Raw genomic sequence first — 57,671 nt, 5'->3', positions numbered from 1 at the left:
CCTAGATAAGGAGGATGATGGTCCTCAGCGCGTCGAGCTGCGCGTTGCGGCGCGCGCCAGCAATGCCCTGCGCCAAACGCGCAGATCCAGCATAAACTGCCGGCAAGGTGGGTACCCGCGGTAAGATCGCAGTGACGGGAAGGTCGTCGTAGGAGAACCCGGCCTTGAACTGAGAAGATGGGCTTGGCTTCTGAGCCGCTGTCAAAAGCTGGCTATCGGTGCACTGCGAAGCAGACGCGACCACAGGGTGCCCGGGACTGACGCAGTCATCATTCAGTTCGGCAGCGGCGTGGTGATCGCCACTGAGCACGAACTCGATAGCACGGTGACCGTCGGCACCAACACAAACGCGCAACGGCGTCCCGGCCAGCACGGATGCCGGCAGAAAAACCATCAGAGTAAAGATGGCTACAGCGCGTTGCCAAATGGTCATTTTCGAACGAACTACCCAGAGTTAGAGATGCAATCGTAAACGAGTCGTTGACCACCGACAATTGCAACGATGGCACAGCCAGGATATCAAAATTCGACACACTTGCCACAACCTATCCCCCAGGATAGGATTTGGACATGAGCGACACAACTCATATTTCAGTCGTCAAACGCCTGAAGCGCGCGGAAGGGCATCTGCGCTCTCTCATCAGCATGATCGAAGCTGGCAGCGAGTGCGTCGATGTCGCGCAGCAACTGCATGCCGTCGAGAACGCACTCGCAAATGCAAAGCGAGAGATGATCCACGACCACTTGAACCACTGCCTCGAGGAGGCACTTGCGAACGGCGCAATGTCTGCCGGCGAAGCGCTTCAGCAGGCGAGGTCTCTCACAAAGTATCTCTGAAAGGCGATCATGGGCGCGGGCCACGATCATCATACCGGCGACATGAATGCCACAGCGATCACAAAGGCGTTGGCTTTGACCGCGACCTTTATGGTCGCCGAAGTCGTGGGCGGGCTGCTCACCGGAAGCCTAGCGCTACTGTCCGATGCGGCACACATGATGACCGACACCGCCGGGCTTGCCATCGCCCTAGCAGCCATTCGAATAGGAGCTCGCCCGGCCGACAACCGGAGAACATTCGGCTACAAGAGATTCGAAATCCTGGCGGCGGCCTTTAACGCTTTGCTGCTGTTCGGAGTTGCGGCCTACATCCTTTACGAGGGCGTGCAGAGGTTCATCGAACCACCCGAGGTTCAGTCGCTACCAATGATGGCAATCGCGACGGGCGGTTTAGTCGTCAATCTTGTCGCCATGCGAATACTCAATGCCGGACAGTCCGTTAGCCTGAACGTCAAGGGCGCGTATCTCGAGGTATGGAGCGACATGCTCGGCTCCATTGGCGTCATCGCGGCAGCGATCACCATTTGGCTGACGGGTTGGACCTGGGTTGATCCGATCGTGGCGATCGCCATCGGCCTTTGGGTACTCCCTCGAACGTGGGTACTGCTCAAGGAAACAACGAACATTCTGCTCGAAGGCGTACCGGAAGGTATCGATCTCGATAAGGTTGCCTTGGAACTGACGTCAGTCGCCGGGGTGAGAAATGTCCACGACCTGCATGTTTGGGCGCTGACGAACGGCATGCCGTCTCTAGCGGCCCATCTCGTACTTACTGATGGCGTGGATGCTGACGTGGTCCGCGGTGCTGCAGCAAACGTCCTGCACGACAGGTTCGAGATCCGTCATGTGACGCTGCAGACCGAGAGTAGCGACTGCCGGAACAGCCGGGATGACCACGGCCTGCATTGAACCTGCACACATTGCCGCCGCATTTTGAAGCGAGCAACCGATGGACCATTCATTCCGGGGGCGCTTGCATGTCACTCACCTTTTCTCAGACAGAACTCGATCTGAGCGCGGTCCAATGGCGGCGCAGGGTTGTGCTGGCCTTCTCCATCCTGATCGTGACCGTGCTCTTGCCCTTCGTCTGCGCGGTTTGGCTGCATACCAATCCATTGCTTTACGCACAGATCGAGCACGCAGGGATCTTCTTGATCTTCGTCGCGATCGCAGGCCGCACATGGAGCGCCCTGCACATTGGCGGCAACAAGAAGATCGTACTCGTCGAGACCGGCCCTTATTCGGTCGTGCGTAATCCCCTATACCTGTTCACCCTGATTGGTGCCGCAGGCATCGGAGCGCAGACAAGCTCGCTGGTGATGATGCTCCTCTGTGCGCTAACTGCCAGCGCTGTTCTTGCGGCGGTGGTTTTCAAAGAGGAGACGTTTCTGCGTGCGCGGTTCGGAGCAAAATATGACGCATACGCCCGCCGCGTTCCGAGATTCTTTCCGCGTTTCAGCGCCTATCAGGATGTTGAACACCTCACGATCCGGCCGAAAGTGGTGTATCGCACCTTCTTAGAGTCGAGCTATTTTCTCATTGCCATCCCGGCCGTCGATGCAATCGAGCTGGCTCGGGTTTATGGTTGGCTGCCGGAGTTTATTCATCTCCCTTAAGGGCTGCGCTGACGACTGAGCGGTGCCCTCATGAGGAGGAAAAACTGGAAGAGCCCACGCCCTTCCAGTTTTTTGCGTGCTGCAAGGCTGCTTAATGATGGCCATGGTGGTGATGGTGACGTCCGAACCCATGGTGATGATGATGTCCAAAACCGTAGAAACGAGGATAGTAGCCGTAGTCGGCGTAGGGATCGTAGTAGTAGCGCCGATAGTGTCTGTGCCGGACCTTGCGACAGCTAAGATGTCCATGCCTGTCATATCTACAACGCCGCGCCACTTGCTCGACATCGCTGACGGTCTGTCCGGATATGGCCGTTCCCAGTCCCGACATGCTTGCGGCATTAGCCGGGCCTTCGGCCATCACGCATGCGCCCGCTAGGGCTATTACAATCAAACTGCGATTTCCCAGCATGGTCATTCTCCTTGACGGTGAACCGACGTGTGTGTCGTCGGGCGGTATCCAGGCTAGCGATTTGAGCCAGCTTCAGTGATGATGATGACGGTGGTGATGGCGTATTCTGAAACCATACCAGTGGCGTCGATGGTGGCGGTGGCGCCAATGTCTGTGGTGATGATGTCGCCTCAAGTGTCGATGCCGAATTTGTATGACCTGCGCTTCACCAAACTGGGCGCCTTGCCCCAGTGTTTTCCCGACTGCGCCAGTGGCAACGTTGGCCGAAGCCGGACTGAGGAGAGCAAGAAGTCCTGCACACAGGAGGCCGGCGATTGAGAATTTGCGCATTGTGACTGCTCCTTTCTTTCGCCCGTGGGCGAGAAGAGCCGCGCGACTTTTTCAACCGCGCGGCTCCGTCCTAACTACTTCTTGTCGTGACCGTGTTTGTCGTGATCACCGTCCTTATGGTCTTCGCCCCCGTGTGAGGACGCTTCGAACTTCGCGCCGTCAATTTTGGCGCATTCGTCCTTCGTGAGCTCCTTGTACCCCTGCTTCTCGCAAGCGGCGTCGCCGGCACAGACGTTGGCGCCAGAACAGTGGCCGTGATCATCACCGGCCAACGCCGGCAAGGACAGTGCGGCGAGACCGAGGGCTGCGACAGTGATGCGGATAGTCGATTTCATTTTCGTCTCCATGTGTACGTTGCTGTATCGGATGGCTTGATCAGTGACGCTTTCCACCATGACCATTGCCGTTCCCGTGTCCGTTACTGTTTCCGTGTCCCTTCTCGTGTTGCTTGTTGTGTCCTCCTCCGTGATTGCCTCCTCCGCACACCAGGCCGTCGTGGGTAAGGCGACAGCCTCCGCGCTTTGAATGTTTGCCGTGATGCTTTTTGGCGATCTCGTGCACGTCCCCGTAGCCACCGGCTAATGGAACGCGCGACGGTGCGCCCAAAGTCAGCGCTGAGGCCGTGGACGCTGCCAGCAGCAAGCTCGTTGCAATAAGTGAAGTGTGCAAAGCGATATGCATAAGTGGTCTCCATCGGTGAGCTTGCGCTCACCAGAGTGATTTCATGACAGGCCAACCTGTCCGAGAATTTGGTGACACACCCAGACATGCCGCCCACTAGAAGGGGCAGCGATGAAGAGCAGATCGTTCCAGATGTCTGACCAATCAGGCTTATTGGGACAGCAATCGGCTTCTCTCGATGAGAAGCAGCCCTAAAGGCACGAGGGCTCTAAATAAGAAGCACCACTGTGCGGCGCACTTCGATGCGAGGATCAACCTGCGTCTGATGACGGTTGAAAACGGCGAGACCATCTCCCGCAGATAATCCCGATCGCGAGAGAAACTGAACGCGAACTGGGATTGCCACCGCAAATGCCGGCAGCAACTTGAGGTCCGGCGCTGTCGGCGGCGCCGAAACCGTATCCATCAACGCTTTGTCAGTGCATTTTTCGCCGTCGGCAAAGGCGTCGACTTCCCCGGCGCAGCCAACAGGATCGTGAGCAGCCTGCTCGTGACTTTCGTGATTGCCGCTGTGCAATACGCCATCGATAACGAATTCAATCGCCTGATGGCCGGATGGCCCAATGCAATTGCGCAACGGCATCGCCGCCAGCGCCAACGACGGCACCATCACCAAAAGCAGGACAGAAGCTGCTAGTCTGCGAGCGCGGTTCATGTGAGTCGGATTGAAAGATTCCAGGTGCAATAGGCGGCCATGGCATCATGTCGTTTATTGGGCGTCGTGTCGATCTCGGAACTGAGGCATGGGCTCGATTGCTGTACCTCCGCGCGTAGGAAACCGTCAAACGCGCGTTTCGCTGCTTCGCGATCCAAGCCGACGAGAGAACGAACGAACAAACCGAGTCCTCCATTCTGTCGGGCTTGGTCCAGATCTCCTGGTTGAGCCCCGGCGGCCAGGCTAGCGACCAATGCAGTGCCACCAGTCGTCATGTTCCACGCTGCGAAATTTGCGCGGAAGTGAACCGCTCTGGATTGACGAGACCAAGAGCATGCGGCGAGTGAAGTCGGCCCGTGCATGCCAAAGACGCAACAGACCCATTCGGATGCGGCGATGGGGCCGGCGGGGTTCGATGTCGTTGCAGGCTCGCGCTTCTTGCCCTCAATCTGCAACTTGGTCCTGATTGACCAGACGTGGCTCGGTCGCAGTGGCGGCTTGGCGCCGACGAGTTTCCCTTTGTTCCAGGGCACACAGGTGGACTTGAGCGGGGCTTCGGAAGTGCGAGTGTCTTCGTGTTCCATAATCTGTCTCCTTGTTTGAGAGACAGAACAGCATGCACCTAGGTCAGCCCAGCCTGCTGACTTCACGACTGGTTTCGGTCAACTTCTTCTATCCCATGGTTACCGCTCGTCGATTCTGATCCGACGCAGCCTTGGCCCAAGAGCTTTGGTCGGTTGGTTCACTAGTCCGTAGCGCGAACCGCCTCCAACCAAGCCAGCATTTTGCGCATTTCGCGGTCTTGGTTGGTAAACCAATCGGTGGACCAGACGCGGTAGAGCCGCCAGCCCAGATCTTCCAGAATCTCCTGCCGCAAACGATCGCGGTCTCGAACTGTTACACCAGAGTGATATGTGGCGCCGTCGCACTCGATTCCAGCAAGGAAGCCGTTCGGCCAACCTGGATGTCGGACGCCGATATCGATGCGAAAGCCATCGACCCCAACCTGTGGCACGGCTTCGTAGCCTGCTTGCCGAAGCTTGCCAGCCACGTGCACTTCGAAGTCGCTGTCCGGAGGTCGCCCTGTCTCGATGCCCGGTTCAATCCGGCCAACGGCCGCATATTCAAGGAAGCTCTTGAGAACGTGCACGCCGCGGTTGGCGCTCGGCGCCGCGACGATGTCTCCGGACCTCAACGAGGTCACAAGCACAATCTTCCGCTTGGCGCGTGTGAAAAGCACATTGAGGCGCCGATGCCCTGCCTCGCTGTTGATGGGGCCGAAGCGTTGGGCGACCTGTCCAGTCTCGCCTGGACCGAACACGGTCGAGATAAGGATGACGTCACGCTCATCGCCCTGCACGTTCTCCAGGTTTTTGACGAAAAGTGGCTCTAGTGTCTCCTGCCACCGTGCCCGGTAGTCGGCAACGCTCTTGTTCTCGTGAGCAAGCTTCTCGAGAACTTCTAGGACAAGCTCTCTCTGCTGGGTATTCGTAGTAACGAGACCGATGCTGAGCTCAGGGCTGCGCTCGATGAGTTCGCGCGCTCGATCGACCATAACGCGCGCTTCTTCGGAGTTTGTGCCCCCACCGAGATACTGGCCGCCAACATAAACGTGCTCAATGCCAAGACCGTCGGAGGAGTCGGTGGCGGACGGAAAGACGACTAAACGGTCATCGTAAAAGTGCCTGTTCGAAAACGCGATAAGGCTTTCGTGTCGCGATCTGTAGTGCCAGCGCAGCATTCGGGTTCGCCTTAACCGGGCTTCAGCGAGATCCAAGATCGAACTCTGTCCTGCGGCAGCCCCATCCTGGCCATCGGCTCCATCGGCGCTTGTTCCAAAAAAGTCGGTCGGCGGCAACTGCATCGGGTCACCGACGATGATCGTTTGATTGGCGCGTGCGAGTCCACCGACAGCATCAGCGGGCTTCATTTGCGAAGCTTCGTCGATGATGACGACGTCAAAGAAGCCATCTTGCCGTGGCAGATACTGGGCCGCCGTGAGCGGAGACATCATCCAGACGGGTTTAAGCGCGCGCAGTGCGTTTGGCGCCCGACGGATCACATCACGAAGTGGAATATGTCGCCTTCGCTTATTTGCCTCGTTTTCCAATAATGCGCGCTCTGACCACGTCGAGCGCGGGCCTTGATCGTTTCCGTACGGCGCTGTTTGCAGTGTCGCTTTTGCGACGATACGCTTGGCCTCGAGATCGAGGAGTTCCTTGTCCAGCGCTGCAAAACGCGCCCGTGCGTCGTCAAGAGTAGTTCCCGTCAAATCGGCAAGCTCACGCCCCTCAGTCTCGAGTTGATGTCGGATGAGAGTTCGCACGAGGCAGAGTTCAAAAACATCTGCAAGGCGCTCTTCGGTCGCTTCAAGTGCATCGAACGCCTTGGCAATCGGCGCGATCGGGGTCGAGAGCGCTTCGTCGAAGGCATTTTTGTAGCGCATCCAATCGAGCAAGCTTTCCGTGCTCTGCACCGCACGTTGCAGTCGAGAGTGAACCTCTCCGAGCGAAACGGAATGGCTTTCGCCGGCGTTGCCCAAGAAGTCGACTTCGGACAATTGCGCCGTGGCGGCGAAGTGGTCCCACTTTTCCTGGAAGTCCGCCAAGATTGCAGCGAGCTGAGGGGCCGCATGTCTCGCAATCTCGCGATACCGATGAGGATTTGCACTCGCCTTTATCTCTCTCTCCACGGCATCCGGGAGACCTGCACTCTCAATTCCCTGTGCGCACGCCAGGGCTGCTCGCAGCACAGCCGGATCGTCAAGAATAGCGTCGTAGGTGGAGCCAAGAGCTTTCCGAAGATCTGCGCGGTCCCTGAGCTCCCTTTCGCGTCGCTTCCACTCCACGAGATCCTTGGCTTGTTTCCATTCGCCATCCGGCGACTTGTCCATCGAGAGGCTGGCTTCTTTGGTCAAAATGCATCGGCCGTTCTCGAGCGCGGACGCAATCGCTGCATGGCGCTGCCTAGCCCGATCCACCATATTGCCGAGCTCTTCTTCCGCAGGCTCGCATGCTGATAGCCGGCGCTCCAAGTCGGTAAGGTCATCGAAAGAAAAGCGAGCGCGCAGAAGGCGCAGGTTATTGGTGCTTTCCCCTAGGAGCTTCTGATAGGCAATTGATCGAAAAGGTGCGCTCGATCGCGCCATGGTCAAGGCGGCTGACCGGAGAAGATCTGCAGCTGCCCTATAGAGGTCGAAGTCGGAATGGTGGCCTTGAAAGTCTGGGCCAAGGACCTCTCTATTCTTCGGATCCTCGGCAAAGTCATTTGCCTCGGCAAGCAGACACGCAATCTCTCTTAGGTGCCCGGAGCGCGTGTGCGCGTTGGCTTTCGTCGGATTTCGGACCAGGCCACGCCACATAGTGTTCGCTTGCCGCGCTTCTGATGAGAACGCCGTTAAGACATTTGACGCGGCCAGGGTATCAGCGGCCTTATAGAGGGCCTCACTTGAGAATTCTCGCCGCGCTCGCGGGACATCGAACTGCTCATTGAGCGAAGTCTCGCGACTGGCGAGCATTATAGCCTTCCCGCCCGCCACCGCGATGAGTCGCTCGCTGCCATCGGCAAGCATGCCGACCGTTCGCGCATCGAGGACCTCATCGCGTTCCTCGACAAACAACTTGGCTGCCTTGACAAAAGAAAGTGCGTCGTTTGTGGACGCGGGCCAAGGTGTGCCAAGGAAGTCAACGAACCGTTTCAGGTCGTTTGCGGTGTGCTCGAGTGTTTGCAGTTCTTCTAGTGCATATATGGAAGCGGCTGTTAAGGCCGCTACACTCGCTTCTATACCGAGCCTTTGGCAGGAGCCAAGAAGCTCGTTAAGTGTCTTTGGCTCTAGGCTTGTGGGATCGACGAAAAGATCGCCAAGAACACCGGAGAGCTTGACGTGACGCTCGACGTAATCAGCAAGCGTGGTCAGGTAGTCTCCTGCCTGTAGGCAGAGCGACAAAAGTTGCGGATCTGCCGCGAGATCAGGAATCCGCGAAACTGCGTCGACCCAATCTCGCAAGCCCCTAACGTTGTCAGGAACATTAAAGCCCGCCCCTCTAAGTGTCGCGACGGCGTGGATGAGGCGCTGAATCTCATGGTCGGCAGCGCTTGCCGCATCCACGACGTGATTGGCGAGGAACCGGTTCGTCTCGCCAACGCCACGCCAGGGATGGCCGACAAGCTGCTGAGCGCCTGACAGGATAGCATTTCGTGCATTTGCAAGACTGTCGAGGGACGCGCGATGCCGATCGAGAGTGTGCGAATCTATGGCAAGCGCATGTGCGATCCCGACTTTCTCCAGGCCGGCTGGTAGCTGAGGATCAAGGTCGGGGGAATAGCGGTTTGAGAACCACATAAGCTGATGTAATGGTCGCGCAAGCTTACCAATCGGCTTACCCATCAGCGCGACATAACGCGCGAGCTTATCACGCAACGATCTGCGCTGCTCGAGTTTGCGCTCGACAGCTTCGGGCGCATACAGTGTCTGGAGGTTCAATCGCTCAGAGATTGAAGCCAAAATCTCAGATTTGCGGGTCCTGTCCGAGTGGACCTCAAAGAGGAACGGACCGAAGCCCCGATCCTTCAGTCTGCTCGATACGACATTGAGAGCGGCGCTCTTCTCGGCCAAAAATAAGATGCGCTTGTTAGCATCCAGGGCAGCCGCGATGATGTTGGCAATTGTCTGCGATTTACCGGTTCCGGGTGGGCCCTGAATGACGAAAGACTTCCCGGCTATCGCATCGATCACAGCTGAGTGCTGTGAGGAATCGGCTTCGAGCACAAGGCTCGGTACGGATAGTGGGAAACTAGGGTCATCGATTGGATAGTCGGCTCCAGTGGCGGATTCGAAGGTGTCAGTGAGGCCGCGCCCGCCGAGAAGCCGGCCTACCAGCTCATGTTTAGATAACACATCGCCTGCCCAGTCCTCTGTCGCGAGATCTTTATAGAGTGCGAGGCGTGAGAATGGGAACGTACCAATCGTTACGAATCGGCGGACGCGCCAGCGGCGCTTTGATGCGATCACCTCGGCCACTTGGGCGAGCCAGGGTTCGAGCAGCGCCGCTTCGTCCTGCGCTCCATCGCCAGGCTGATCTTGCTCGGTGGCCAGCAAGAAGGGTGGAAGCGTGAGCTGGTGCTTCTGCTTTAGAAATTCCTGAAGCGTGACGTTCAGCTGTGCTTCGTCGGGCTCAGCCGACATCGTATAGCCGATCTGGCCTCGGTCAGTACTACGGGTGAGCGTGAGCGGCGCGAGAATTAGCGGAGCGTAATGGGCTGTACTCGAGCTGTCGTCTTCATACCACTCGAGGAAGCCCAACGCAGCATTGAGGACGTTGATCCCCTTCTCCTGAATGTGATCTTGGTACGATTCATAAATCTTACGTACGCGCCGATCCAGATCGTCTGGAAGGAAGAGTGTTTGAATGAATTTGTCATGATGATCGTTGCGCGCAGCGCCGTCAGGATGGGGGAGCTCATAGTTGGGATCAATGCCATTGGCTGCGGCAAACACTGCAAGGTTGACCCGGTTAGTGCGTACGGAGATAGGCTCCTTGCCGAGGGAAACTCGAACAGTGTCCCTGAGTTTGCGTTCGAGCCAGAAATCTTGCTCTGGCTGAAGCCCGTCTTCTGTTAGCCTCTTGACCGCTTCGAGATAGGGTTCATCAGATTGGCGTGTTTCGTTTAAAGCAGACTTGAACTCCTCAGTCATTTCGTCTGGAGGAACATGAGTGATATGCGGTAGTGGCTTGAAACGCATGCCGCCGCTACTCAAGTGACGGAACATTTCCGCTGGCAGCTCGTCGACAGCGCGGATGTAGTCGCTTCCCCGATCAGAGTGCTTAAAGCTCAGGAGCTTGTTGCGCGTGGAAAAATCCAACAGCTCAGTTCTGAGCTTGGCAAGCTCTGCTCGAACAAACTCGACCGGATCGAAATCCTGCAATGTGGGCATGGCGCAATAGTCCCGCATGTGTTCGCACACCGATATGCGTACGACGGAGCTTTTTCTCGCATGAGTCGCTGGGGACTACGCGAATCTTGCCGTCAGCACGCCTCATGGTTGTGGAAAAATGGGCACCTTTTCCAGCCAAGCCGCCCAGAGCTTGGCGGTGTGCGGTTTAAGGCAATGAGGTCAATCGCTGTGGATGCGACGCTTGCTCCAATGTGTCCGCTTATTGAGGTGCTGTGCATTGCATTCAAGTGCCCATCTGTCGGGCGGCTGACGTCCGCAATCTCGGCGCCGCAACGGTAGCAGCGTCCCAATGAACGAACCCGCTTTGGCGGGAGAGCGCTGCGCGCGAGGGGCAGGAGCCAGCGGCTTACGATACGCTAACCAACTGATGGACGCACGATAACGGGGCGGGCGCTCCGTCTTGAGGATCGAGGGGTCTAGCACTCCAACCTCAAGACAGGAGACCCCGATGAGCACCCCCTATCCGAAGGAGCCCATCAGCCCTTTGCGCACCCGCATGATCGAAGACATGTGCGTGCGCGGTTTCTCTCCCGCCACCCAACGCGGCTACATCCGCGGCGTCAAGATGCTCGCGGCGTTTCTCGGCCGCTCCCCCGACAGCGCGACAGCGGAAGACCTGCGCAGCTTTCAGCGGCATCTGGCAGCCACTGGGGTCACCCCTGGCGTGCAGAACATGACTGTATCGGGGCTGCGGTTCTTCTTCCGCTTCACCGTCGACAAGCCGGATACGACGCGGCATCTCGTTTACACCCACGAGCCGCGCAAGCTTCCCCGCGTGCTTTCGTCGGAAGAGATCGGCTCGTTGCTGGCGGCGGCATCGGAGCCGAAGGACAAGGCGATGCTCAGCGTCGCCTATGGCGCCGGTCTGCGCGCCATGGAGGTGGTGACGCTCAGGGTCTCCGACATCGACAGCAAGCGGATGCTGCTCCGTGTCGGCAATGGGAAGGGCGGCAAGGACCGCTACGTCATGCTCTCGCCGACGCTGCTGGAAGCGCTGCGCGACTGGTACCGCATCGCTCGCCCGCGCGTTTTTCTGTTTCCCGGCCGCGACAAGATCGGACCGATGACGACGCGGCAGTTCCATCGCATCTGCAAAGGGGCTGCCGAGCGCGCGGGCCTGCCGAAGTGGGTCGGACCGCACACGCTCCGGCACTCCTTCGCGACGCACCTGCTCGAGAACGACCTCGACGTGCGCGTCATTCAGGTCCTTCTTGGCCACGCGCAGCTGGATACCACCGCCCGCTATACGCAGGTGGCGACCAGCGTTATCCGGCGCGTGATGAGCCCCATCGACCGGCTCATACCGCTCGACGCCCCACCGCCGCCGCCGGACGATCCGCCGCCGGCATAGCGGCAGGCGTCATTGTCCCGTCCAGCTCTGGAGGTCGCGGACATCTTCCGCGATCACGGTTCCGCCTGGCGTGACGCCAACGCGGGCCATGTGAGCCTCGGCCAGATGAAGGTCATGTCAGCCATCGAGCGCTGCCGCACCGCGGCGCTCGGCGGGCACGTTGCGCGCTGCGAGAACGCCGCCTGCGGTCATACGGTGATCGCCTACAACAGCTGCCGCAACCGGCACTGTCCCAAGTGTCAGGGGGTCGCAGCACGCGAGTGGATGGAAGCGCGGGCAGCCGAGTTACTGCCGGTTCCTTACTTCCACGTCGTGTTCACGCTGCCGGCGGCTATCGCCGACATCGCCTACCAGAACAAGGCGCTGATCTACGATCTCTTGTTCAAGGTGTCGGCCGAGACGATGACGACCATTGCCGCCGATCCGAAGCACCTCGGCGCGAAGATTGCCATCACCTCGGTGCTGCACACCTGGGGCTCGGCGATGACGCATCACCCGCACGTGCACATGATCGTGCCCGGAGGTGGCATCGCGACCGATGGAACGAGGTGGATCGCCAAGCGGCCCAACTTCCTACTGCCGGTGCTGGTGCTGTCGAAGCTGTTCCGGCGGCTCATGCTCGAGCGGCTGACGGCTGCGCACGCCGAGGGCTTGTTGAGCTTCTATGGTGCGCACGCACACCTCGCTGACGCTGGCATGTTCGCCGACTATCTGGCGCCATTGAAGAAGACGCGCTGGTTCGTCTACGCCAAGCGCCCGTTCGCCGGGCCGAAGTCGGTGCTCGCCTACCTGTCGCTCTACACCCATCGTGTCGCCATATCGAATCGCCGGCTGATCGCCGCCGACGGTAACTCCGTCACCTTCAAGGTGAAGGACTACCGGATCGACGGCCCCGGCCGTTACACGATGATAACGCTCAATACGCACGAGTTCATCCGGCGTTTCCTCATCCACGTGCTGCCGAAGGGCTTCCACCGCATCCGCCACTACGGCCTGCTGGCAAGCGGCGTGAAGGCTGAGAACCTTGCCCGGATGCGCGCGCTGCTCGACGTGGCGCCGCCCGATCAGCCGGCGCCCGAAGCCGTCAACGGCGCCGATGCTGCCGACGTGCTGCCAACACCCTGCCCGTGCTGCGGCGCCCGCATGTTCATCATCGAGCGCTTCGAGGCCGGCTGCCAGCCGCGCCATCGGCCGACACCGGTCATCATAAGGATCGACACCTCATGACCGCGAGCCGATACACCGACCGCAGGGCCGACGATCACGCGAGCTGGTTCCGTACCGGCCGCGACGGCGCTCGGGGATTATCAAGTATCGAACGCGCTCAAGGCCGATTCTTTCACGCCGGTGCTCAGGCTCCGACCAGCAAATGGCATTCGCCACGCTCGCGGCCGGTTCCAGGCCCAAGCGAAGAGCCACCAGCGGCGCATGCCCGAGCACTATCCCCGGCCATCAATCGCCATAGCGCCTGAGGCAGCGTCACGCCTCACATCCCCGCGGGTTCCTTCACTGGAGGCTTTCCGACGACGGCCCGAGTGCACCCGGCCGCGTCCCTCAGGGCCGTCCTCCGAAACCCTTCACAATAGCAGAAGTCGGCGACCACGGTCGTAGTGTGCTGAGCGTCGAAGCGAGCCGGTCTGCATCGAGGCGAAAAGCGGACGCCGAGCCGGCTAGCGCGAGGGCCGACGCGAGCGCGCCCGCGAGGGTGGCAGCCGAGGCGATCTTGAGCGGTTCGGTCATGCAAGTCTCCTGATGGACAAGGTAAACCCGTGGCCGGGAGGCGCGTCGTTTCTCTGGAAGAGGGAGGTTTAGGCACCCGCTTCGTCACGCATGGTGAGGGCGGCGGGTAGCGGATGGAAATACCTGGACGGTCTCCAATTCATAGCGCTTGGCTATGAGGACCATGCAATGCCCCTGGCCGAAGGTCGCACAGCAAATGCCGCTTGCTACGATCGGCGGCGAGCAGCGAGGCCATTGAGCTCAGCCCGAGATGAGCTCGTGCACGCTGAATTGCCCCTCGTCATCGATCCAGACATGAGCCGGCGTCCAGTTCGCGGAGAGAGCCAGCTCCTGGAACTGCGCGATCGAGTATTTGTAGGAGTTCTCCGTGTGGATGCGCTCGTTGGCTTCGAAATGGATTCGATGCCCGGCGATCGAGATCTCCTGCTCAATGGTGCTCACCAGATGCATCTCAATGCGCCCCTCACGCGGCTCATAGATCGCTTCGTGGCGGAAGGATGCGACATCAATCGCGCTCCCGAGCTCCCGGTTGATGCGCACAAGAAGGTTGAGGTTGAAAGCGGCCGTGACGCCCGCGGCATCGTTGTAGGCAAGCACGAGCTTCCTCGCGTCCTTCTTCAAGTCGATGCCGATGATGAGCCTGCTTCCCCGAGGTAGCGTCGACTTGAAGGTACGCAGGAGCTCCACCGCATCCGGGGGCGTGAGATTTCCGATCGTCGAGCCGGGGAAAAACCCCGTCCTGGGCCGTCCGCTGAGATCGGGCGGAACCTCGATGGGAAGGGAGAAGTCCCCGACGAGCGGTCGCACGGCGATGTTGGGAAAGCGCGCCTCAAGGCGCCTTTGCGCGGAGGCGAGGGCACTCTCCGAGACATCGATGGGCACATAGGCGATGCCGTCCGGCGCACGGGCAAGCAGGGTCTCAGTCTTCAAGCTCGAGCCCGAGCCGAACTCGACGAGCACGCTGTCGCGGGCTATTTCAGCCATCATCTCGTCAGCGTAGGCCGACAGGATTTGTGCCTCGGCTCGCGTCGGATAATACTCGGGGAGCCTGGTGATCTGCTCGAAGAGATCGCTCCCCCGAGCATCATAGAAGAAGCGGCAGGAGAGTGCCTTGCGCGGCCGCGAGAGGCCCTCGACAACAGAGAGAGCAAACTCGTCCGCGACCTCCGGCTGCGGTTCCAAAAGGCGGGCATTGGAGCCGGCGTGGCGCATCAGACGGCCTCCGAGGCTAGGCGCAGGCCCACGAACTGCCAGCGCTGGTGGGGGTAGAAGAAGTTGCGGTAGGTCGCGCGTGAGTGACCGTCCGGTGTTGCGCAGGAAGCGCCGCGCAACACGTGCTGGCTAACCATGAACTTTCCGTTGTACTCGCCGACTGCTCCTGGCGGAGGGCGATAGCCGGGGTAAGGGAGGTAGGAGCTCGCAGTCCACTCCCAGACGTCGCCGAACATCTGACGCGGCCGACGGATGCCGGTGGGATCGGCGGGGAGCGGCCGAAGCGCGCGAGAGCCGAGCGTATTGCCCGTGATAGGCAGGCCTGCGGCCGCGATCTCCCATTCGAACTCGGTCGGAAGGCGCTTTCCCGCCCAGCGTGCGAAGGCATCAGCCTCGTAGTAGGAGACATTGCAGACGGGAGCAGCAGGCTCGACCGGCTGCAGGCCGTGAAGCGTCATTTGCATGAGGCCGTCGTCGCGCTCCTCCCAATAGAGGGGACCTTGCCACTGCTCGCGGTTGACGAGCGCCCAGCCGTCGGCGAGCCACAGGGATGGCGTCCGGTATCCGCCATCGCGTATGAACTCTTGCCATTCCGCATTTGTCACGAGCCGGTCGGCGAGACCGAATGGGTGGATGAGAACGCTGTGGCGCGGGCTTTCGTTATCCCACGAGAACCCGTCGCCCTCGTGGCCCACAGCGCGAATGCCGCCCTCGTATGCGATCCAGCTGACCGGGTCGGCCGCGATCCCCGCGTCTGCGGGCGCGGGGCGCGCATAAGACGGTCGAAGCGGGTTTGAAGCAAAGAGCGAGAGGATGTCGGTCAGCAGCAGCTCCTGATGCTGCTGTTCGTGATTGATTCCGATCTCGATCAGCCGCCAGACGTCGCTTTCCGGGTCGAATCCGCTTGCAAGAAGCTTCCTCAAGCCTTCGTCAACGTGGGCGCGATAGGCAACGACTCGTTCTGCCGAGGGGCGGGTCAGCACACCGCGCCGTGGGCGCGGCTGGCGCGGCCCCAACGCCTCGTAATACGAATTAAAGCAGTAGTTGAAAGTTTCGTCGAAGACCCGATAGCCCATGAGGTGCTTCGAGAGAACGAACGTCTCGAAGAACCACGTCACGTGCGCGAGGTGCCACTTCGTTGGGCTCGCGTCTTCCATCGGCTGGACCGTCATGTCCTCGGGGGTGAGCGGAACCACCAGCTCCAGCGAAAGATTGCGACATTCGAAGAGGCGGTGGGAAAGGGAGGTCTTGGCATCCGCCGACGGGAGAGTCGTCATGGTCTCAGCACTTGCATCTTGAGCCATGGGCATCCTCTTGCGGCGGACCTCTCGGGTGAGCCCCAGAGGCTCGATTACATAAAGTGTTGAAAGCCCTGATCAGTTCCGTCAGGGAGCATAGACAATTGCCCAAAGTGTCCAATCCATTGAGCGGCTCTCGAATTGATACCTCAAAGCTATGGAGCCCTCTGGCAAAGTAGAGGGCGATGGGTGCCGCTCCGCGCCCATCTGCAATGCGGTCCACGGGAGTTCACCAGTGACCCAGCACTATGACGCGGCCATCATCGGAACGGGTCAGGCCGGCCCACCACTCGCCAATCACCTACAAGCGAGTCGCTCGCAAAGTCCTTCAGCAGTGGCGGTCCTGGTCCAAAGCCCGCGAGCGCTATTCCGCCGTCAAAGCCCCAGTGACGCTGATCTACGGCGACAAAGACTGGTCGCGCTTCCCGAGCGGGAGCGCACCAAGGCCGCGCTGCCAGGCGCTCGCTTGGTCACAATCCCGAACACGGGTCATTTCTCGGCCGTCGAGAAACCGCGCGGCGGATGGCCTGTTCCGCTGGAACGCTTGAGTGCGCTGCGCTCACCGATATTGAACTCGCGGAACGCCGCCGCTAAACTTAGAAACGGAAGGACGACCTTCCCTTAGAAAAGAATGTCCGGGACGGCCCGGCCCCCAGATGAGAGGGCTGAGCATGTTCTTTATTTCTTTTTTTGCAGCGAGGCGATCCGAGAACGCCGGAACCTCGCTGAAGGCAGCGGCGGATTGGGGTTTCCTCCCTGTCACAGGCCCCAGCCTCCAGATCCTCTCCATTTGTCCCCTTGTCCCTGTCGATCACGAATTCGCCGGTGAATATGGCGGGCGCACGCGTTGGATTGGCCGCTGCGTCGCCAACTCTCGTCCTCGTGGACTTCGAGGAAGCCGATGCCCTTGGGCAGATCTCTCGTGAGGTCCGTGATGTCCGACACCTTCCAGGATAAATCGCGCATTGGAACCTCCAGCTCATTCGAGGTGTTCTTCTCTCTGCGCGGATCACTATCTAGAGACGCGTGGCGCTGGGCTATGATCGCGTCGGCGTCGATCTTCCTGCTCGGCGTATCGCTCCTCTGCGGAAGCGAGGAAGCCTCGTTGGCGCCGCCAACCACCAAGGCGGGCCGGCTGTTGCTCGTGGCTTGGTATTTCGGTCAGGTGACGGTGGTCGCACTCCTTTGCGCCAAGCGGCTTCTCGATATTCCAAGGCCGCTTTGGCTGGCATTGCCAATTCCCATGGCCGGTCTGCTCGGCGGGATAGCCGCAGTTATGCACTGGCATCCTTTTGGGGTGCCTATGGCGTTGTTTGCGGTGTTGGCCTCGACCGCAGCCCTGCCTGCGTTACTCGCCTGCGCCCTCTATGAGCCTGACGATGTTTGAGCCCGCACATGCCTTCCACTTATGGATTTTTCGTTCGGTATCCACGATCGGCAGCGGCCATGCCGCATTTGCGAAGTAATCAGTCTCGCGCGATCTCGTAAGCCCGGGTGGACTGTCCACCGAGTGGAAACGAACGTGTCGGCGCGGGATTTGACCGTTGCGTGCGAGAGGGCAGTCTCCGCGCGGCTGTCATGGGGGCGACGATACGTGACGACAAGATTTCAAATCGCGGCATCGGCGTGCTAGTCTTTCTCCACCGAGACGTCTCTCCCTCATATGCGGAGGAGTTAGCATGCCGGAACCAGCAACTCTCATAAAAGAGACGGACTACGGAACGCCGCGCGCGAAGTCGGCGAAGTCCGTGACGCTGACAATCGATGGTCAGCAGGTGACGGTGCCTGAAGGCACATCAATCATGCGCGCCGCAGCCGAGCTTGGCACCATGGTGCCGAAGCTCTGCGCTACCGACAGCATAGAGGCCTTCGGCTCGTGCCGGCTCTGTGTCATCGAAATCGAGGGGCGCGGCGGAACTCCGGCAGCCTGCACCACTCCGGTTGCTCCAGGTATCGTCGTCAAGACGCAGACACCGCGTCTCATGCAAATTCGCCGCGGCGTCATGGAGCTCTACATCTCCGATCATCCTCTGGATTGCCTTACCTGCGCCGCCAACGGCGATTGCGAGCTGCAGGACATGGCCGGCGCGGTCGGTCTGCGCGAGGTGCGCTATGGCTACGACGGAGCCAACCACGTGTTCGCCAAGAGGGGTGGCGAGGTCAACGCCGAGTGGCGGCCGAAAGACGAGTCGAACCCCTACTTCACGTTCGAGCCATCCAAGTGCATCGTCTGCAGCCGCTGCGTGCGGGCGTGCGAGGAAGTGCAGGGCACATTTGCGCTGACGATTTCCGGCCGCGGCTTCGATAGCCGCGTTTCGCCCGGCATGGACGAGGCGTTTCTCTCTTCCGAATGCGTGTCCTGCGGGGCCTGCGTGCAGGCGTGCCCCACGGCCACGCTGATCGAGTCCTCGATCGTCGACATCGGCCAGCCGGAGCACAGCCTGGTGACGACTTGCGCCTATTGTGGCGTGGGCTGCAGCTTCAAGGCCGAGATGCGCGGCGATGAGGTCGTGCGCATGGTGCCGTACAAGGATGGCGGCGCCAACGAAGGTCATTCCTGCGTCAAGGGCCGGTTTGCGTTCGGCTATGCGACACACAAGGATCGCGTGCTGACGCCCATGATCCGCGAGAAGATCAGCGATCCGTGGCAGGTCGTCTCCTGGGACGAGGCGATCAACTATGCGGCGAAGCGACTGAAAGACACGCAGCGGAAGTATGGCAAGGATTCCATCGGCGGGATCACGTCGTCGCGGACTACGAACGAGGAAGTCTATGCGGTGCAGCGGATGGTGCGCGCGGCTTTCAACACCAACAACATCGACACGTGCGCCCGCGTCTGCCACTCGCCGACCGGCTACGGGTTGAAGCAGACCTTCGGAGAGTCGGCGGGAACGCAGGACTTCAGAAGCATCGACGTTTGCGACGTGATCATGGTCATCGGAGCCAATCCGACCGACGGCCATCCCGTATTCGGGTCACGCATGAAGAAGCGCATCCGCGCGGGCGCGAAGCTGATCGTGATAGATCCGCGGCGAACGGACATCGTGCGCTCGCCGCACGTCCAGGCCGCTTATCATCTGCAGCTTCAGCCATCGACGAACGTCGCGATCATCAACGCGATCGGTCACGTCATCGCGACCGAGAACCTGATCGATCGCAAGTTCGTGGAGCGGCGCTGCGAGCTGTCCGACTTCGCCCGCTGGGAGGAGTTCATTAAGCGCCCGGAAAATTCACCCGAAGCACTGGAGCCAATCACCGGCGTTCCGGCCGAAATGGTGCGCGGAGCCGCCCGTCTGTACGCGACTGGCGGCAATGCGGCGATCTACTACGGCCTCGGTGTCACCGAGCACAGCCAGGGCTCGACCATGGTGATGGCGATGGCCAACATCGCCATGGCGACGGGAAACATCGGGCGCGAAGGCGTGGGCGTCAATCCATTGCGCGGGCAGAACAACGTGCAAGGCTCCTGCGACATGGGCTCTTTCCCGCACGAGTTTCCGGGGTATCGCCACGTCGCGAACGTCGAGGCGCGCACGCAATTCGAAAGGGAGTGGAAGGTCGAGCTGTCCGGTGAGCCGGGGCTCAGGATCCCGAACATGTTCGATGCCGCGTCTGATGGCGTGTTCAAGGGGCTGTTCATCCAGGGCGAGGATATCGCCCAGTCCGATCCGAATACGCACCACGTGGAGCATGCGCTGTCGGCGATGGACATCGTCATCGTGCAGGATCTGTTCCTCAACGAGACGGCGGCGTTCGCGCACGTCTTCCTGCCCGGCACGTCGTTCCTGGAGAAGGACGGCACGTTCACCAATGCCGAGCGGCGGATCAACCGCGTGCGAAAGGTCATGCGCGAGAAACAGGGCATGGCCGAGTGGGAAGTCGTTTGCCGCCTCGCCACCGCGATGGGCTATCCGATGAATTACAATTCGGCGTCCGAGATCATGGACGAGATCGCACGACTGACGCCGACGTTCCAGGGCGTCTCGTATGAGCGTCTCGACGAACTCGGATCAATACAGTGGCCGTGCAACGACGAGCGTCCCGAAGGCACGCCGGTGATGCACGTCGACGAATTCACGCGTGGCAAGGGGCGCTTCATGCTCACGGCCTTTGTGCCGACAGCCGAGCGTACCAACCGCAGTTTCCCGCTGATTTTGACGACCGGGCGCATCCTCGCGCACTACAATGTCGGCGCGCAGACGCGGCGTACCGACAATGTCGTGTGGCATCCCGAGGACATACTGGAGATTCATCCGCACGACGCAGAGGTGCGTGGCATCGGGACCGGCATGAAGGTGTCGCTCGCGAGCCGGGTGGGCGCGACGACGCTTACGGCCGTGGTCTCCGATCGCATGCCGCAGGGTGTCGTCTATACGACGTTCCATCATCCAGTGACGGGCGCCAACGTGATCACGACGGACAACTCGGACTGGGCCACAAATTGTCCCGAGTACAAGGTCACGGCAGTCCAGGTGACGATCTCGAATGCACCTTCGGAGTGGCAGGAGGAACAGCGGGTGAGGACGATGGCCAACAAGCGTATCGTCAAGGACGTGACGCTCGAGGCAGCGAAGTGATCCGTGATCGCTTTTTAGGTTTCAGGTCGGGCTAAATCACAATTGCCCATCCGCATCACAACGGAATTGGATCATGCAAGTCAGCAACCTTGTCCGTATGGCAAACCAGATAACCGACTTCTTCGCTGTCTATCCCAAGGAGGAGGCGCTCGACGGCATCGCAAAGCACATCCATGCCTCGTGGGAGCCGCGCATGCGCAACGCGTTGAAGGCGCACATCGACAGCGGCGGCGCCGGGCTGCAGCCGCTTTGCATCGAGGCAATGACCCAATACTACAGAGGCCCGAAGATTCCGAACGCCCGCCGTGTTCACCCGACCCGGTCGGCCGCGCCAAAGGGCGGGGAGCCCAGTTTTGCGGACGGGGGCGGAGACGGCTGAAGGATTGGGCGCCCACCGGAAGCGTCGAGGGTTGTTCTCTCCGCAGCGGCGCTAGTCAGATCTTCTGACAACTACGCGTGACTGGCATCCGCTTAACTCCAGCGCGTCCCGCGCCGATTGAAGGCCCGCGCATCCCGGCCGTGGGGCCGGGAGACGGCTTTCGCCTGCTCCGCGCGCCGCGCTATTCCTCATAGAAGCTCTCAGGGTGTGCCCGATATTTCTCGCCGGAAGCGATCAACTCGAGGGCCGGAAGATCGCGAATGACGAGAAGGCGAGGGCTTGCCAGGCGAATGAGCCCGTCCGCCTTAAGGTTCGCCAGGACCCGTCCCACGGTCTGTCGCGTCAAGCCGAGATAGCTCGAGAGCTCGGGCTCCGTCATCATGACGCGCGTGTGCAAGACGCGCCGCGAGTCCTCTGTGCTTCGAATAGTGGCGCATGCCGGCAGCGACAACAACGCGGATGCGACCAGGCGAGGGGCCGCCTTCCGGCCGCGGAACGCAACCTGATCGCGGATACGCGCTAAACTGGTGGCGAGCTGTGCGGAGATCAGCTGTTGGGCCTCGATCGACTCCTGGATCGCCGAAATCGGAATGCGCCGCACGATTGCGCGCGTCATCGCCATCGCCCCGAACTCATAAGCCGCCAATGTCGTCACACCGACGATTGCCCGTTCTCCGAGCGCCTCTAGGACTTGTTCATTTCCCTCATCGGTGGGGCGGGTCAGCAGGACAGCGCCCGAAAGCACCTGATAGACGGCATTGGCCTTTTGCCCGCTTTTGAACACCCATGCTCCTTCCCGGAAACAAGCGGTGTCGGCCTCTTGCGCCGGCTTCGATGGCGAGCGGCCGGGAGCAAGCTCCTGCTTTGGGGTCACGAGGTCTTGATTGATATTGTGAGTATTTTCGCCGCGCCGCATTGCGGTGGACGTTTGTTCGGTCTGCATTTTGCTGGCTCTCGCTCAACACACCGCCTCTGCCAAGCGGGGCAGAGACCGGTTGCCAAAGATCCGTTGTGGCTCGTGTGATCAGGCGAGAATCTGGGGAGGGGCGCGAGGGCGCGCATCGGCAGTAATGAAAAGGCGCTCTCCCGAACGTATTGCAGCGCGAGCGCCGAGATCTTCCGAGAGAAGCAGCAGGGGCGCGCCGAGCGACCCGTCGGGGTTGATGAGCCCAGGAGCGCCTGTCAAAAGGCAGGCGTCGCAGACCTTTCCAAAATGGGGTGCGCGTGGAAGGCCGGACTCGCCGCTGCTGGTCAAGCAGAGTTCGGGAATTGTGCCGTCCGGCAGAGCATATGCCGAGAGATCCTGCGCGGCGCTTGCCGGCCGATGGGCAAACGGCAACATGAGCATCGCCATCCCATAAAGGATGGTGACGACGGCCCTGATGGCCTGGTGCCTGTTCAAACCGCGCATAGTCAGGATAGCTTTATCAAAATGGCAGACGGGACTTTATACCATATTCGCCGTGCTTGATAGATGAACACTATCCCTTCTCCGACGGGGCAGGTCCTCATTGGTTTTGGTTGACTTGGCACCTGCCGGGGGCTTGCCCGCCGAAGCTCGTGCCTGCGGTGGACGGTCAGGCCAGAGGTGCCAGCGCGAGTGAGACGTGGATCGTGTCGCCGTCGACCGTCGTCGTCATGGGCAGACCGCTGCGGCGGAAAACGCCCAGCATGGCTCCGTTTTGCGCCAGGACCTCAGCTTCAAAGCGCGTCAGCCCTCGCTCGCGGGCAATCCGGACGAGATGCCTCAGGAGAAGAGAGGCTACGCCACGGCCGCGCCATTCCCCGGCTGAGACGAAGGCAAGCTCCGCAACGGTAGCTGCGTCCCGGCCCGGTGCGGCGGCGTAACGGCCGCCGCCTATCAGCGGCGCGCCTTTCTCGGGCGGGCCAATTGCAACGAGGGCGACGACGTGGTCGAAATCGACATCCGTGATCGCATGCAGCTCTTGGTCGGTCAGGGCCTTCTTGTACGTGAAGAACCTCGTGTAGACGGACTCGCGGTCGAGTCCCCTGAAAGCAGCGAGGATGGCGGACCGATCGTCCATGCGGATCGCACGGACGACCACGGGCGTGCCGTCCGAAAGCGTGTCGTCCGCGAAATAGTGCTTCGCGTCAATCATGACACCGGTCCATGAGCGTGCGCCGCAAAGAGAGATTGCCGCAATTTACTATATCATCCGATGGCGTACTTGTTGGTTCGTTTGGTATAGTGACGATTAGCGGTCGCCGAGGCTTGAACCGTTTCACGGAGGCGCGCTGGATGCCTCTCACAGAGATCGATACCGAACTGGACTATGGGACCGGAGCCGCCGGCGTCCGGAGGCCTGCGGTTCTGCGAGGGCTTGATGTCTGCGCGGCGGCGCAATCCGGATCGTCCACAGCGGTGAAGGCAATGCCGGCCGCAATCGGTCAATGCGCAAGAACCAAATACCAGTGAGCGGCTGACGCGGGCGTGAGCCCGCCGGGCAGGGAGGTTTGCATGGCGGAGCGGCGGATGGCTCGAAAGGGCGTGAACGAAGCCGGCAAGCACAAATCCGACGACGACGATTTGAACAGTGAAGGCAAGCTCAAGCGGAAAGCTTTCGAGAAGGAGCTCAAACGCCTGCATGGCGAGCTCGTCAAGCTTCAGGAGTGGGTTCGGCACGAGGGGCGCAAGATCTGCATCGTGTTCGAAGGCCGCGACGGCGCAGGGAAGGGTGGCACGATAAAAGCCATCACGGCCCGCGTCAGTCCGCGAATTTTCCGCGTCATCGCGCTTCCCGCGCCGACGGAGCGCGAAAAATCGCAAATGTACATTCAGCGCTACATTCCCCATCTTCCGGCTTCCGGCGAGATCGTGATTTTTGACCGCAGCTGGTACAATCGCGCAGGCGTGGAGCGCGTGATGGGGTTCTGCTCCGCCGAGCAGACGAAGCGTTTCCTGGATGTGGTTCCCGACGTGGAGAAGGCTATCACGGAGTCGGGGGTCATTCTGCTGAAGTACTGGCTGGAGGTCAGTCCGGACGAGCAGACGCGCAGGCTGGAAGCCCGCATCGACGATCCGCGCAAGATCTGGAAGCTTTCTCCGATGGATTTGAAGTCCTATACGCGATGGGACGATTATTCCGAGGCGCGCGACGACATGTTCCGAGCGACGGATACTGCGTGGGCTCCCTGGTATGTTGCAAAGTCGGACGACAAGCGAAAAGCGCGGCTCAACATCATCGAGCACATACTGAGCAAGATCCCTTACAAGAGCGTTCCGCGAGAGAGGGTCAAGCTGCCGAAGCGGAAGGCGTCGGGGAAGGCTTCCGAGCATACGGTCAAAGAGATTCCGGCACGCTACTAAGCCGGGCCGGAAAGGGGCTCTTGCCCTTCGGATGAGCTGGGCGGTCTGCGCCTAATCGATGATGTGATAGCCGCCGTCTATGTAGAGCGTTTCTCCGGTGATCAGCTTGGCGCCGTTCATCGCGAGCACGGCGACGGCCACGCCGACATCGTCGATCGATACGAGGCTGCGGCTTGGCGCTTTCGATTGCGCTTTCTGCAGGAGCTTGTCGAACTCGCTGATGCCGGAGGCGGCGCGTGTTTTCAAGGGACCGGGCGAAATCGCGTGGACACGGATGCCTTGCGGGCCCAGCTCGGCCGCGAGGTAGCGCGTGGCGGATTCGAGCGCTGCTTTCACGGGGCCCATGATGTTGTAGTTTTCGACGACCATTTGCGAGCCGTAGTAAGTCATGGTGAAGAGCGTGCCGCCGTTCTTCATCAGCGGCTCGGCAAGTTTGGCCATGCGAATGAATGACCAGCAGGACAGCGACATCGCGAGCAGGAAGCCGTCGCGAGAGCAGTCCACCACCCGGCCGTGAAGATCGTCCTTGGGAGCGAAGGCGATGGAATGCAGCAGGATATCGAGGGTGCCCCACTTCTTCTCCACGGCATCGAACACGGCTTCCAGCTCGCCTGGCTTCTGCAAGTCCAGCGGCATCAGAATGGTGGCTTTCAACTCGTGCGCCAGCGGCTCCACGAAGCGCTTCGATTTTTCATTGAGGTATGTCACTGCCACCTCGGCGCCGAACGCATGAAACGCTTTCGCGCAGCCCCACGCGATCGACTGGTCGTTGGCGATGCCCGTGACCAGCGCCTTCTTGCCCTTGAGAAGGGCCAGGGTCGAAAGATCGATCATGCGCTTTTTTCCTGAAAGCCTGCATACTCGCGCTTGCGCATCACCTGGAGGGTGTGCGTCGCGATCATTAGCTCTTCATCCGTGGGGATGACGAAGCATGGAATTTTTGTACCTTTGCGGGAGATGCAAAGAGCGTTCTTCTTGTTGGCCTGCGAGGAAAGACGCAGGCCGAGCCATTCGAGCCGCCGGATGACGGCTTCGCGGATTGCAGGCGCGTTCTCTCCGATGCCTGCGGTGAACACGAAGGCATCGATGCCGCCCATCGCGGCCGCGAGCATCCCGGTGAACAGGGCAATGCGATACGTGAAATAGTTCAACGCGAGGGCTGCCCGCGGGTCGGTGCTGGCGAGAAGATTACGGACGTCGTTGCTGATGCCGGAAAGGCCTTTGAGGCCGCAGTCCTTGTAGAGGAAGTCCTGGACCGCATCCGCGGTCATGTTCTTTTCCGTCAGGAGATAGAGCACGACGCCCGGATCCAATTGCCCTGGACGGGTGCCCATAGGCAACCCGTCCATGGCGGTGAAGCCCATGGTGCTATCCATGCTCTTCCCGCCGGCAATCGCGCACATGGAGGCCCCGCTGCCGAGATGTGCTACTACAATCCGACCGTTCGAAATCTGAGGCGCGACCTGAGGCAGGCGCTGCGCGATGTATTCGTAAGACAACCCATGGAAGCCGTAGCGGCGCACGCCTTCCGCGTAGAGGCTCTGCGGGATGGCGTATCTGTCCGCAAGCTCCGGATGACCGCGATGGAATGCCGTATCGAAGCAGGCCACTTGCAGCAGATGCGGACGGCGCTCCAAGACAGCGCGGATAGGGGCGAGGTTGTTCGGTTGATGGAGTGGAGCGAGCGGCGTCAGCTTCTCCAGCTCGGACAGGATTGCCGAGGTCATCACCACGGGACTGGCATAGTGTGGACCGCCATGGACGACGCGATGGCCGAGAGCGTCGGGCAGGTTGCCGCCGATCTGGGGGCGTAGAAACGCAATGACCTTGTCGAGCGCGGCCGGAATGGTGGCGACCTCGGAAGGCGGCCACGTCTCATCGGCGAGGATCGCGCGCTGGGACGTGACCGCGACCAAGCGCGGCCGGGTTCCGATGCCGTCGACCTGCCCTTTGATCATCCGTTCGAGCCGATCGCCCGCTCCAACCGCGAACAGCTGGAATTTGATGCTCGAGCTTCCTGCGTTGACCACCAGAATTGTTTCGGTCATGGCTCACGCCCTTATCGGTTCCTTGTTCCTGCGGCTGTAAGCGAGAAGCGATGCGACCGCGCACGACGCCAGCCGAGTTCTCACGTTGTCGGCGCGCGATGTGAGGATCACGGGCACGCGGGCGCCGAGCACGATGCCGGCTGCGTCCGCTCCCGACAGGAAGGTCAGGTTCTTGGCCAGCATATTTCCTGCTTCGAGGTCCGGGACGACGAGGATCTGTGCCTGGCCAGCGACCGGCGACTTGATGCCCTTGATGCGCGCGGCCTCGAGGCTGATCGCGTTGTCGAAGGCGAGCGGGCCGTCCAGAATGCCGCCTGTGATCTGTCCGCGGTCCGCCATCTTGCACAAAGCCGCCGCTTCGATCGTGGAGGGGATGCTGGGGTTCACCGTCTCGACAGCCGACAGGATCGCGACCTTTGGTACGCCGAGGCCAAGCGCGGCGAAGAGGTCGATGGCGTTCTGAATGATGTCCCGCTTTGCCATAAGATCGGGAGCGATGTTCACGGCAGCGTCCGTGATGAACAGGGTCTGAGCGTGGGTGGGGACGTCCATGATGAAGACGTGACTGATGCGCCGCCCCGTGCGCAGTCCGCCCTCCCGTCGCGTTACCGCGCCGAGAAGCTCGTCGGAGTGAAGGCTGCCCTTCATCAGCAGCTCCGCCTTGCCCTCGCGGACCAGCTCCACGGCCTTCTCGGCGGCCGCGATGCTGTGCGGGACATCGATGATCTCGTAGTTGCCGAGGGCGAGGCCGCACGCTTCGGCCAGCTCGGCGATACGACGCTCGGGACCAACGAGGATCGGAGCGAGCAGCCTGTGCTCGGCCGCCTCTATGGCGCCGCGGAGGGAGGTTTCGTCACACGGGTGCGCCACGGCGACGGGAAGGGGAGGCAATTCCGCGGCTGCCGCAATCAGCCGCTCGTATTTCTCGTGCCGGTGAATATGAGAGACAGTGGCCTTCTTGGTCATGAGAATGGCCCTCCCGACGTCACAACACACTACGCAGCCTGCTGGCTACCACTTGAGGTAAAGCGCTGCGTCTCCTGGCATGCCGCCCGGAAAACTGATGATTTCGGCATGAAGCTTGTAGCCGAGAGGGCGGAGCTCTGCGTCGAAGAAATCGTAGGCCTTCTTCGCGAAGCCTTGCAGCGTGCTCGGCCATTCCGGGTCTGCGATGTTGATCCTGCGTCCGCCGTCGCTGCAGTAGCTGCTCGGGAACGTGATCACCTGGATCTGATGCAGTCCGCGCTGGGCGGCAACGCTGACCGCCTGGTTCAAGCGGTCGAATACCTCGGGATGGATCTCGCGCCCCATGAAGGCATCGCGTAGCTCGAGCTGCTTCTGATCTTTCTTTTGTTTGAGTTTTCGCTCCTCGTCCATTTTCGCCGCTTCGGCGTCGGAGGCCATCAGATTGAGATCCGTAGGGCGTAGTAGCGTCGCCATGGTCGCTCTCCCATTCGCTATCAATCACTGCGGGTGTTTGCCGCCCCTCACCGTTTGCACGCGTGCGGGTCTTATGCGGGCCGCGTGCAGACGTGCCTGGGTTTCGTGCTCAGCGGGGAGGCTGGCCTTCTCTGTGGCTGCCTCGTCGATGAGATGCTCGATGTGGGTCAGCCGCGCTTTGGCTTCATCACTGCGCAGGCCAACGGCATCCACCATGCGATGAAGCGCGTCCGCCATGCGTTGCGTGAGCGCAGGCTCTTTGGCGAACATGCCGGGGAGTGCCGCCACGGCTTTACGCTCGTCCAGCAACAAGAGCAGGAACTGCTCGCGCAGGACGCGCTTGAACTCATCGAGGCTGTATCCTTTGCCGGCCTCCTTGCGTATGGCGCGCAGCAGATTGAAGCCGCGCTCGTCGATCACGCCGTCGGGCATGCGGATGTAAATCAGTGCACGCAACGCCGCTTCGCGCGGCCCACCCTGGGAGGCACGCTCCTTGATCTCGGCGATATGCCGGCGCACGAGGGCGGCGTGGGAGGCTGTCATTGGCTGGGGCCGATAGGCTTGATCGTCGCCCGTCCTCAAACCGGCGAGAGCCTGCAGGAGCGGCGACCCGTAGATGGCGTGAAATGCGCTCTCGAGCGCCTTGTCTCGCGTCTCACGGTAAGCATCGAGCGACGTCTCGATGAAATCCGAAACGTGGTTTTGCGCCTGCCAAAGGCTATTGCTTTCCGGAACGGGCTGGCGTGTCTCCCGGACGTTCTTCACCATCCATTCCAGCATCTTAACGTAGGGATTGTCCTTCGACAGCATCTCGTACTGGAGGCGGAGCGGATGGAGATTGCGGATGGCATCTGCCATCCACTCGGTGGTGTAGGCCTTGAGCCAAGGCTGAACGAAGGTCCGATACAGGCCGAGGTTGATCTCCGAGATCCGCGCGACGGCCGCGAACTCGCGCTCGTCTGCAGCATCGTTGCCGCCGAATGCGCGAATGTCGTCCAGGGTGCGAGATTCGAAGCGGACCAGATGCTCGCCTTCGACGAGTTCGTCTTTTGCGTCCGTCTCCTTTTTGGGCGTGATGACGGCTTCGTAGAGCCCCGGCGGCAGAACATCGATGAGGTCGATGTTGCTCGCAAACTCGTCGTGCTCCTTGCGGGCGACGGAACCCGAAACGAAAATCCCGAGATGCCCGATGGTCTCGTGAACCGCGTAAACGATCGTCTGGCCGTGGGCTCGAATGTCATCCACCGAGGTATAAAGGTCGAGGATCCAGCCGAGTGCCTGCTGGGGTGGCGTGATGTTGTCGGCCTTCGAGCAGAAGACGAGTATGGGCGATCTGATGTTCCGGAGATCGACTTGCGCGCCGTCGCTCATCGTCAGCGCTCCGCGCGCAAGCTTGTTGCCGATGAACAGCTCGTCGGCGATGAACTGCATCTCCGCCGCGTTGAGTAGAACATGCCCGCCCCACCACTGCTCGAACTCGAGGAAGCGAGGCGCCTCTTTGTCGACGTTGGCGTAAAGGTTATAGTGCTTGGACCACAGCGTGTTGGCCGGGTTCAGGTTTTCGAAGTTGGAGACCAGCCACGCACCATCGAACTTGCCTGCGCCTAGATCTCCGGTGAGGGCCGTCAGCCAGCTTCCGCCGAGCAGGCCGCCCGTGAAGCGCATCGGGTTCTCGCCGCGCACGCCTGCCCAGTAGGAAAGCGGCGAGCCTGCGATGATGATTGGGCCAAACAGATCGGGTTTCAGCGCGGCGAGCATCATGACCGCCCAGCCGGCCTGGCAGTTTCCGATGACGGCGGGCTTTCCGTCGGCCTTGGGATGATCGGCAATGACGCGTTCGAGAAAGGCTGCCTCCGCGAGCGCAACATCCTCGATCGTTTGGCCGGATACGGGGGAAGGCAGGAAGCCGACGAAGTAACAGGGGTGCCCCGCTTTGAAGGCGACCCCTATCTCGCTATCCGGCTTGAAACCTCCGATGCCGGGGCCGTGGCCCGCGCGAGGATCCACGATGACGAAGGGACGTTTGCTGTCGTCGATGGTTGCGCCGCGGGGCGGCTTTATGCGAGCGAGGACGTAGTTGACCGGCCGGGGCAGGGCGCGGCCGTCCATCACAAGCTCACAATCGAATTTCAGGACGTGGGGCGCCTGCTTTGCGGCGTGCGCGTCGTAGCGGGCGCTGCGTTCGCGCAAGACGTCGAGCGTGAGGATGCTGCGTTGCCAGGCGTCGATCCAATACGCCATGGCATCTTGCGTAAGACTGAACGCCCATGGGGCCTGGAAGGATTGCAGCGAACGTGTAGCGGCCTGCGTACTCATGAGCAGCCTCTCGATCTACGTTGTCGCGCGGCGGGTGAGGCGTGAATGCCTACTTCGTGAGGCTGAGCTTGAGCTCAGGTCTTGCCCCGTCGAGCGATCCGGCCGGGCCGGCACTTTTTCGCGTAGTTACTGATCGTATTGAGTGTGACGTGCAGGATGATCCTGGCGTCGTAGACAGCGCCGCCGCACGGAGCGCAAAGCCCGGTTCTCACACTGCCGCGAAATCGAATGCCTCGGGTCTCCATAGCAAACTCACTATTGCTAGCCCGTCAGCGCGTATTTGATTCAGAACAATCGTATCATTTCGGAATTATAAATTTTACTATTGATGGGCGGCTTTAACAATGAAGCATTTTAGCGTCGCGAGCTTTGCATCAAAGCGCGCTGAGGTTCAAGCAGGAATCTGATTTCCCTTTTTTCAGAACGGCTTTTATACGGCCGTCACTCGATCTCCGATGGTCCGACTTCAACGGCGTCGGCCGGTGGGGTGAACAAAAACAGGTCCTGACTGAACGCCGGCGTGTCGACCCACGCGAATTCGTTCGTTTGCACTGTGCGATCGTTGGCATCCAGTTTTCGGCTTACGATTCTGCACGGAACGGGAGCGCCGTCCTTCCTGAGCCAGACGTCCCATTGCTGCTCAAAGCGCTGAACGCTGAAGCGATCGCACGTTTCTTCGCCAATGTTCTGGGAGCCGATCGCCTTCGAGGAGACCTGTTCCCCGTAGTCGATGGTCCAGATGAAGTCGATCAGCTTTGCCTGAGTGCCGAGCAGACCGATGGCGGTGTACATCGTGCCGATCATGGAATCCTTGCTCGGTATTCTCGCGTATTTTCGGGCGTTGGGGCGGTAGATCGTGAGCGTCGTGCCATCCGAGATGAAGAGATAGTCCTCCTTCCCCGACGACAGCTCGATGCGGAAGCTTTTGGGCCTTTTGATAAAGAAGTGCGCCGTGCCGCTCCGCCCCATTCCGGGCAAGTCGCTGGTTTCGCGGAACGATGTCTTGAACTCGACGGCGGGGCGCTGCTGGAGGTAATCGTGCATGCGCGTCAAGGCGCCGAGGTCGCCGCGGCCTTGGTCGACCGGCACAATGCCACCGTCCGTCTGGGCAGCGCCGCCTCTGATCCACATCAGAGAAAGCGTGAGGCAGATAAATAGCATTCTGCGCATGCGTGCCTCCGCGACAGGTGATTCAGGGGAAAACCACGGCACGACGAAGATACGCCGCGGGTGACGTCTGCCAACTCGGGGAGCGCGTTAACTTTAAACGATTTCAAGCGCAGATCCGTAAATGAGAAAACGGAAAGCGCAGCGTACGAAAAATTATAGTCGGGAAAGGTCTCCGGTCGTGCTACAAATTTGTAAATCCCTGCGCCTCTCCAATGAAAAAATCGAGTGATGTGCGGGGCTTGTGGTTTTGGTGCTATCTCTGGGCGGCGTTCATTCCCATCTATCGCCTTTTGAAGATCGACAAAGTCAACGATCAGCGTTCAGGAGGAGGGAAGCAATGGCGGACCTGCATCCGGCGGCTACCCCGCATCTCCCAATTTTTGTTACCGCGCCCGATCAAACCGACGTGCTCATGGTGGTCATGGCGATCATTCTGATCGGCTCAATATTGGCCGCGGGCGTTTTCTTTTTCTGGCTGCACTCGCTTCCGGAGCGGATGGTTCACAACAAGGCCCAGTTTGATGTCGTCGCCGTGCTGGCTCTGCTTTCGTTGTTCACTCACATCCACGCGTTTTGGGTCGCGGCCTTGCTGCTGGCGCTCGTCAAGATCCCGGACCTTTCCTTTCCGAGCTTTTCCAAGCCGCTGGACAGCATCGCGGGTTCGCTCGAGACGATGGCCGCAGGCCAGGCGCCGCCCGGGGACCGAAGGCCGGCGCAGGTTCCGAACTCAAAGAAAGTTGGCCGTAACGACACTCCCAAGCGCGCCTGACGCGCGGAGGCCGCCATGCTCGAGCTGCTCCTCTGCTCATTTTTCACGATCCTGCCGGACTACCTCTATCGCCGTTACGGGGAGGGCAAGCGGCTTGGCGTCGAGATCGGATTCTATTCGGTTTGGTACGAGCTGAGGTACGGCATCACGGCGTGCCTGATGCTGACGATCGCGCTGATCACCACGATCTTCTATTTCCATCCCTCGACCACAAATGTGACCAGCTACTTCCGGACGGTTCCCATCCTGCCTGAAACGAACGGGCGTGTTGCCGAGGTTTTCGTCGGCTTCTCGGGGCAGGTTAAGAAGGGTGATCCGCTTTTCAGGCTGGACAGCCGCAAGGCGGAGGCGCAGCTCGAGGTCGCCACGCGGCAGATCGCCGAAGTGGAGGCGGCCATGACTGTGGCGAAGGCGGATATCGCCGCTGCGGAAGGCCAGATTCAGCAGGCCAAGGGGGCCTATCAGCAAGCGCTCGATGAGCTTGCGATGAAGGAGACGCTGCAAGCGCGCAACGCGGATGTCGTCGCGCAGCGTGAGATCGAACGGCTCCGCAATGTCGCGGACGGGCGCAAGGGTGCTTTGTCGGCCGCGGAAGCCGCGAAGCAGGCCGCCGAAACCAAGCTTTCGACGTTGTTGCCCGCCGAGAAGGCGAGCGCGGAGGCGGCGAGAGATCAAGCCGAGGTCGAGCTGTCCAAGATGCTCGTCACGGCGGGTGTCGACGGGCATGTGGAGCAGTTCACCTTGAGAGTGGGGGATGTCGTCAATCCGTTGATGCGCCCGGCCGGCGTCCTGATACCGGCTGGGGCAGGCCGGCAATATCTCATGGCCGGCTTCAATCAGATCGAAGCGCAGGTGATGAAGACGGGGATGATCGCGGAGGTGACCTGCGCTTCGAAGCCGTTGAAGATCATTCCGATGGTGGTCACTTCCGTGCAGGACTTCATAGCCGCGGGGCAGGTTCGCACGTCGGAGCAACTGATCGATGCGCTCCAGACGGCGCGCCCCGGTACCCTCACGGTTTTCATGCAGCCGCTCTATGAAGGTGGGCTCGATGGGATCGTTCCGGGCAGCAGCTGTGTGGCGAATGCCTACACCAGCAATCACGATAAGCTCGCGAGCGGAGAGCTGGGCATCGGAAGCTGGCTTTTCCTGCATGCGGTTGACGCGGTCGCGCTCGTTCATGCGATGATCCTGCGTCTGCAGGCGCTCGTTCTGCCCGTCAAGGTTCTGGTCTTCTCAGGACACTGACGTCGAATACTGGGTCTCGGTAGATGCCATTGCTCGCGAGAGTAGCGCCCGGCCTCGTGGAGTTGCGCCATTACAGGCGAAGCGATGCGCCGGCCGACATGAGAGCGGGTCTGTCGGTTGCGGCGGTCGCTATCCCGGTTGCCATTGCCTATGCGGAGCTTGCGGGTTTTCCTCCGCAGGTGGGGCTTTATTCCAGCGTTCTTCCGCTCGTCGCCTACGCGGTTCTAGGCTCGTCACGCCAGCTCATCGTCGGGCCCGATGCGGCGACGTGCGCGGTGGTCGCCGCCGCCGTTGCGCCTCTCGCCGCAGGAGACGCGACGGCCTATGCGTCGCTCTCCGTCATGCTGGCGGCGTTGACCGGGCTCATCAGCATCACGGCGAGTTTTTTGCGGCTCGGAGCGCTCGCCGACTTTCTGTCTAGGCCCATTCTCGTCGGCTTTCTCAACGGCGTCGCGCTCTCTATCGTGCTCGGACAGGCCGGCAAGATTTTGGGCTTTGATGTTCACAATGCGGGCATCCTCCCGCGGCTGGTGGAGATCATCGGCAGCCTCAGTCAGGTCCATCTCCCGACACTTGCGCTCGCGGCTGCAACCTTCGCTGTCATTATCATCGCGCCACGCCTTTGGACGTGGCTGCCGGGTGCGCTCGTGGGGCTCGTTTTCGCCGGGGTGATCGTGCAGGCATTCGGCCTCTCATCGGCGGGCATCAAGACGCTGGGGTTCGTCCCTGCGGGGTTGCCCGCTCTTGCGATGCCCCGCGTTGATCCCGCGCTGCTGCCTGCGCTTCTGGCCGATGCCGCAGGTCTGGCTTTGATCAGCTTTTCGAGCCTCATGCTCACGTCGCGCAGCTTTGCCTTGAAAAATGGCTACGACGTCGATCCCGATCGGGACTTCGCGGCACTTGGGGCGGCCAATATCGCGTCGGCGCTTTCGCAGGGCTTTGCCATCAGCGGAGCAGATTCGCGGACGGCGGTCAGCGATGCGTCGGGCGGGCGGACCCGCGCCGTGGGCCTGATTGCGGCCGTTGTGATCGTTTTCGTTTTGCTCTTCCTGACGGAGCCGCTGCGATATATCCCCACGGCGGCGCTCGGCGCCGTTCTCGTCATGGCGGGTCTGTCGCTCGTGGATATCGGTACGGTTCGCCTCATCTATAGGATCGACAAAACGGAGGCGCTCCTTTCTGTTGTTGCCACGCTCGGTGTCGTGGCTGTCGGCTCCGTCAATGCCATTCTGCTGGCTGTGATCCTTGCGCTCGTGCGTTTCATCAGGGTGCTTTCTCGTCCGAGCATTGAAACGCTGGGGAAGGTCGGCGGTATTCCGGGGCTGCATTCGCTCGAGCGGCATGATGCAGGGGAAGCCATCCCGGGGCTGCTTCTGGTTCGCTTCAATGCCCCGATCGCGTTTTTCAACGCCCCCTATTTCAAGCGGGAGGTGATGAAGGCGGTGGAGCAGGCCGGGCCCGATCTGCGGCATGTCGTGCTTGATCTGCTTCCCATCCCGAACATCGATGCGACCGGGATCCTGACGGTACGCGAGGTGGTCGAGGCGCTGGGCCAGCGGGGGATTACCTTCAACGCGGCAGGTCGGGCCACCGAGTGGCGTCGCTGGATGCTGGCCCGCGGGTTCCACGACGAGCGCATCCGTCTGTTCCCCACCTTGCGCCAGGCGATCCGCGAATTGGGGGATGAGGGTGGCCCGGCGTTGAAGAAGGGAGAGCAATAAGTGCGGCGGCGCGCATAAGCCAAGCGGGTTTCGTTTCCGATATGCGGCTAGGCCGCGGCGTTTGCCGATTGGCCGGGGGCGCGTGGCAGCGGAAATCCGATGGATGGCTCCCCCACGAACGCGTGCGATCCCACGTGTGTCAGCTTGCCTTGCGTATCCAGCCAGATCTTGCCGCCAATGGATCGGAAGCGGCGGCAGAACGCGAAATCCTCGCTGAGATAAAGACCGTCTTGATGGTCTATCTCCGTCTCGAACAGGGCATACCCAGAGCGAGGCTTGGCGTTGCTGTAGGAGTGAATGGCGCGGTAAGCCGTTTCCGGAAACGCCGTGATCATGCGCTCGATGGCTCCGCGCTTGATCAGCATGAAGCCGCAACCGGCGTATTGCCCGGTGACGAAGTCGCCGCGCTGTTCGAATTCGTTCGCATCGCAGGCGAGACCGACGTAGCGCAAGGAGGCCGTTTCGGCGGCTACGCCAAGCTTCATCTGATCGAGGGACATCGGGCCCCAGTCGCGCACCTTCAAGGGGTAGATCCCGCAAACGACATCCTCGTCGAATGCGACCATGCGTTCGACCTGGCTCGGTTCGAAGCCAATGTCTGCGTCGATGAACAGAAGGTGTGTCGCGTTGCTGTCGAGGAAGTGTCCGACGAGCGTATTGCGGGAGCGCGTGACCAGGGAGTCGTGCCCTTGAAGGGCGACGACGATCTCGAGTCCCATGCGTGTATTGTAGGTCGAGAGCGCAAGCAGAGATAACGTGTATTCCTGCGAGACGAGCCCTCCGTAACAGGGCGTGGCTATGAATACGGTTGGTCGCGCAGGGGGCGGCATCTCGGCCATGGATTGTTCCTGGAAAGAGAAATTTCCCCGAACGCTAGGTTGATTCGCATCGTTTGAATGTTTCGAAGCATCTCAAATTGTTTCGCATGACGACAGGCGAGCCGTCCCGAAGTCCTGGGGGCGGCGCGGTCGAGCAGCCGCCTTCACCGAGGCCTTTGGCGGGCTCCAGGCTGCCATCAATTCCGCTGTTTTAAGAATCATAACCACGCTGTGACACACTTCCCGGCTCAATTGGCAGGGAACGTCTCCACGGCGGTCGGCATTTACACAGAGCCGCCTCTGGAGGGGACTTATAGCTCAACGGGTTAGCACATGTTTCGCGGGACGTTCGTTACCATCGTTCAGGCGTTCTTGCTGGTCGCTGCGCTCGCCACGGCTGGGACCTCCGCGGTTGCGGAGCCGCGCAACAAGACAGCGCGGAAAGCGCCAGAGCCGGAAGTTACGCTCACGGGGCCCGCCGTTCTGGCGGTGGTGTCGCTTCGCGATCAGCGTATTTCGGTTTATGACGCCGCCGGAAATGCGGTGAGGGCGCGTGTTTCGAGCGGGCAAACGGACTACGAGACTCCTGTCGGTATCTACAGCATTCTCCAGAAGAACAAAGACCACTATTCGAACCTCTACGACGACGCGCAGATGCCCTTCATGCAGCGTCTGACATGGTCGGGTATCGCGCTTCACGCGGGGGCCCTTCCGGGTTACCCCGCTTCGCACGGCTGCGTTCGTCTTCCCTACAACTATGCCGAGAAGATTTTCGGGTTGGCGAAGATCGGCACCCGCATCATCGTCGCCCGGGAGAATATCGCGCCGTCCGAGATCTCGCATCCTCTGTTGTTCAAGCCCGCCGCCAGCGGTGCGCAGGCCTAGGCGACGCCGATCGGCTATGAGCCGGATAGCGAGGCCGGGCCGGCGCCCTTCATGCCGGATCTGCGCAACTGGCCCGAACGCCAAGCTCTTCTCGAGCAATTGAGGGCTGTGGCCTCGACGAAGGCAGCCGAAGCGGACGCGGCGGCTCCCGAATTGGATGAGCTCAAAAAGGCGCTCAAAGAGCGCGAGGCTGCTCGCGCCAAGACCGCAAAGGCGCTGAAGCGCGCCGAGAAGGCGAAGAGCAAGGCGGACGGCTGGGTGGCCAGCGTGGCCAAGCGCGCGGCTGCGGCCAAGACGGACCGCGCCCGCAAATCCGCAGAAGCCGAAGCCGCAAAGGCAGCCGCTGCCGCCGAAAAGGCCGCTTTTGCCTTCCACGACGCGAAAACCAAGGACGATGCAGCGGGAGCGGAGCTGGCCCAGGCGACGGATGCGTTCAAGGTGTCCGATGCCGTAAAGAGGAAGGCGACCGAGGCTGCGAAGGAAGCCCGGCGCAAGACGCTGCCGGTTTCCGTCTTCGTGAGCCTCAAGACCCAGAGGGTCTATGTGCGGCAGGGGCATGAGGCGGTGCTCGACAGCCCCGTGAGTATCGCCAATGCCGATATTCCGATCGGAACCCACGCGTTCACGGCAGTCGATTACAAAGGGAATGGCGATGATGTCCGCTGGAACGTCGTGACCATTCTTCCCCGTCAGGCTGACGACTTCGATGACGATGGCTACAACAGGAGCCGCCGCACGACATCTGGCGCCGATGTTCCCCCGCAGACGGATGTCGTGGCCGCGAAGGCCGCGCTCGACCGCATCACGTTGCCGCCGGAGGTCGTCTCGAAGGTGTCGCAGTATGTGTGGCCGGGATCTTCGATCATCGTCTCCGACGAGGAGATGAGCAAGGAGACGGGCGAGGCGACGGATTTCGTCGTGCTGATCAGCGGCGAGCCGCAGGGCGGTATCAAGAAGCGTCCGCGTCAGCAGCCCAACTATTACCAATACGACCCGTACTACGACGACTATTACTACTACGGCGACCGGCGCCGCAGACCGCAGCGCTACACGCCGTTCTTCAGCTTCTGGTAGCTGCTTGAAGAGGGATGGTCATTGGCGGGCGGAAGGGCCAGCAGGCTTGCCGTTGTCGCTTGGGCGATTGCAGCGTGGGTGTGCGCGATCGGCCTCGCGACGGCGGAACCGGTAAATCCGGAGCGTTCCCAGGCCGAGAAGCTGGAGCGCTGGCAAGCTGCGCGCAGCGGCCGCCTTCAGCTTCCGTTGCCAGGGACGCCCGATACGGAAAAGCTGATCACGCGTCTTGCCAATGCCGGCATGCAACTCGGCGCGCCCGTGCTGATCCGCATCTTCAAGGCGGAATCCGAGCTCGAAGTGTGGATCAAGAAGGGCCGCGCCTTCGAACTCTTCGCGACCTACCCGGTCTGCTACTGGTCCGGCGCCCTCGGTCCCAAGCGCCATGAAGGAGACCGGCAGACACCGGAAGGGTTCTACACAGTCACGGAGGATCTGCTGCATCACGGCCAACGCTGGCGGCGCTCTCTCAACGTCGGCTATCCGAACATTTTCGATCGCGTCAACGGGCGTAGCGGATCGGTCATCCTCGTTCACGGGGGCTGCGATTCATCGGGGTGCTTCGCGATGACGAACGCCGTGAATGCCGAGCTTTACGATTTGGTGTCCGCCGCGCTCCGCATCACACCGCATGTTCCCATGCAGATATTTCCGTTTCGCATGACCGATGCCAACGTCGCGGCCAATGCCGCCTCGCCTTGGGCCCAATTCTGGCGGGACCTCAAGGACGGGTACGACTCCTTCGAGCGTACGCGCCTGCCGCCGAAGGTCTCCGTATGCCAGAGACGCTACCAGGTTCGCGATGCGTCTCCGTTCGAGCGTGAGCCTGAGGGCGTCGAGCTTTGCGACCAGGATCGCGACAGTCTCCCGCCTCATCTCGATCAGGCGGGGCGGGTGCTTGGCAAGCAGGCTCAAGCAGCGGAACGGCCGGCGCCTGCGTGCGATCTCGCGCGCCCGAGCTGCCGCAAGTGGGTATCGCTGCGCGACCGCAAAGGTGCGAACCGGGCCGTCGCAGGCCGTGGCGCGGGAAGCAAGCCATCGACGATCCGCTAGCTTGTGAGCGACGCCGAAAGACGTCAGCGAAGGCGCACGCCGTTTCGTTGGTCAATCGCGCTCTCTGATCTCCAGCAGACGCTTCAGCGGAATTCCGTATCACATGCAAATTCATATTTGCGGACACGAGACGGCACGCCGGCCGTTGGCCGTAACCCTTCGTTTCCGGGTTTCTCGCGATCAATGGGGCGAGGACAGCATGGGAACGCCGGGCAGAGCCATGAGCGGTATCCCGATGTTGTGGGAGTGGGTCGAAAGGGATCGTGAACAGGGTGACAAGCGATAGCGGGGGCGCCATCGGGATCGATGGCGCGCGCCGGTTCGTCGCGTGGCGCGCACCTGTTTGCGGACCAGGCCAAGCTCCGAACTTTTGGAGGATGCAGTGTTTTCCCGGATTCCTATCGCGCCGCGCCTGGGTATTGCGATTGCCGTGCCGCTGGTGATGCTTGGCTTGCTCGCTGGCAACGATGTCTATCTGAGGTGGGAGACGAGGGCCGAGATGATGCGGCTGGTCGACCTCGCCAAAGGGGTAAGAGCCGTCAGCGACCTCGTTCATGAGCTTCAGCGCGAGCGCGGACTATCGGCAGCCTTTCTGGCCAGCAAAGGCGCGCAGATGAGCGCGGATCTCTCCGCGCAGCGCGGGCGAACGGACGAACGGCGTGCCGACGTCGCTGCCGCAGCGGGTGGTCTTTCGGCGCTTGATGAAATCGATGCGAAACGCCGCGAGGTCAGCGCACTGTCGCTCTCCGGTTCCGAGGCCTTCGCCTACTACACGGGAGCCATAGGCCACCTTCTCGATGCCGCGAGCGAGATGACCAAGAAAAGCGCGCACGGGGATGTCACCCGAACGATGACGGCTTATGTGACGCTCATGCAAGGCAAGGAGCGTGCGGGCCAGGAACGCGCGACCGGATCGGCCGCGATCTCTGCCGGCCGCTTCGAATTTGCGTCCTACACGCGGATGCTCTCGCTTGCGGCGGCGCAGGCTGCCGATTTTGACCGGTTCAGGGCGATGGCAAGTCCCGCGCTCCGCAGTCTCTTCGAGCAGGCCATCGCCGGTCCGGTCGTGGATACAGTCGCGAGGATGCGCGAGATTATTGCCGCCGGGGGCCTTACCGGGGATTTGGCGGGGCTCGACGCGCGCGCGTGGTTCGAGGCGGCGGCGGCGCGGATCGATCTTCTCAAGAGCGTGGAGGACCGCGTTGGCGATGAGCTCGTCACGGAGACCGCCGCGATCTCCGGAGAAGCGCTGAAGGAGCTTGTCGCGCTTGCAAGCACGGTGGGTGCCGCAATCGCGGCAAGCCTCGTGCTCGTGCTCATGATCGCGTGGAGCATCACGCGCCCGCTCGATGCGCTCGGGAGTGCCATGAAGACCCTCGCCAAGGGAGATCTCGATACGGAGGTGCCGGGCGCCGACCGTAGGGACGAGATCGGCCTGATGGCGAAGGCGGTGGAGGTTTTCAAGTCGAACGCCATCGAGCGGCGCCGGCTCGAAGCGGAGCAACGAGAAACGGAGCGCCGGACCGCGGAAGCTCGCCGGAATGAAATGTTGACGCTCGCCAACGAGTTCGAAACTGCAGTAGGGCAAATCGTGGAGAACGTTTCCTCGGCTGCGAGCGAGCTCGAGACCGCGGCCGGAAGCCTCACCAAGACAGCGGAGACGACGCGGCATCTGTCGACGACCGTGGCCGCGGCTTCGGAGCAGGCGTCGGTCAACGTGCAGTCCGTCGCTTCGGCGACAAACGAAATGTCGTCGTCCGTCAACGAGATCAGCCGGCAGGTCGTGGAATCGAGCCGGATTGCGGACGAGGCGGTGCAGCAGGCGCAGAAGACGGACATGAGCATCACCGCGCTGTCGCACGCGGCGCAGCGGATCGGAGACGTTGTCGAGCTGATTTCCGCGATCGCCGGGCAGACGAACCTGCTGGCGCTCAACGCCACGATCGAGGCGGCGCGGGCAGGGGAGGCTGGCAAGGGCTTTGCGGTGGTGGCCGAGGAGGTGAAGGCGCTTGCCGCGCAGACCACCAGGGCGACCGAGGAGATCGGATCGCAGATCTCCGGCATGCAGGGCGCGACGGAGGAGTCGGTGACGGCGATCAAGGAGATCAGCGGGACGATCGGACGGATCGCGAAGATCTCCTCGACCATCGCCGCGGCCGTCGAAGAGCAGGGCGCTGCCACGCATATGATTGCGCGCAACATAGAAGAGGCGGCAAAGGGCACGACGGACGTCGCAAGCAACATCACGGAAGTGGATCGCGGCGCGGCTGAGACGGGATCGGCTTCGTCTCAGGTGTTGTCCTCGGCGCAGTCTCTCTCGCAGCAGAGCGGCCAGCTCAAGCTTCAGGTCGGGAGTTTCCTGACGACGATCCGCGCGGCATGACGGCGTTCCTGCGGCGGATTTCATTTCGAATTGCTGCCGGCCGCCTTCCCAGAAATCAAGGCGACGGCATTTCTGCTCGCTATCCTGATTCGGAAGAATGGATTGGGCGAGATGCACGAGATGGGCCGTTGGCAGAAAGACTCCGCGGAGGATCCGAGGTATTACATCCGTGGATCTGCGCTCGCAGGCTTCGCCGAGTTGGTCACGGCGGCGGGGGGTGACCCGGCCGCGTTGCTCGAGAAGGCAGGCTTCTCGCCCGAGGTGCCCGCTCTGCAGGACGAGCTCGTGTCCTGGACCCGGCTCTGCCTGTTGTTGGAGCGTGCCGCGGAGACGCTGGATAGGCCCTCGCTCGGTATCGAGTGGGCCTTGAGCGTTCCCGATCATTTCCCCAATGTGGGACCGACGCTGCTGCTGGCGAATTTTGCGGGCACATTCCAGGAGTGGATCGAGGCCAGCATCACCTACTGGCGCCACCATACCAACGCCTTCGCGCTTCAACTCGTGGATGACGGGCCTGGGCACGACGCCGTGTTTCGCCACGTTCTGCTCTCACCCGCGCTTCCCATGCGGCAGCACGCGGAATACATGCTGGGGAACGCTTGCCGCATGGCGCGCGCGATGGGCGGGTTGATACATCGGAATCCGTCCCAAGTTCGGTTTCGGCATCAGAAGCCTGCCGATACCTCGTTGCACGAGGCGATCTTCGGCTGCCCCGTAACGTTTGGGGCTTCTCACGACGACATCGTGTTCGACCGGCGGCTGCTCTCCCTTCCACTGCGTGGAACGCCGGGGCGGCTCAGGAAGGTAATGGATCTCCACATCCGCCATCGCTGGCGCCAGATGCCGCTTCGCGACGATACGATGGCAACGACGGTAGGGCTTGCAATTCGCAGCGTCATGGGGACGAAGCTTTGCTCGTGCGGGCTTGTCGCCGGCTCGTTGGGCCTCAGCGCGAAAAAGCTTCAAAGACTACTCTCGCACGAGGGGACGTCGTTCTCGGCGATCCTGGATGATGTGCGGCGGGCCATGGCCGTCCGTCTTCTTTCGGACACGGAGGCGCCGATCTCGCGCATCGCGGGCCTCCTCGCATATTCGACGCCCGGTCCGTTTACTCTCGCCTTCAAGCGCTGGACGGGCGTGTCACCGCGCGTCTTTCGCAAGAGGCTACCGGCGTCGTCGCCGTGCGAAGGGACCTGAGAGTGAGCGTTGCCGGGGCGTGGCTCTCCCCGCATTGCAGTGAAACTCTCAACCGTGCGGCCGGGCTTCGGCGGAAAGAGCGGCTGCCAGCATGCGCCGAAGAGCGGTCAAGCCCGGGTCTTTAGCCGTGCTGCACGCGGCGATGAGGCCGAGCCATCGTTCATCGTCGGCAGTGCGGATGAAGCTGCCAACAGCTTCGTGCGCCCAGGCGCCGATGTCCGTGCTCGCACGCTTGGCCGCATCCTGAACGCGTGACAGAAGTGGCAAGTCGTTCATCGCGAGCAGGGTTTCGAGTACGACGGCTTCGTCGTCGAACCGGGACAGGAGGGTGCCGAGCTGCATATGTGCCCCCTATGCTACGCGCAGGTCGGCCGGGCTGGGCAGTGCCACGCCTTCGATGTTTGCCCGGGCCGCAAGACGAGCGATGTACTGGGCGACGGCGGTGCGGTGCGCTCGCTCGCCCAGATAGCCGGCAATCTTTTCGCGCACGATCTCGAATGGCAGCTCCTCTCCGGCGATTTTCCGTTCCAGGCGGATGATGTGGAAGCCGTATCGTGTCTCGACCGGGAGTGTGGTCATCTCGCCAGGGTTGAGCGCCATGACTGCGGCCTCGAACTCGGGCGTCGTCTCCCCTGCCGAAATCTGGCCGAGGTTGCCGCCCAATTCGCGCGACGGGCATGCCGAGTGCGCCCGGGCCAGCGAGTTGAAGCGGTTCGGGTCCTGTTTGAGGATCACCAAGGCTGCTGTTGCGCCCGCTCGCGCTTTTTCGAACGCCGAAGCATCGTCCTTGCGTGCCGCGAACAGAATGTGCGCGACCTCGAAGATGTCCGGCGAACGGAAGCGCTTACGGTTGCGCTCGTAGTAGCGCCTGCATGCTTCGCCGTCGGCGGAGGGAGTTACGACCTCGTTCGCGACGAGGGCGCGGATCGAAGCCTCCTCGTCCGTTTCGCATCGGCCGCTGTCATCGCTGAGAGGCTCGACCGCGAGATCGAGCCGCTTTGCTTCCTCCATCAGAAGGGTGCGCACGACGAGAGCCTGGGCTGCCGCGGTCCACGCTCCGAGCGGCGTCGAGGCCCTGTGGTGCTGGGCTTCGCGCGAGATCGCGTCGTGGGGTATGGCGATGCCGTTGACAGCCACGCGCTTGCGAGGTGCTGCGGCGAGATCAGCGTGTACCGAGCAGCCCATCGTCTCACTCCGCCGGAAGAGTTCTAGCTTTGGCCGATACCGCCTGCGGGGCGTTCTTTCCAGACCGCGACCGGACGACCTGATAGCCCCGCCGTCCCAGGTACCAGACTGGGGCGCTCCACACGTGGACAAGCCGCGTGAAGGGGAAGACGAGGAAGATGGTCATGCCGAGGAAGAGGTGCGCGCGGAAGATAGGATGCGCATCGGCAATGAGGCTGGATACGCCGGGTTGCAGCGTGAGAATTCCCTGCGCCCAGGTCATGAACCGCACCATTTCGTGTCCGTCGAGGTGGTCGAGCGAGACGATGATCGTCGCGAGGCCGAGCAGGAGCTGGACATAGAGAATGAGCAGGACGGCGATGTCGCCGAACGACGATGTCTTGCGGATGCGGGAATCGAACAGGCGCCGGTGAATGAGCAGCGTCATGCCCACGAAGCAGGCGACGCCCGCGATGCCGCCCACGACGATGGCCAGCATCTGCTTGAAACCGTGGGAAATCCCGAGTGCGTCGAACACCCAGATAGGTGTCAGGAGGCCGGCGAAGTGACCCATGAATATGACGAGGATGCCGACGTGGAAGAGGTTTGAGCCCATGGTGAGCTGACGTTTGCGCAGCATCTGGCTCGATCCCGAGCGCCATGTGTACTGCTCGCGATCGAAACGGGCGAGCGAGCCGAGCAGGAAGACGGTCAGGCAGAGGTAGGGATACCAGCCGAACACGATGTGATTGATGAGATCGCGCATGGTTGCCTCCTCAGGCGCGGTTCGAAGGTGAGTGGGCTACGACGGGGCGACGCTGGGGCGGTGACTCCATTCCCGGCGCCGGACGACGGCCTGCCCGGATCTTGGCGGCCAGTCCTTCTGTGTCGCAGGTGGTGTCTGCTCCGGGGCCGAATTTGACTTCCTCGTCGATCCACGCTGCGTCGAGCGCGGCGAGATCGTTGGGGTCGTCGTCCGGGATGGAGAGGATGGCGTTCAGCACATCTTTGTCGGGCTGTTCGCGGCTCAAGGCCTGAAGCGCCGAGAAGGCGGACGCGTAAGCCGACTGGCGCTTTTCGAGGCGCTGGCGGATTGCTTCCAGGATATGGACCGTCTCACTCAGGTGCTGGCGCGCTTCCGCAGACGGGATAGCAGACAGGAACTCGAGGAAAAGCGGCATGAAGTCCGGCAGCTCGTTTGCCGAGACGGCGAGGCCATGCTTTTCGTAGAGCTGGGCCAGATCCACCATCGCCTGACCGCGGTCCCGGCTTTCGCCGTGGACGTGCTCAAAGAGATGCAGAGAGAGCGAGCGCGTGCGGTCGAACAGCAGCACATAGCGTTCCTGGAGATCGTAGATGTCCCCGGTGGCGTACTCTTTCAGCAGACGGGACAGCGCGTCCTCGGCCTCTTTCGGCAGCGCTTTCTCGGATGCGACTGCGGCCTGCAATTCCGGGATCGCAGCCTGAACATCCTCGCTCGGGTAGCACAGCAAGGCCGAGATGGTTTTAAGCGTCATCTTCATTACGCGATCTCCATCGGGTTCTTGGCGCGCTTGGGAACACCGAACAGGCTCTGGTCGGTTCGCCCGTCGGAGCAGCCGTTGCCGAACGAGAAGCCGCACGATCCCTTGAGATCGTAGGCGTCCTCGCCAAGCTCGCGATGCGCGGTGGGAATGACGAAGCGATCCTCGTAGTTCGCGATCGCCATCACGCGGTACATCTCGTCGATCTGGGCTGCGGTGAGGCCGACTTTCTTGGCGATGCTCTGGTCGATCACGCCGTCTACAGTCTTGGCGCGCATATAGGCGCGCATGGCGAGCATGCGCTCAAGGCCGAGCGCCACGGGCTCCTCCTTGCCGGCTGTCAGCATGTTGGCGAGGTACTTCAGCGGAATGCGCAGGCTGCGAACGTCGGGCATCTCGCCGTCGTGACCGATCTTTCCGGCTTCGGCAGCCGATTGAATGGGCGAGAGCGGCGGCACATACCAGACCATGGGAAGTGTGCGGTATTCGGGGTGGAGCGGGAAGGCGACCTTCCATTCCATCGCCATCTTCCAGATCGGCGAGCGCTTGGCGCCCTCGAGCCAGCTATCAGGCACGCCATCGGCTCTTGCTTGGCGGATCACCTCAGGATCGTTGGGATCGAGGAAGATCTTGAGCTGGGCTTCGTACAGATCCTCCTCGTTGGCCGCGCTTGCCGCCGCTTCGATGCGGTCCGCATCGTAGAGGACGACACCGAGATAGCGGATGCGCCCGACGCAGGTCTCGGAGCACACCGTCGGCTGGCCCGCTTCGATGCGCGGATAGCAGAGGATGCACTTCTCCGACTTTCCGCTCGACCAATTGTAGTAGATCTTTTTGTACGGGCATCCCGAGACGCACATGCGCCAGCCGCGGCACTTGTCCTGATCGATGAGGACGATGCCGTCCTCCTCGCGCTTGTAGATTGCGCCCGAAGGGCAGGACGCGACGCAAGCCGGATTGAGGCAGTGCTCGCACAGGCGCGGCAGATACATCATGAAGGTGTTTTCGAACTGGCCGTAGATGTCTTTCTGGACGCCTTCGAAGTTGTAATCCTCCGATCTCTTGGCAAATTCGCCGCCGAGGATCTCCTCCCAGTTCGGCCCCCAGTGGATCTTCTCCATGCGCTCGCCGGTGACGAGCGAACGCGGCCGGGCGGTCGGGAAAGCGGGCAGCTCGGGCGCCTTCTGCAGATGCTCGTAGTCGAAGGTGAAGGGCTCGTAGTAGTCATCGATCTCCGGCAGGTCGGGGTTGGCGAAGATGTTGGCGAGGACGCGCCATTTCGCGCCGATCCTCGGCTCGATCTTGCCGCTCTTCTTGCGGACCCATCCGCCCTTCCAGCGATCCTGGTTCTCCCAATCCTTCGGATAGCCGATGCCGGGCTTCGTCTCGACGTTGTTGAACCAGGCGTATTCCATGCCTTCGCGGCTGGTCCATACGTTCTTGCAGGTGACGGAGCACGTGTGGCAGCCGATGCACTTGTCGAGGTTCAGCACCATCGCGATTTGAGCGCGTACTTTCATTCTGCTGCCTCCGTCTTGGGGGTTCGCGATAGGGGTTGAGGCTGGTCGGCGGTGGGCGTGTCGAGCCAGTCGACCTCGGCCATCTTGCGGACGATGACGAACTCGTCCCGGTTCGATCCGACCGTTCCGTAGTAGTTGAAGCCGTAGGATTGCTGGACGTAGCCGCCGATCATGTGGGTTGGCTTCAGAACGGCGCGGGTGACGGAGTTGTGAATGCCGCCACGCTGGCCCGTCTGCTCCGAGCCCGGCACGTTCACGATCTTCTCCTGCGCATGGTACATCATGCACATGCCTTCCTTGACGCGCTGGGAGACGACCGCGCGCGCCGCCAAGGCGCCGTTGCTGTTGTAGGCTTCGATCCAATCGTTATCGACGATGCCGGCCTTGATGGCGTCGGCTTCGCTGATCCAGACGATGGGCCCGCCGCGAGACAGCGTGAGCATCAGGAGATTGTCGGTGTAGGTGGAGTGGATGCCCCATTTCTGGTGTGGCGTGATGAAGTTGAGCACCACCGATTTGTTGCCGTTTGGCTTGCGCGAGATGACCGGTTTGACGGTCTTTGTGTCTATGGGCGGTCGATAGACACAGAAGCCCTCGCCGAAGGCGCGCATCCAGAGATGATCCTGATAAAGCTGCTGGCGGCCGGTGAGCGTTCGCCAGGGGATCAGCTCGTGAACGTTGGTGTAGCCGGCGTTATAACAAACCTTCTCGGACTCGAGTCCGGACCAGATCGGAGACGAGATGATCTTGCGCGGCTGAGCCACCACGTCACGGAAGCGGATCTTCTCGTCCTCTTTCGGGATCGCGAGGTGCGTGTGGTCGCGTCCCGTGAAGCCGCTTAAGGACTCCCAGGCTTTGACAGCCACCTCGCCGTTGGTTTCCGGCGCAAGCGTGAGGAGGACTTCCGCGGCATCGATGTCGGTTTCGATCCGCGCCAATCCCTTCGTCGGGCCGGGCTCCGTCACGACACCGTTGAGGTGGCGCAGGAACTCGACCTCGTGCTGGGTGTCCCACGCCATGCCCTTGCCGCCGTTGCCGAGCTTGTCCATGAGCGGCCCGAGCGAGGTGAAGCGCTTGTAGATATTCGGGTAGTCTCGTTCGATCACGGTGATCTGCGGCATGGTCTTGCCGGGGATCGGCGCCACCTCGCCGCGCTTCCAATCCTTGACGTCGAGGGCCTGGGCGATCTCGCCTGCGGTGTCGTGCATGATGGGTGTGAGCACGACGTCCTTCTCGACGCCCAGCACCTCCGGCGCGACGCGCGAGAACGCCTTCGCGATGCCCTTGTAGATCTCCCAATCGCTCCTGGCTTCCCAGACGGGGTCCACTGCCGCGGTCAGCGGATGGATGAAGGGGTGCATGTCAGAGGTGTTGAGATCGTTCTTCTCGTACCAGGTCGCAGTCGGCAGAACGATGTCGGAGTAGACGCACGTCGTCGACATGCGGAAATCGAGGGTGACGAGCAGATCGAGCTTTCCTTCCGGCGCCGCGTCACGCCAGACCACATCCTGGGGCTTCTGGCGTCCGTCCTCGCCGAGGTCCTTGCCCATCACGCCATGCGACGTGCCGAGGAGATGCTTCAGGAAATACTCGTGACCCTTGCCGGACGAGCCGAGCAGATTGGAGCGCCAGACGAACATATTGCGCGGCCAGTTCGCCGGACTATCGGGGTCCTCGCACGAGAGCTTGAGCTCGCCGGACTTGAGGGCCTGGGGCACGTAGTCCTTGACGTCCTGTCCCTTTGCCGCCGCGGCTGCGGCGATGGAAAGCGGGTTTTGCTCCAGCTGAGGGGCGGAGGGAAGCCAGCCCATGCGCTCCGCGCGCACGTTGTAGTCGATGATGGCGCCGTCCCACGGTCCCGGAGGTGCCGTGGGAGACAGGATCTCCTTCACGTCGAGCGTCTCGTAGCGCCACTGGTCGGTGTGGGCGTAGAAGAACGAGGTCGCGTTCTGCTGGCGCGGCGGGCGGCTCCAATCGAGCCCGAATGCGAGCGGCAGCCATCCCGACTGCGGGCGCAGCTTCTCCTGGCCCACGTAGTGGGACCAGCCGCCGCCCGATTGACCGATGCATCCGCACATCACCAGCATGTTGATGACGCCGCGGTAGTTCATATCCATGTGGTACCAGTGGTTCATCGCGGCGCCGATGATCACCATGGAGCGGCCATGGGTCTTCTCGGCGTTACGAGCGAACTCGCGTGCCACGGTGATGATCTGGTCGCGCGGCACGCCGGTGATGGTTTCCGCCCAGGCCGGCGTGTAGGGCACGTTCTCGTCGTAGCTCTTCGCGACGTGGGCGCCGCCGAAGCCCCGGTCGAGACCGTAGTTGGCGACAAAGAGGTCGTAGACGGTTGCGACCAGCGTCTCGCCTTCGGCAAGCTGCAGTTTCTTTACCGGGACGCGGCGCTCGAGAACGCTCGGGTGGTCCGTTCCCGTGAAGTGATCGTGCTCGATGTTGCCGAAGTAGGGGAAGGCCACGTCAGCCAGATCGTCCTTGGTCTCGGCGAGCGTCAGGCGGAGCTTGGTATCCTGGCCCTTTGCATCCTTCTCCTCGAGGTTCCACTTGCCCTTCTCGCCCCAGCGGAAGCCGACGGAGCCCGAGGGGACGACGATCTCGCCCGATGTCTCGTCGTAGGCGACCGTCTTCCAGTCCGGATTATTGGCCTCTCCGAGCGTTCCGGTGAAGTCGGAGGCTCTGAGAAGACGCTCCGGAATGAGCTTGCCGTTCTTGTCTCTGACGAGCCGAACCAGCATCGGCATGTCGGTATATTGGCGCACGTAGTCGCGGAAATAGGTGGCCTGCCGGTCGATATGGAACTCGCGGAGAATGACGTGGCCCATGGCCATGGCGAGCGCGGCATCGGTTCCCTGCTTCACCGAGATCCACATGTCGCCGAACTTGGAGGCTTCCGAATAGTCGGGGCAAATGACGACGCTCTTGGCGCCGCGATAGCGGGCTTCGGTGTAGAAATGCGCGTCCGGCGTGCGCGTCTGCGGCACGTTGGAGCCCCAGAGGATGAGGAAGCCGGAATTGTACCAGTCCGCCGACTCCGGAACATCGGTCTGCTCGCCCCAGGTCTGCGGCGAAGCCGGAGGCAGATCGCAGTACCAATCGTAGAACGAGAGGCAAACTCCGCCCACCAGAGAGAGATAGCGGGCGCCTGCCGCATAGGAAACCATCGACATGGCCGGGATCGGCGAAAAGCCCGCGATGCGGTCAGGCCCGTGGGCCTTGACGGTGTAGGCGTTGGCCGCGCCGATGATCTCGTTGACCTCGTCCCACGTGGCGCGTACGAAGCCGCCGCTGCCGCGCTTTCTAGTGTAGGCCGAGCGCTTCTTGGGATCGGTGACAATAGAAGCCCAGGCTTTTACGGGCGTCTGGGATGCGCGCGCCTCGCGCCACAGCTTGAGAAGGCGGGCGCGAACGAGCGGGTATTTCACGCGATTGCCGGAATACATGTACCAGGAATAGCTGGCTCCGCGCGCGCACCCGCGGGGCTCATGGTTGGGAAGATCCGGGCGCGTGCGCGGGTAGTCGGTCTGCTGCGTCTCCCACGTGACGATGCCGCCTTTGACGTAGATCTTCCAGGAGCACGAGCCGGTGCAGTTCGCGCCGTGGGTCGACCTCACGATCTTGTCGTGCTGCCAGCGCTTGCGATAACCATCCTCCCAGCGGCGATCCTCACGGGTGACCACGCCGTGGCCTTGTGAGAAGTCGTCGACGACGCGATTGAAGAACGTCAGGCGATCGAGGAAGTGACTCATTTCTTATCTCCCGCTTATCAGGCCGGTTGGGCGGTGGCTTTGATGGATGCGCTCGTAGCGCGCTCGATGTCGTAGAGAAGGCCGCCGCGCCGCGCGTAGACCCACCACGTGATGGCAATGCACGTGACATAGAAGATCAGGAAACCCCACAAGGCCGCTTCTGGGCCGCCGGTCAGTGCGATCGACGTGCCGTAGCCTTTGGGAATGAAGAATGCGCCGTAGGCTGCGACCGCCGAGCTGAAGCCGATGATCGCGGCACTCTCCTTTTCCGCATTGCGCCTGCGTGCCGCGTCGTCGGCGTCCGGCATCAAGCGGTCCATTTCCTTGCGCATGATGGCCGGGATCATCTGGAACGTTGAGGCGTTGCCGATGCCGCTCACCAAGAAGAGGAAGATGAACATCGCGAAGAAGCCGGCGAAGTTTCCGAGGCTCAGGAAGTAGAGAACGCCCGCGACGCCGCCCGTCATGCCGATGAACACCCAGAACGTCACCCGGGCGCCGCCCCACTTGTCGGCGATCCATCCTGTCGCGGATCGCGATATGGCGCCGACGAGAGGGCCGAGGAACGCGTAAGCGAGGGCGTTCACCTCGGGGAACTGGATCTTGGCCAGCAGGGGGAAGCCTGCGGAATAGCCGATGAACGAGCCGAATGTGCCGGTGTAGAGCCAGCACATGATCCAGTTGTGCTTGCGCTGGAAGATGACCGACTGCTCGCTGAAGGAGGCTCGCGCGGAGGCGATGTCGTTCATGCCGATCCACGAGGCGAACGCGGATGCCACGATGAAGGGAACCCAGATGTAGCCTGCGTTCTGCAGCCACATGGGGAAAGTGTTGTCGCCTTCGGTGACCATGACGGGGGCTCCGCCGAGCCATCCGAAGACACCGGCTGTGATGACGAGCGGCACCAGGAACTGCGCGACGCTGACGCCCAGATTGCCGAGCCCGGCATTGAGCGCCAACGCGTTGCCCTTCTCGCGCTTCGGGAAGAAGAAGGAGATGTTCGACATGGAGGATGCGAAATTGCCGCCGCCAAAGCCGCACAGAAGCGCCAGGACGAGGAAGATCCAGTATGGCGTATTCGGGTTCTGCACCGCCATTCCGATGCCGAGGGCCGGGAATATCAGCGACCATGTGGCGAGGGTGGTCCAGAGCCGCCCGCCAAAGATCGGGACCATGAAGGAGTAGAAGATACGTAGCGTGGCGCCAGAAAGGCCGGGAACGGCTGCGAGCCAGAACAACTGGTCGGTGGTGTACTGGAAACCGACGGACGGCAGCTTCGCGACGACCACGGACCACACCATCCAGATTGCGAAGGAGAGCAGCAGCGAAGGAATTGAGAGCCAGAGATTGCGCCGCGCGATGGCGCGCCCCTTCTCCTCCCAGAACACGGGCTCCTCCGGCCGCCAATCCTCGATGAGGGCGGGACCCATCGCGCCGACGTGGTGCGGCTTGTGGATGGGCAGCATTTCCGGAAGCTGCGGGAGCTCGGACAGCTTGGTATCGCCCGCCTCCTGCTCCATGTGCCGGATGGCGAGGTGCATCCAGACGAGGGAGGCGGTAACGATCAGGAAGAGCAAGGCGAAGCAGCTCGTCCAGAGTCCCGTCAGGTCGTTCAGGATGCCGAAGACGATCGGCAGGATGAATCCGCCGAGGCCACCAATCATGCCGACGAGGCCGCCGACGGCACCCACGTTATTCGGGTAGTAGACCGGGACGTGCCTGTAGACGGCCGCCTTGCCCAGGCTCATGAAGAAGCCGAGCACGAACACAATCACGGTGAAGGTGATGAGGCCGATCTCGAACTGGAAGGTGATCGGGCCGTTGATGCCGCGCACCACGTATTCCGTCGGGGGATAGGAGAGCACGAACGTGCAGGCGATGGAGACGAGGAAGGTCCAGTAAAGGACGCGGCGCGCGCCATACCGGTCGGACAACACACCGCCGTAGGCTCTGAAAATGCTGGCGGGAATGGAGTAGGCGGCGGCGATCATGCCGGCGGACGTGATGCTCACGCCGTAGACGCCGATGAGATAGCGCGGCAGCCATAACGCGAGGGCAACGAAGGCGCCGAAAACGAAGAAGTAGTAGAGGCCGAACCGCCAGACCTGAATATTCTTCAGAGGCGCAAGCTCGAGCCATGCACTCTGTGGCTTCTCGCCCTTGAGCTTCCGTTCGCGGATGACGGGGTCATCCTCGGTGGTGAACCAGAAAATGATCGCCATCACGGCGATCGCTGCTGCCCAGACCTGGGCAACGGTGTGCCACCCGTAGGCGACGAGCACGAACGGGGCCACGAACTTTGTGACGGCCGCGCCGACGTTGCCGGCGCCGAAAATACCGAGTGCGGTTCCTTGCTTGCCCGCCGGATACCACCGCGACACATAGGCGACGCCTACGGAAAACGCGCCGCCGGCGACGCCGACCGCGAGGGCGGCCAGCAGGAATTGCGGGTAGGTCTGCGCGTAGGTCAGCAACCAGGTTGCGACGGCCGCTGCAAGCATGACGACCGTGAATATGCGCCGGCCGCCGTATTGATCTGTCCAAATGCCAAGAGCGATGCGAAGCAGAGAGCCCGTGAGAACGGGCGTGCCAACGAGAAGGCCGAATTGCGTCTCGTTGAGGTTTAGCTCCTGTCTTATCTCGATCCCGATGATCGAGAATATTGTCCAGACCGCGAAACACACGGTGAAAGCGATCGTCGAGAGCCCGAGCGCGCGGTTTTGCTCTTGCTTGCTAATGTTTATTTCGGCCGTCATAATACTAGCTCTCCGCTCAGCATTCGGCAGATGAGCTATATCGATCGCATGATCGATATGATCTATTATTGACCGCAGTTAATCGGAGAAAGTTGCGCAATTCGCCTATCTGAAAAGTCGGATATTTAATGCGCCATCACGCGCAAGATTATAAGTATTTGATATTCATGGATATCGGCTGGCGATTTTTTTGTCGTTTGGATACGCTTAGGATGGGTTGCAAGCTTTTATTGTGCCATCCAGAGGGTGGCATTTTGGCGCAACCCGCCGCGTCATTTGTGGTAATTTTAAATCGAAAACGATGAGCGTTTGGCATCCCGCTCGCGCGCTCCGATTTGTGCTTGTGCCTCAGAACCATGGCGGCGCGCTGTAATAATAGTTCTCCGTTTATTTGTTTGTCGTGCAGCAAATAAGGTTTTGCCTATTTTTGATTTGAGCTTGGTATGGCGAAGCAAGATGTCGCGCTTTGTAATTTGTGCGCCGCACTTGACTTTTGTTAAGTGCTGATTGTTGTCAGAAAATATGTCGATCGGGAAATTTGGAATTTAAGACGATGTTCAAACGGCTCGCTCAGTGTTCCGCTTATCGGGGAGGAGGCGAGTATGGCCCGTTCAATTGTTCCGACTGGTAGAGAGATTTTTTTTGAGCCCGGCGAAATCATCGTGTCGAAGACGGATCTCAAAGGGCGTCTGACATACGTCAATGACGTCTTCATGCGCATCGCGGGCTACAGCGAACGGGAGTTGCTGGGAGAGCAGCACAGTATCATCCGCCATCCCGACATGCCGCGCACGGTGTTCAAGGTGCTGTGGGAGACGCTGCACGGGGGGCAGGAGATTTTTGCGTACGTGAAGAACATGGCGAAGAGCGGCGATCACTATTGGGTGCTGGCTCATGTGACGCCGTCGCTGGATGCCTCAGGCAACGTCATCGCTTTTCATTCCAATCGCCGCGTGCCGAGCCGCAAGGCCGTGGACGCGATTGCGCCCGTCTACGATGAGGTTCTTAGGGTCGAGGATGGGCATCGAAACGCGAAGGAAGGATTGGCGGCCGGGGCGCGCTATCTGGGTAACTTCATAAAAGCAAAGAAGACGAGCTATGACGAACTTGTGCTCTCTCTCTAAGGGGCTTGGGGCGAGCGCGGTGTGCGCCGGATCGCTGGTGCTCTCCATTGCCGGGCAAGTGCTGGGATGGACGCTTTTATCAAATGCCTCTGCTGGCATTGCGCTCGTGGCTTCGGTCGTCGCTGGCGTCTTCATATGGAGAACGTACGGGGTCGTTCGTCAGGCTGGCCGGGTGTGCCGTGCCGTTGCGGACGGCGATTTCGAGGTCCGTATGGTGCACGTTCGCGAGCGCGGCGCGCTGGGGGCATTGCAATGGTCCATCAATGGCATGATCGATCGTTGCGATGCCTACGTCCGCGAGTCGGCGGCTGCGATGGAAGCGGTGCGGGCAAACAAGTACTATCGCCGTATCCGCGAGGAGGGGCTTCACGGTGCGCTCCTCGTTTCCGCCCGGACGATCAACGACGCCATGGGATCAATCGAGAGCCGGATCCGATCGTTCGAACGGGCGACCGAGGGCTTCGAGCAATCCGTCGGCGACATTGTCGAGCGCGTGTCGACGGCTTCAGGTCATATGGGCGAGGTCGCAACACGGCTCGACCGTGGTGCGGGCGAGACGTCCGAGAATGCCTCGGGCGTGGCGGCGGCTGCGGAGCAGGCGACGGCCAACATTCAGTCCATTGCCGCTGCGTGTGGCGAGCTTCGCGGCTCCGCTCAAGAGATCGGCGTTCAGGTGGTTCGTTCGGCCGAGTTCGTAAAAAGGGCGGTCTCGCGCTCTGCCGAGGCGGAGGCGACCATCGGCGAGATGGCGACGGCGGGGCAGAATATCGCGGAGGTTGCCGGCTTGATCCGGGCCATTGCGGCGCAGACCAACCTTCTCGCGCTCAACGCCACCATAGAGGCAGCGCGGGCCGGTGAGGCCGGGAAGGGATTTGCGGTCGTAGCGGCGGAGGTGAAGTCTCTTTCTTTGCAGACGGCGCGCGCGACAGGCCAGATCGATGTGCACATCGCCGAGGTGAAGGGTGCAACGCGTGGCGCAGTAGAGGCCGTTGCCGAGATCAACGGGCTTGTTTCGGAGGTCAATCAGGTCACGTCCGCCGTCGTCGATACGGTTCACGCTCAAACGCGTGCCACGCAGGAGATCGGCGACAACATCGAGCAGGCATTGGCAGGGTTCCGCGACATATCGGCTAACATCTTCAGGGTGACCGAGAATGCCGGCCAGACGGAGCGTCTGGCCAAGGGAACGAAAGAGGCCTCGGTTGGATTGGCGGCGGAAGCGGATCGTCTTGCGGGGCAGGTGCGCGAGTTTCTGCGGGCGCTCTGGGATGGGCCGCTCCAGGGGCATCGCGAGGAAGACAGGGCCAACGATCGGCCTCCGGCCAAGTCCGCACCGAAACTGAGGCTGGTCGCGTGAGGTAGCGGCGAGCAGCTATGGCGGGCGGGAGGGAGGCTCGATAGTGTGCCTCCGCGATCCCCGACTCGTCAGGATGAAAACGGCCGTGTCTCAACATATCGAAGAAGCCGCCCCGCTCGCTATCGTTGCGGAGGAAGCGCCTTTGCGCTCCAAGCCTTCGAACTATCCCGAGCCGTACTTCAGCCGTATGGCGAAGCGGGAGAAACGACCGCTCGGAGATATGTTCGGGCTCCGCAATTTCGGGGTCAACCTCACGACGCTTCTGCCGGGCGGGGAGTCGGCTCTTTTACATCGGCACAGCAAGCAAGACGAGTTCATCTACGTTCTCCAGGGCGCTCCAACGCTGGTCACGGATCAGGGGGACGTGGATTTGATGCCCGGGATGTGCGCTGGGTTTCCGGCCGGAGGTGTGGCTCATCATCTCGTGAACCGCAGCGCGGAACCTGTGGTCTATCTCGAAATCGGTGATCGCACGCCGGGCGACGAGGGAACGTATCCCGCCGACGACCTCAAGGCCGTTCTGGACGCTGACGGACGGTGGATCTTTACGCGCAAGGACGGCGTGCCCTACTGAAGGCAGCACATCGGATTTCGCGAGAATAGCGCCGCGCGGGTTGAAAGGTTCGCTGGAGAGACGCTATCCGGATACGCGATTGCGTCCTGCCGACTTTGCGGCGTAGAGCTTCCGGTCTGCGCGCTGGAAGAGGATGGTCGCGTTGTCTCCGAAGCGGAGTTCCGCCACACCGAACGAGGCGGTCACTTTTCCGATGCTCTGGCCGGAATGTCTCAGTGTCAATTTCCGTGACTCGAACTTCTTGCGGATGCGCTCGGCGACCGATTTCGCCGCTTCAAGACCGGTCCCAGGCAGGATCAACGCGAATTCCTCGCCGCCATAGCGTGTCGCGACGTCGGTATCTCGCACCGTAGACTGGATGATCCTCGCCAGCATTTTTATGACTTCATCGCCGACCTGATGGCCGTGCTCGTCATTGATCCGCTTGAAGTGATCGATGTCGGCGAGGACCAAGGCGAGGGGGCGCGCGCCCTCCTGGCAACTGGTTATGGCAGCCGTGAGCTCCTGATCGAACGTGCGCCTGTTGCCAATGTTGGTGAGGGCGTCCGTGCTCAGCTCCTTTTTTGCCTGGGAAAGCTGCTGCTCCACGGCCTGCTTCTCGGCGGTCTTGTTTTCAAGCTCCGCCAAAAGCTGCGTAGTTTCCTCGCGCGACCGCTGATGCTCAGCCAACAGCTCGTTCAAGATGGAGCTCACCACTTGCGCGTCCATCTGTCCGCGGATCTTGTCGCTGAATTTTCCGAGCTGGCCAGCGTAGCTGCCGTTCGTGTCGATGAGCTTGCGCAGGATCTCCGCGACGCGCGTCATCTCGCCCTCTACACGCTTGCGTTCGCCTTGGCCGAGGAGGCCGGCGACAAACGTGCGAAGCGACTGCCAGGATAGCACTTTTCCAGAGAGCCGGCCGCTTCTGGCGAGCAGATGCATGGCGCCAGAAAGAGCGCCGAGCGCGGCGATGATGACAATCGTAATTCCGAGAAATGCCAGTGGGTTGTAGTTCGTGGAGTGAGCGGCACCATCGGTTCCGACAGGCACCGTATAGAGGGTTCGGAATACGGAAATGTCGACTGACCTGAGACCCTTCTCTCATCCAGTCAGAGGGTGAGTCCTGGGCTAAATTTCTGGACCTGATCGTTCGTCACGGCAAGGGCCAGATGGTGGTCGTGGAACTCCTCCGGTGTCCGGTTGGCGAGAGCCGAGTGGGGCCGGACACGATTGTAATCGTCGCGCCACGCCGCCAGCCGCGTTCTCGCTTCGTCGAGCGTGGAGAACAACGTCTCGTTCAAGAGCTCGTCGCGCAGCCGACCGTTGAAACTCTCGACGAACGCGTTCTGCTGCGGCTTGCCGGGCTGGATGTAGTGCCAGTCGACACCGCTGGCCTTGCTCCATTTGAGGATCGCCATG

At 61.4% G+C, this 57,671-nt stretch carries 47 protein-coding genes; 21 read left to right on the top strand and 26 right to left on the bottom strand.

What is annotated here, in order from left to right:
- Position 1: 1 nt before the first annotated feature.
- Complete coding sequence (locus F812_RS0121615) at positions 2–433, bottom strand: hypothetical protein (protein WP_156827604.1); 432 nt, start codon at positions 431–433, stop codon at positions 2–4.
- A 137-nt stretch (positions 434–570) separates the two neighbouring features.
- Here F812_RS0121615 and F812_RS0121610 point away from each other — a divergent pair, with 137 nt between their 5' ends.
- From F812_RS0121610 to F812_RS26710, 4 genes are all read left to right on the top strand, one after another.
- Positions 571–837: a metal-sensing transcriptional repressor gene (locus F812_RS0121610; protein ID WP_020088078.1), complete on the top strand. Its 267-nt coding sequence runs from the start codon at positions 571–573 to the stop codon at positions 835–837.
- A 9-nt stretch (positions 838–846) separates the two neighbouring features.
- Positions 847–1,746 (top strand): cation diffusion facilitator family transporter, encoded by a 900-nt coding sequence (locus tag F812_RS0121605; protein WP_020088077.1) that lies wholly within the window; start codon positions 847–849, stop codon positions 1,744–1,746.
- 68 nt (positions 1,747–1,814) lie between these two features.
- Positions 1,815–2,453, top strand: coding sequence for a methyltransferase family protein (locus tag F812_RS0121600; RefSeq protein WP_020088076.1), 639 nt, complete (start codon positions 1,815–1,817; stop codon positions 2,451–2,453).
- A gap of 490 nt (positions 2,454–2,943) precedes the next feature.
- A complete protein-coding gene (locus tag F812_RS26710) occupies positions 2,944–3,183 on the top strand; it encodes a hypothetical protein (RefSeq protein WP_020088074.1) in 240 nt (79 codons plus the stop codon).
- An 86-nt stretch (positions 3,184–3,269) separates the two neighbouring features.
- On the opposite strand, the gene F812_RS25050 is transcribed toward F812_RS26710, so the two are convergent.
- The 4 genes from F812_RS25050 to F812_RS25825 all read right to left on the bottom strand — a co-directional run bounded on the left by F812_RS25050 (position 3,270) and on the right by F812_RS25825 (position 10,466).
- Positions 3,270–3,596: a hypothetical protein gene (locus tag F812_RS25050; RefSeq protein WP_020088073.1), complete on the bottom strand. Its 327-nt coding sequence runs from the start codon at positions 3,594–3,596 to the stop codon at positions 3,270–3,272.
- Between the two features lie 488 nt (positions 3,597–4,084).
- Positions 4,085–4,531, bottom strand: coding sequence for a hypothetical protein (locus F812_RS0121580; protein ID WP_156827602.1), 447 nt, complete (start codon positions 4,529–4,531; stop codon positions 4,085–4,087).
- Positions 4,528–5,115, bottom strand: a complete 588-nt coding sequence (locus F812_RS27085; RefSeq protein WP_245257742.1) for a hypothetical protein — start codon at positions 5,113–5,115, stop codon at positions 4,528–4,530. The genes F812_RS0121580 and F812_RS27085 overlap by 4 nt, the downstream gene beginning before the upstream one ends.
- A gap of 161 nt (positions 5,116–5,276) precedes the next feature.
- Complete coding sequence (locus tag F812_RS25825; protein ID WP_198011255.1) at positions 5,277–10,466, bottom strand: DUF4011 domain-containing protein; 5,190 nt, start codon at positions 10,464–10,466, stop codon at positions 5,277–5,279.
- A gap of 469 nt (positions 10,467–10,935) precedes the next feature.
- Between F812_RS25825 and F812_RS0121565 the strand changes: the two genes are divergently transcribed.
- A complete protein-coding gene (locus tag F812_RS0121565; protein ID WP_020088069.1) occupies positions 10,936–11,838 on the top strand; it encodes a tyrosine-type recombinase/integrase in 903 nt (300 codons plus the stop codon).
- 12 nt (positions 11,839–11,850) lie between these two features.
- Complete coding sequence (locus F812_RS0121560) at positions 11,851–13,065, top strand: IS91 family transposase (protein ID WP_020088068.1); 1,215 nt, start codon at positions 11,851–11,853, stop codon at positions 13,063–13,065.
- Positions 13,066–13,392: 327 nt separating this feature from the next.
- Here the strand turns inward: F812_RS0121560 and F812_RS0121555 are convergent, their stop codons facing one another.
- The 3 genes from F812_RS0121555 to egtB all read right to left on the bottom strand — a co-directional run bounded on the left by F812_RS0121555 (position 13,393) and on the right by egtB (position 16,094).
- Positions 13,393–13,578: a hypothetical protein gene (locus F812_RS0121555; protein WP_020088067.1), complete on the bottom strand. Its 186-nt coding sequence runs from the start codon at positions 13,576–13,578 to the stop codon at positions 13,393–13,395.
- A gap of 240 nt (positions 13,579–13,818) precedes the next feature.
- The gene (egtD, locus tag F812_RS0121550; protein ID WP_020088066.1) at positions 13,819–14,790 is read right to left on the bottom strand and encodes an L-histidine N(alpha)-methyltransferase; all 972 of its coding nucleotides are present in this window, start codon (positions 14,788–14,790) and stop codon (positions 13,819–13,821) included.
- Positions 14,790–16,094: an ergothioneine biosynthesis protein EgtB gene (gene egtB / locus F812_RS0121545; RefSeq protein ID WP_020088065.1), complete on the bottom strand. Its 1,305-nt coding sequence runs from the start codon at positions 16,092–16,094 to the stop codon at positions 14,790–14,792. Before egtB ends, egtD begins: the two co-directional genes overlap by 1 nt.
- A 928-nt stretch (positions 16,095–17,022) precedes the next feature.
- Between egtB and F812_RS0121540 the strand changes: the two genes are divergently transcribed.
- The 3 genes from F812_RS0121540 (at position 17,023) to F812_RS0121530 (ending at position 21,044) form a co-directional block, all read left to right on the top strand.
- Positions 17,023–17,475, top strand: coding sequence for a hypothetical protein (locus tag F812_RS0121540; protein WP_156827601.1), 453 nt, complete (start codon positions 17,023–17,025; stop codon positions 17,473–17,475).
- A 292-nt stretch (positions 17,476–17,767) separates the two neighbouring features.
- Complete coding sequence (gene fdhF / locus F812_RS0121535) at positions 17,768–20,665, top strand: formate dehydrogenase subunit alpha (RefSeq protein WP_020088063.1); 2,898 nt, start codon at positions 17,768–17,770, stop codon at positions 20,663–20,665.
- Positions 20,666–20,738: 73 nt separating this feature from the next.
- The gene (locus tag F812_RS0121530) at positions 20,739–21,044 is read left to right on the top strand and encodes a formate dehydrogenase subunit delta (protein ID WP_040499011.1); all 306 of its coding nucleotides are present in this window, start codon (positions 20,739–20,741) and stop codon (positions 21,042–21,044) included.
- 181 nt (positions 21,045–21,225) lie between these two features.
- On the opposite strand, the gene F812_RS25820 is transcribed toward F812_RS0121530, so the two are convergent.
- Together F812_RS25820 and F812_RS0121515 are read right to left on the bottom strand one after the other, a co-directional pair.
- On the bottom strand, positions 21,226–21,987 hold the full coding sequence (locus F812_RS25820) for a Crp/Fnr family transcriptional regulator (protein ID WP_020088061.1): 762 nt from the start codon (positions 21,985–21,987) through the stop codon (positions 21,226–21,228).
- Positions 21,988–22,621: 634 nt separating this feature from the next.
- Positions 22,622–23,164: a GNAT family N-acetyltransferase gene (locus tag F812_RS0121515; RefSeq protein WP_020088059.1), complete on the bottom strand. Its 543-nt coding sequence runs from the start codon at positions 23,162–23,164 to the stop codon at positions 22,622–22,624.
- A 374-nt stretch (positions 23,165–23,538) separates the two neighbouring features.
- Here F812_RS0121515 and ppk2 point away from each other — a divergent pair, with 374 nt between their 5' ends.
- Positions 23,539–24,372, top strand: coding sequence for a polyphosphate kinase 2 (gene ppk2, locus F812_RS0121510; protein ID WP_051113904.1), 834 nt, complete (start codon positions 23,539–23,541; stop codon positions 24,370–24,372).
- Positions 24,373–24,423: 51 nt separating this feature from the next.
- Here the strand turns inward: ppk2 and fabI are convergent, their stop codons facing one another.
- The 6 genes from fabI to F812_RS0121480 form a co-directional block, all read right to left on the bottom strand.
- A complete protein-coding gene (fabI, locus tag F812_RS0121505) occupies positions 24,424–25,206 on the bottom strand; it encodes an enoyl-ACP reductase FabI (protein WP_020088057.1) in 783 nt (260 codons plus the stop codon).
- Positions 25,203–26,420, bottom strand: a complete 1,218-nt coding sequence (locus tag F812_RS25035; RefSeq protein ID WP_020088056.1) for an acetate/propionate family kinase — start codon at positions 26,418–26,420, stop codon at positions 25,203–25,205. The genes fabI and F812_RS25035 overlap by 4 nt, the downstream gene beginning before the upstream one ends.
- A gap of 3 nt (positions 26,421–26,423) precedes the next feature.
- On the bottom strand, positions 26,424–27,386 hold the full coding sequence (locus tag F812_RS0121495; protein WP_020088055.1) for a phosphate acetyltransferase: 963 nt from the start codon (positions 27,384–27,386) through the stop codon (positions 26,424–26,426).
- Positions 27,387–27,431: 45 nt separating this feature from the next.
- Complete coding sequence (locus tag F812_RS0121490; RefSeq protein ID WP_020088054.1) at positions 27,432–27,860, bottom strand: hypothetical protein; 429 nt, start codon at positions 27,858–27,860, stop codon at positions 27,432–27,434.
- Between the two features lie 24 nt (positions 27,861–27,884).
- Positions 27,885–30,101: a DUF3141 domain-containing protein gene (locus tag F812_RS25030; protein WP_020088053.1), complete on the bottom strand. Its 2,217-nt coding sequence runs from the start codon at positions 30,099–30,101 to the stop codon at positions 27,885–27,887.
- Between the two features lie 516 nt (positions 30,102–30,617).
- Positions 30,618–31,346, bottom strand: a complete 729-nt coding sequence (locus F812_RS0121480; RefSeq protein ID WP_020665399.1) for a DUF2092 domain-containing protein — start codon at positions 31,344–31,346, stop codon at positions 30,618–30,620.
- Between the two features lie 337 nt (positions 31,347–31,683).
- Between F812_RS0121480 and F812_RS0121475 the strand changes: the two genes are divergently transcribed.
- The 3 genes from F812_RS0121475 to F812_RS0121465 are packed head-to-tail and all read left to right on the top strand — an operon-like array spanning position 31,684 to position 35,084.
- On the top strand, positions 31,684–32,115 hold the full coding sequence (locus F812_RS0121475) for a hypothetical protein (protein ID WP_020088051.1): 432 nt from the start codon (positions 31,684–31,686) through the stop codon (positions 32,113–32,115).
- 15 nt (positions 32,116–32,130) lie between these two features.
- On the top strand, positions 32,131–33,363 hold the full coding sequence (locus F812_RS0121470) for an HlyD family secretion protein (RefSeq protein WP_020088050.1): 1,233 nt from the start codon (positions 32,131–32,133) through the stop codon (positions 33,361–33,363).
- A gap of 23 nt (positions 33,364–33,386) precedes the next feature.
- Positions 33,387–35,084, top strand: coding sequence for a SulP family inorganic anion transporter (locus tag F812_RS0121465; RefSeq protein WP_051113903.1), 1,698 nt, complete (start codon positions 33,387–33,389; stop codon positions 35,082–35,084).
- 47 nt (positions 35,085–35,131) lie between these two features.
- On the opposite strand, the gene F812_RS0121460 is transcribed toward F812_RS0121465, so the two are convergent.
- The gene (locus F812_RS0121460; RefSeq protein ID WP_020088048.1) at positions 35,132–35,923 is read right to left on the bottom strand and encodes a glycosyltransferase family protein; all 792 of its coding nucleotides are present in this window, start codon (positions 35,921–35,923) and stop codon (positions 35,132–35,134) included.
- 312 nt (positions 35,924–36,235) lie between these two features.
- Between F812_RS0121460 and F812_RS25815 the strand changes: the two genes are divergently transcribed.
- The 5 genes from F812_RS25815 (at position 36,236) to F812_RS0121440 (ending at position 42,491) form a co-directional block, all read left to right on the top strand.
- Positions 36,236–36,787 carry a L,D-transpeptidase family protein gene (locus F812_RS25815; RefSeq protein ID WP_020088047.1) on the top strand — a complete coding sequence of 184 codons (552 nt, stop codon included), beginning with the start codon at positions 36,236–36,238 and terminating at the stop codon, positions 36,785–36,787.
- Between the two features lie 51 nt (positions 36,788–36,838).
- Positions 36,839–37,861, top strand: a complete 1,023-nt coding sequence (locus tag F812_RS25025; protein ID WP_020088046.1) for a hypothetical protein — start codon at positions 36,839–36,841, stop codon at positions 37,859–37,861.
- Positions 37,862–37,882: 21 nt separating this feature from the next.
- Positions 37,883–38,911 (top strand): L,D-transpeptidase family protein, encoded by a 1,029-nt coding sequence (locus F812_RS25020; RefSeq protein ID WP_020088045.1) that lies wholly within the window; start codon positions 37,883–37,885, stop codon positions 38,909–38,911.
- A gap of 382 nt (positions 38,912–39,293) precedes the next feature.
- Positions 39,294–41,294: a methyl-accepting chemotaxis protein gene (locus F812_RS0121445; RefSeq protein ID WP_020088044.1), complete on the top strand. Its 2,001-nt coding sequence runs from the start codon at positions 39,294–39,296 to the stop codon at positions 41,292–41,294.
- A gap of 111 nt (positions 41,295–41,405) precedes the next feature.
- Positions 41,406–42,491, top strand: coding sequence for an AraC family transcriptional regulator (locus F812_RS0121440; RefSeq protein WP_156827599.1), 1,086 nt, complete (start codon positions 41,406–41,408; stop codon positions 42,489–42,491).
- A gap of 48 nt (positions 42,492–42,539) precedes the next feature.
- On the opposite strand, the gene F812_RS0121435 is transcribed toward F812_RS0121440, so the two are convergent.
- Genes F812_RS0121435 through F812_RS0121405 form a run of 7 tightly spaced genes read right to left on the bottom strand, consistent with a single transcriptional unit; the run spans position 42,540 to position 53,218 of the window.
- Complete coding sequence (locus F812_RS0121435) at positions 42,540–42,833, bottom strand: hypothetical protein (protein WP_020088042.1); 294 nt, start codon at positions 42,831–42,833, stop codon at positions 42,540–42,542.
- A gap of 9 nt (positions 42,834–42,842) precedes the next feature.
- Positions 42,843–43,676: a peptidylprolyl isomerase gene (locus tag F812_RS0121430; RefSeq protein WP_020088041.1), complete on the bottom strand. Its 834-nt coding sequence runs from the start codon at positions 43,674–43,676 to the stop codon at positions 42,843–42,845.
- 4 nt (positions 43,677–43,680) lie between these two features.
- Positions 43,681–44,421, bottom strand: a complete 741-nt coding sequence (gene narI / locus F812_RS0121425; protein WP_020088040.1) for a respiratory nitrate reductase subunit gamma — start codon at positions 44,419–44,421, stop codon at positions 43,681–43,683.
- 10 nt (positions 44,422–44,431) lie between these two features.
- Complete coding sequence (gene narJ / locus F812_RS0121420) at positions 44,432–45,178, bottom strand: nitrate reductase molybdenum cofactor assembly chaperone (protein ID WP_020088039.1); 747 nt, start codon at positions 45,176–45,178, stop codon at positions 44,432–44,434.
- Entirely contained in the window at positions 45,178–46,698 is a 1,521-nt protein-coding gene (narH, locus tag F812_RS0121415) for a nitrate reductase subunit beta (protein ID WP_026868350.1), read from the bottom strand. Before narH ends, narJ begins: the two co-directional genes overlap by 1 nt.
- Positions 46,695–50,462 (bottom strand): nitrate reductase subunit alpha, encoded by a 3,768-nt coding sequence (locus tag F812_RS0121410; RefSeq protein ID WP_020088037.1) that lies wholly within the window; start codon positions 50,460–50,462, stop codon positions 46,695–46,697. The genes narH and F812_RS0121410 overlap by 4 nt, the downstream gene beginning before the upstream one ends.
- Before the next feature lie 17 nt (positions 50,463–50,479).
- Positions 50,480–53,218 (bottom strand): nitrate/nitrite transporter, encoded by a 2,739-nt coding sequence (locus tag F812_RS0121405; RefSeq protein WP_020088036.1) that lies wholly within the window; start codon positions 53,216–53,218, stop codon positions 50,480–50,482.
- Positions 53,219–53,820: 602 nt separating this feature from the next.
- Between F812_RS0121405 and F812_RS0121400 the strand changes: the two genes are divergently transcribed.
- The 3 genes from F812_RS0121400 (at position 53,821) to F812_RS0121390 (ending at position 56,273) form a co-directional block, all read left to right on the top strand.
- Entirely contained in the window at positions 53,821–54,342 is a 522-nt protein-coding gene (locus F812_RS0121400; RefSeq protein WP_020088035.1) for a PAS domain-containing protein, read from the top strand.
- Complete coding sequence (locus F812_RS25015; RefSeq protein ID WP_156827598.1) at positions 54,317–55,699, top strand: methyl-accepting chemotaxis protein; 1,383 nt, start codon at positions 54,317–54,319, stop codon at positions 55,697–55,699. The genes F812_RS0121400 and F812_RS25015 overlap by 26 nt, the downstream gene beginning before the upstream one ends.
- 73 nt (positions 55,700–55,772) lie before the next feature.
- On the top strand, positions 55,773–56,273 hold the full coding sequence (locus F812_RS0121390) for a cupin domain-containing protein (protein ID WP_020088033.1): 501 nt from the start codon (positions 55,773–55,775) through the stop codon (positions 56,271–56,273).
- A 63-nt stretch (positions 56,274–56,336) separates the two neighbouring features.
- Here the strand turns inward: F812_RS0121390 and F812_RS25810 are convergent, their stop codons facing one another.
- Together F812_RS25810 and F812_RS25005 are read right to left on the bottom strand one after the other, a co-directional pair.
- Positions 56,337–57,302 (bottom strand): GGDEF domain-containing protein, encoded by a 966-nt coding sequence (locus F812_RS25810; protein WP_020088032.1) that lies wholly within the window; start codon positions 57,300–57,302, stop codon positions 56,337–56,339.
- A gap of 59 nt (positions 57,303–57,361) precedes the next feature.
- Positions 57,362–57,671: integrase core domain-containing protein (locus F812_RS25005; RefSeq protein ID WP_020088031.1), on the bottom strand; the 310-nt coding region annotated here is incomplete at its 5' end.

It is taken from the genome of Hyphomicrobium zavarzinii ATCC 27496 (genome assembly GCF_000383415.1).
In the GTDB taxonomy this organism is placed as follows: Bacteria; Pseudomonadota; Alphaproteobacteria; order Rhizobiales; family Hyphomicrobiaceae; genus Hyphomicrobium_C; species Hyphomicrobium_C zavarzinii.
Note: the sequence above shows the minus strand (reverse complement) of the source record. Positions and strands in the feature narration are given on the sequence as shown.

Coding starts and splice junctions, on each gene's coding strand:
- egtD (WP_020088066.1), bottom strand. CDS start 14,790: ATGCGCCACGCCGGCTCCAATGCCCGCCTTTTGGAACCGCAGCCGGAG.
- F812_RS0121400 (WP_020088035.1), top strand. CDS start 53,821: ATGGCCCGTTCAATTGTTCCGACTGGTAGAGAGATTTTTTTTGAGCCC.
- F812_RS0121460 (WP_020088048.1), bottom strand. CDS start 35,923: ATGGCCGAGATGCCGCCCCCTGCGCGACCAACCGTATTCATAGCCACG.
- F812_RS0121615 (WP_156827604.1), bottom strand. CDS start 433: ATGACCATTTGGCAACGCGCTGTAGCCATCTTTACTCTGATGGTTTTT.
- F812_RS0121565 (WP_020088069.1), top strand. CDS start 10,936: ATGAGCACCCCCTATCCGAAGGAGCCCATCAGCCCTTTGCGCACCCGC.
- F812_RS0121530 (WP_040499011.1), top strand. CDS start 20,739: ATGCAAGTCAGCAACCTTGTCCGTATGGCAAACCAGATAACCGACTTC.
- F812_RS25820 (WP_020088061.1), bottom strand. CDS start 21,987: ATGCAGACCGAACAAACGTCCACCGCAATGCGGCGCGGCGAAAATACT.
- narH (WP_026868350.1), bottom strand. CDS start 46,698: ATGAAAGTACGCGCTCAAATCGCGATGGTGCTGAACCTCGACAAGTGC.
- F812_RS0121475 (WP_020088051.1), top strand. CDS start 31,684: ATGGCGGACCTGCATCCGGCGGCTACCCCGCATCTCCCAATTTTTGTT.
- narI (WP_020088040.1), bottom strand. CDS start 44,421: ATGCGCGATCTCATCAATCACATCGTGTTCGGCTGGTATCCCTACCTC.
- F812_RS0121435 (WP_020088042.1), bottom strand. CDS start 42,833: ATGCAGCTCGGCACCCTCCTGTCCCGGTTCGACGACGAAGCCGTCGTA.
- F812_RS0121540 (WP_156827601.1), top strand. CDS start 17,023: ATGTCCGACACCTTCCAGGATAAATCGCGCATTGGAACCTCCAGCTCA.
- F812_RS25025 (WP_020088046.1), top strand. CDS start 36,839: ATGCCGGATCTGCGCAACTGGCCCGAACGCCAAGCTCTTCTCGAGCAA.
- F812_RS0121555 (WP_020088067.1), bottom strand. CDS start 13,578: ATGACCGAACCGCTCAAGATCGCCTCGGCTGCCACCCTCGCGGGCGCG.
- F812_RS0121410 (WP_020088037.1), bottom strand. CDS start 50,462: ATGAGTCACTTCCTCGATCGCCTGACGTTCTTCAATCGCGTCGTCGAC.
- fdhF (WP_020088063.1), top strand. CDS start 17,768: ATGCCGGAACCAGCAACTCTCATAAAAGAGACGGACTACGGAACGCCG.
- F812_RS0121515 (WP_020088059.1), bottom strand. CDS start 23,164: ATGATTGACGCGAAGCACTATTTCGCGGACGACACGCTTTCGGACGGC.
- F812_RS0121610 (WP_020088078.1), top strand. CDS start 571: ATGAGCGACACAACTCATATTTCAGTCGTCAAACGCCTGAAGCGCGCG.
- F812_RS25030 (WP_020088053.1), bottom strand. CDS start 30,101: ATGGCGTATTGGATCGACGCCTGGCAACGCAGCATCCTCACGCTCGAC.
- F812_RS25815 (WP_020088047.1), top strand. CDS start 36,236: ATGTTTCGCGGGACGTTCGTTACCATCGTTCAGGCGTTCTTGCTGGTC.
- F812_RS0121495 (WP_020088055.1), bottom strand. CDS start 27,386: ATGACCAAGAAGGCCACTGTCTCTCATATTCACCGGCACGAGAAATAC.
- F812_RS25035 (WP_020088056.1), bottom strand. CDS start 26,420: ATGACCGAAACAATTCTGGTGGTCAACGCAGGAAGCTCGAGCATCAAA.
- narJ (WP_020088039.1), bottom strand. CDS start 45,178: ATGAAGATGACGCTTAAAACCATCTCGGCCTTGCTGTGCTACCCGAGC.
- F812_RS0121465 (WP_051113903.1), top strand. CDS start 33,387: ATGCCATTGCTCGCGAGAGTAGCGCCCGGCCTCGTGGAGTTGCGCCAT.
- F812_RS0121600 (WP_020088076.1), top strand. CDS start 1,815: ATGTCACTCACCTTTTCTCAGACAGAACTCGATCTGAGCGCGGTCCAA.
- F812_RS0121580 (WP_156827602.1), bottom strand. CDS start 4,531: ATGAACCGCGCTCGCAGACTAGCAGCTTCTGTCCTGCTTTTGGTGATG.
- F812_RS0121605 (WP_020088077.1), top strand. CDS start 847: ATGGGCGCGGGCCACGATCATCATACCGGCGACATGAATGCCACAGCG.
- F812_RS0121390 (WP_020088033.1), top strand. CDS start 55,773: ATGAAAACGGCCGTGTCTCAACATATCGAAGAAGCCGCCCCGCTCGCT.
- F812_RS0121480 (WP_020665399.1), bottom strand. CDS start 31,346: ATGCGCAGAATGCTATTTATCTGCCTCACGCTTTCTCTGATGTGGATC.
- F812_RS25825 (WP_198011255.1), bottom strand. CDS start 10,466: ATGCCCACATTGCAGGATTTCGATCCGGTCGAGTTTGTTCGAGCAGAG.
- F812_RS25050 (WP_020088073.1), bottom strand. CDS start 3,596: ATGGTCATGGTGGAAAGCGTCACTGATCAAGCCATCCGATACAGCAAC.
- ppk2 (WP_051113904.1), top strand. CDS start 23,539: ATGGCTCGAAAGGGCGTGAACGAAGCCGGCAAGCACAAATCCGACGAC.
- F812_RS27085 (WP_245257742.1), bottom strand. CDS start 5,115: ATGGAACACGAAGACACTCGCACTTCCGAAGCCCCGCTCAAGTCCACC.
- F812_RS0121430 (WP_020088041.1), bottom strand. CDS start 43,676: ATGGGCTGCTCGGTACACGCTGATCTCGCCGCAGCACCTCGCAAGCGC.
- F812_RS26710 (WP_020088074.1), top strand. CDS start 2,944: ATGATGATGACGGTGGTGATGGCGTATTCTGAAACCATACCAGTGGCG.
- fabI (WP_020088057.1), bottom strand. CDS start 25,206: ATGATCGATCTTTCGACCCTGGCCCTTCTCAAGGGCAAGAAGGCGCTG.
- egtB (WP_020088065.1), bottom strand. CDS start 16,094: ATGGCTCAAGATGCAAGTGCTGAGACCATGACGACTCTCCCGTCGGCG.
- F812_RS0121470 (WP_020088050.1), top strand. CDS start 32,131: ATGCTCGAGCTGCTCCTCTGCTCATTTTTCACGATCCTGCCGGACTAC.
- F812_RS0121405 (WP_020088036.1), bottom strand. CDS start 53,218: ATGACGGCCGAAATAAACATTAGCAAGCAAGAGCAAAACCGCGCGCTC.
- F812_RS25015 (WP_156827598.1), top strand. CDS start 54,317: ATGACGAACTTGTGCTCTCTCTCTAAGGGGCTTGGGGCGAGCGCGGTG.
- F812_RS0121440 (WP_156827599.1), top strand. CDS start 41,406: ATGCACGAGATGGGCCGTTGGCAGAAAGACTCCGCGGAGGATCCGAGG.
- F812_RS0121490 (WP_020088054.1), bottom strand. CDS start 27,860: ATGGCGACGCTACTACGCCCTACGGATCTCAATCTGATGGCCTCCGAC.